The sequence below is a fragment of the Roseovarius sp. E0-M6 genome (assembly GCF_037083845.1).
Lineage (GTDB): Bacteria > Pseudomonadota > Alphaproteobacteria > Rhodobacterales > Rhodobacteraceae > Roseovarius.
On the sequence record NZ_JBAPLA010000002.1, the window covers coordinates 565,255 to 621,865 of the forward strand.

Consider the following 56,611-nt stretch of genomic DNA (forward strand, 5'->3'; position numbering starts at 1 on the left):
CGAGGAGGAGACACCCTCCGATGACGCGGACACGCCTGAGGCTGCTCGGACCGAGACCGGCCCGACCGAAGAGACACAGGCCACGCCAGAACCCGAGGGCGAATCCGAGGCTGCGCTAAAGGCGAGGGTCGCGGCAATGGAGGCCGTCGTGGCCAGCCGCGATGAACAGTGGGAGCCTGATGGCACAACTGATGACGCCTATTCCGGCAGCGCCGGAGAGCCCCTTCCTTGGGAAGATTTCGATCCGGACGAGGCCGAGGCGAAGGGGACTTCGGATACCGAGGAGAAACCCGATTTTGGCCATGCGGACAGTGGCGAGATGTGGGATAGCGCGGATGTTCCGGAACACGAACCCATGGCCGATCCCGCGCCGATGGGCGACGCGGATGATCTGGGTCTGAAGGAAGAGGGCAACGCCGATCTTTCCGAGGAAACCCCGCCTGAAGATATTCTTGACGAGGATGCGTTGCGTGATCTCGTGGCTGATATCGTGCGTGAGGAGCTTCAGGGCGCGCTGGGTGAGCGGATCACGCGTAACGTCCGCAAGCTGGTGCGGCGCGAAGTCCATCGTGCTCTTGCCATTCAAGACCTCGAATAGATCATCAGGCGCGAGGCTCTTCGGCGAGACGTAGCAGACGATCCAGATCCATGTGCGTCTCAAGATGCGCGGCCAGCGCGTCAAGCGTTTCCTCAACCCCGTCTTCAAATTGCAAGTCGGACGCGCCGCCGCGTCCGGCCAGATAAGCGGCGCGGAAATCGTCAGACGCGAACAGCCCATGCAGATAACAGCCCCGCACCCGTCCCGTGGCGTTGGCCGCGCCTTCATATCTGCCATCAATGTCAAGCCATGCGCGCGCACAATCGGGGCCGGTTGTCTGACCCAGATGTATTTCATAGCCGTTCACCTGTGTATCCGTGATCCGGCACCGCGCACGCGTTTGAGCGAGCCGTTTTTCCGGGCGCATCACCGTCGAGATGTCGAGATGCCCCAAGCCCGCAACAGGGCCTGCCGGACCTTCGATCCCGTCCGGGTCGTCAATCCACTGGCCAAGCATTTGATAACCACCGCACAGGCCCATGACATGCTCGCCGCGCCGGATATGGGCCGTCAGGTCAATATCCCAGCCTTCGGCACGCAAAAGGGCGAGATCGGCAATCGTCGATTTGCTGCCGGGAAGAAGCACCAGATTGGCGTCGCCGGGCAAGGGGCGCCCCCGGTCAATGATGTCGAGGCTGACACCGGGTTCAGCCGCCAATGGGTCGAGATCATCGAAATTCGCGATCCGCCCAAGGCGCGGCACTGCGACCTTGAACGCGCCGCCCTGACGTGATCCGAGGTCGAGCGCATCTTCGGCCGGCAGTTTCCACGCGGCGTCAAACCAAGGTATCAGACCAAGCGAGGGCCAGCCTGTCATCGTTTCGATCGCGGTAAGCCCCTCGTCAAAGAGGCTGGGGTCGCCCCGAAACTTGTTGATGGCGAATGCGCGGATATGAACTGCATCCTCGGGAGGCAGCACCGCCTTGGTGCCCACGATCTGCGCGATCACACCACCACGGTCGATGTCGCCAACGAGGATCACAGGCACGCCCGCCGCCTCTGCGAAGCCCATATTCGCGATGTCGCCCTTGCGAAGATTGATTTCGGCCGGGCTTCCCGCGCCTTCGATCAGAACGAGGTCGGCATCCGAGCATAGACGCCCGAAACTCTCCATCACCGGGGCAATCAGCCGGGGCTTTTCCTGTCCGAAATCGCCGGCTCGCAAAGTGCCCACGCGCTGCCCTTGAACGATCACCTGCGCGCCTGTCTCACTCTCGGGTTTGAGCAGGACGGGGTTCATGTCGGAATGAAGCGGACGACCTGAGGCGCGCGCCTGAAGCGCCTGCGCGCGCCCAATTTCACCCCCGTCCACCGTCACGGCGGCGTTGTTGGACATGTTCTGTGGTTTGAACGGCACCACCGAAAGCCCACGGCGCAAGTAAGCCCGCGCCAGACCAGCCACAAGCATGGACTTCCCGACATTGGAGCCGGCGCCCTGAATCATGATTGCCCGCGCCATGGCATTGCCTCATGCTGTTCCTGCGGCTCGTGATAGAGGCGCGTCACCCGCGAGAAAAGCCATGAACACCCCGGCCCATGTGATTTTCGCTTTTGCTGCCTTTGCCCGACCCGGCGACAAGTGGCGAAATGTGGCGGCGGTTGCTGGCGGTCTCGCACCTGACCTGTCGCTTTATCTTCTGGTCGGGGTCTCGCTCTATGTGCTGGGTTTTGGGGCCGAGCAGGTCTTCCGCGACTTCTATTACTCGAATGCGTGGCAGGCCATTTTCGCGGTGGATAACTCGTTCGTGGTGTGGGGTGCGGGGCTGGCCATCTGTTTCTGGCGGGGGTGGGGCAATGGCGTGATTCTTACATTGTCGGCGCTTTTGCACCTCGTGTTCGATTTCGCGCTGCACCATGATGACGCGCGACGCCATTTCTGGCCCGTCTCGGACTGGATTTTCGTCAGTCCCGTCAGCTATTGGGATCACGCGCATTATGGGGACATCATAGGCCCGATCGAAATCGCGGTTTCGTTGCTTTTGTGTGTCGTGCTGGCGGTGCGGTTCGGCGGGCGTGGGGCGCGGGCCGGCATCGCCGTTCTGGCTTTGGCGCAACTGTCGCCGTTGATCATCTGGGCGGCGATGTTCTAAAGCCCATGCAAAAGAAAAACCCCCGCCGGGCGCGCCAGCGGAGGATTTTCAAACAACATGCCGATCCTATGCCGGTCGGGTCAGGCGGCTTCGGCCTGAGCAGCGGCGGCATGGCGGCGCTCACTCTCTTCGCGTGAGAGCGCGACCGAGGTGCGCACACCTTTCGACACGAATTCCATCAGGCCGGAGACCACGCGTTCGTTCGGGTCGATTCCGGCACAGCTGAGCACTTCGCGGCCATCGCGCGAACGCGCCCAACGGGCGATCTGTTCAGGACCATTGCCATATTTCTTATCGTCAGAGATGGCATCGTCCAAAGCGGCCAGTACGACAGCCGCAAAAAGTTTGCGTGCGCGGTTGCCTTGCTCATTGTTGAAAGCGGCACCGTCAACGAAATCCGTCATGGTTCGTCCTTATTGTTATTGCTCTTGCGTTTCTGGGTTGGTGATGGTTATGACGAAGTTTGGTCGATTCGGATAGGCCATATATGCATAGCTATCATGCATTTTATGCATATCTTTCTGCAGTTGCAGCACGACATTTCGTCTACTTGCTCCCAGAGGTGCATCAAGATATAGACCGCGCCAGACTTCGATCAAGCTTTCGCCAAGGTTTTGCCACAATGCCCAAGATCAATGGAAACGAAATTCGCCCCGGTAATGTGCTCGAGCATAACGGGGGACTCTGGTCCGCCGTAAAGGTCGATCACGTCAAGCCCGGCAAGGGCGGCGCCTTTGCTCAGGTCGAGCTTCGCAACCTGCGAAACGGCTCCAAACTGAACGAACGGTTCCGCAGCGCCGACAAGGTCGAGCGCGTGCGCCTTGAGCAGAAGGATCAGCAGTTTCTCTATGAAAGCGACGGGATGCTCGTGTTCATGGATGCCGAAACCTATGAACAGATCGAACTGCCCGCCGAAATTCTGGGCGAGCGCCGCCCGTTTCTTCAGGACGGGATGACGATCACCGTGGAATTCTATGAGAGCGAGGCGCTAAGCGCATCACTGCCGCAGAAGGTGACCTGCACCATCGCCGAGACCGAGCCGGTGGTGAAAGGTCAGACCGCCGCCAATAGCTTCAAGCCGGCAACGCTCGAAAATGGCATCAAGATCATGGTGCCGCCTTTCGTGGGTCAGGATGAAGATGTCGTGGTGAACACCGAAACCATGGAATACGCCGAGCGCGCCTGACGCTTGCGGTCGGGCGCAACGACCGTGATGGCGCTTATTCAGCCATTCGCAACGTTGCGTCACCCGCTGCCATGTCTCCCTTGGCCCGGTCGAACCTGAGATAGGCAATCGCCTGATCGCCTGCTTGGGTGTATAGCGTGCCCGCGGCCTTCTCGCCTGCGGTGATCGGTGTGCCCACGGGTGCGCTGCCGTCGATTTCCACTGTGGCCAGCCCTTTGCGCAGTTCGGTTTTGTGCTTCATGCGCGCGGCTATCTCCTGTCCGACATAACACCCTTTGCGAAAGTCCACGCCGTTCAGCCGTTCAAAACCAGCCTCGAGGATGAACGTATCGGGGGTGAGTTCGATGCCGGTTTCGGGGATGCAATGGGCCACGCGAATGCTTTCCCAATCGCTACCGTCATCGCCCTCTTCGCTTCCATAAAGGCGCCAGCCGAGCGCCAGATGACGCGGATCGTCCAGAGCGCCTTTGGGTGGCTCACCGGTGCCGCGACGGACCTTCACATCGGTTTCGGTCAGGGTCACGTCAGCGCGCAGCTTGTACATGCTCAGCCGCTGCATGAGCGATAGAGCGAGGCCTTCTTCCACGTCGAGCCATATCGCATCATCCGCGGCAACCAGAAAGAAATCAGCGATGTATTTGCCCTGCGGTGTCAAGAGCGCGGCATAGACGAGCCCCTCGCTCAGCTTTTGGATGTCATTGGTCACCAGACCCTGAAGAAAGTCCTTCGCTTCGGGCCCTGTGACTTCAATAATACGACGCGCCATGCTCTCTCCCCTTGCTGCCTTATGTGGCGTATAAAGCGTTTCGTCAAAAACCTGAATCAGGAAACTGGAAACGCTTCATTGCGCGATATGGGCGCTTTGCGGGCCTTGTGAAAGCCCCGGCACCGTTTTCCCGAGGTTTCACGAGACACAGGATAAAGCGCGAGAAGGGCAAGTAAATGCGGGCAGAGCTATCGGTGATTATCCCCACGCGGGACGCGGGTGCGGTGCTGCCCGCCTGCCTTGCGACGCTTTTCGAGGGTGTTGAAACCGGTTTGATCCGTGAGCTGATTATTTCGGACGGCGGTTCTGGCGATGGCACCAGCGACATCGCCGAGGAGGCGGGTGCGCGGCTGATCACAGGCCCCCCCTCACGAGGTGGACAGTTGCGGCGCGGGGCCGATGCCGCGTCGGGGGCTTGGCTTCTTTTCCTTCACGCGGATACGCGGCTTTCGCCCGGATGGACCGAGGTCGTGCGCGCGCAGATGGCCGATAGCAGGCCGGCTTGGTTCCGCCTGTGCTTTGACGACGGGTCATTGCCGGCTCGGTTGGTGGCAGGCTGGGCCAACCTGCGGGCGCGGGTTCTGGCGCTGCCATATGGCGATCAGGGTCTTTTGATTGCGCGATCGGAATACGATGCGGTGGGCGGCTATCCTGACATCCCCTTGATGGAAGATGTCGCGATGGCCCGGAGGCTGGGGCGCCGAATGCGGGGCATGCCTGCGACGGCGCTGACCTCGGCAGAACGCTATCGGCGTGATGGGTGGCTTCGCAGGGGCGCGCGCAACCTGACGCTGCTCGCACGTTACTTCGCCGGGGCCGACCCCAATGACCTGCACCGAGGATACTGAACGACGCCGCTTTGTCGTCCGGTGGGTTATGGCACCGCGCCTTCGCCTGTAGTCTTGCGCCCGATACCCCCGATTGGGGGAGTGCCGGGTGCGATCAGGCCGAGGGGCGGTTCCTCATATGAAAAAGCCCCGAACCTTTCGATTCGGGGCCTTTCGATTCACTCAGGTCGAGATCACTCGTTGTCGAGCTCTTCGACGGCTTTCTGAAGCTCGTCTTTCGACACTTCCTTTTCCGTCACCTCGGCGCGTTCCAGAACATAGTCCACGACCTTCTCTTCGAAGATCGGCGCGCGCATCTGCTGTTGCATTTGCGGGTTCTGCTGCACGAACTCAAAGAATTGCCGTTCCTGACCGGGATACTGACGGGCCTCATTCATGATGGCCTGCGTCATCTCGGCGTCGGAAACCTCGATCTCGGCCTGACGGCCAAGCTCGGCCAGAAGAAGCCCGAGGCGAACCCGGCGCTTGGCCAGTTTCTCGTGTTCTTCGGTGGGCTCGACCTCGGGATGGTCATGACCCTGAACATCCGGGTTTTCATCGTGCCAGAGCTGATGCGCGATCTGCTTGGCCTCGGCTTCGACCATCGAGGGGGGCAGGTCAAAGCTGACCATGTCGTCCATCTTGTCGAGAAGCTCACGTTTGACCACCGCGCGGGCGGCGCCCACATACTCGGCCTCGAGACGTTCACGCACCTGACCCTTGAGATCATCCAGCGACTCGGCCCCGAACTTCTGGGCCAGATCGTCATTGATTTCGGCGGCCTTGGGGGCCTTCACGGCCTTGATTGTGCATTTGAAGGTGGCATCCTTGCCGGCCAGATGCTCGGCTTGGTAATCCTCGGGAAAGGAGACCGTGACGTCTTTTTCTTCGCCTTCCTTAACGCCGACAAGCTGTTCTTCGAAACCGGGAATGAAGCTGTTGGAGCCCAAGGTAAGGGGGTAATCCTCGGCTGCACCGCCTTCGAATTCTTCACCATCAACCGATCCGACAAAGTCGATCACGACTTGATCACCATCCTGGGCCTCGGATCCTTTTTCGCGATCTTCGAAATCCTGCGAAGACTCGGCGAGGTTTTCGAGCGCCTCATCGACATCCTTGTCTTCGGCTTTGACGACCATCCGCTCAAGCTTGAGAGACTTGAGGTCGGGCTCGGGAATATCCGGAAGCTTCTCGTAGGACATTTCCACATGGACGTCCTCGCCCTCGCTCCAGTCCTCATTCTTCATCTTGACGGCGGGTTCCGCCGCGGGCCGGTCGCCTGACTGCTCGAAGTGCTGGGACATCGCGCCGTCGACGGCTTCCTGCATGGCCTCGCCCAGCACGCGCTGACCGAATTGCTTTTTCAGAAGCGGAAGCGGCACCTTGCCCTTGCGAAAGCCCTTCATTTCGATTTCTGGCTGGGCTTCTTTCAGCTTCTCGGTGACCTTGTCATCCAGTTCCTTGGCCGTAAGCACCATGTCATAGCTGCGCTTCAGCCCTTCGTTCTGTGTTTCGGTGACCTGCATTGTTCGTCCTTATCCATTGCATTCGGGCCACGGAGGCGTCCGCGGCGGTCAAAATCAGAGGCCCTTCTATGGGTGAGGCGGCATCTGCGCAAGCAGAGTCTTGGCGCAGTGGTGCCCTATGACAGCTTCGCGCGGATGTGATCCAGTCCCACCAGCGCCAACCCCGCCGCCAAACCCCAGAACGCCGCGCCGACGCCGAGTAGTGAAAGGCCGGAGGCTGTCACCACGAAGGTGACGGCGGCGGGGGCGACATGCGTGCCGGATGCGAGCGCAGCGCCGAGCGATCCCATGAACGGACCAAGAAGCGCGGTGCCGGCCACCACCGCGATCAAGGCGGGCGGGAAAGTGGTGAACAGCAGCACAAGCGACATCGCCACAAGCGCAATCGCCCCATAGCCAAGTGCATAGACCGGCCCGGTGAACCAGCGCTTTTCAGGGTCCGGGTGGGCGTCGGGGCCGGTGCAGATCGAGGCTGTGATCGCCGCGAGATTTGTCGGATGCGCCCCGAAAACCGCACTGCCGAGTGAAGCCAGCCCCGTTACCGTCAGGATTGAACCGCCCGGCACCGGGTAGCCATCGGCGCGCAGCACGGCAAAGCCCGGCAGGTTTTGCGAGGCCATCGTCACAAGATAGAGCGGCACCGCCACACCAAGCACCGTGCCTGTGTCGAGTTGCGGCATAACAAGGTCGAAGGGTGGCAGACCGCCCTCCCAACGTGGCGCCGCCAGACCCAGCACCATCGACAGGGCGGCACCGGCCAGCAACACTGCGATGACCGCCCAGCTACGAGAGAAAAGCCGCAGCACGAAGAAAAGCGCCAGAAGCGGCAGCACGAGCATCTCGGCACCCGGAATGGCGCGGAACGTGCCCGCCACAAACGAAAAGAGAACCCCCGCCAGCATGGCCGAGGCCACCTCGGACGGGATCCGCGCGATGAGCCGCTCAAGCGCGGGAATGAGGCCCGTAGCAATGAGCATCAGCGCGCACACGATGAACGCGCCCGTGGCATAGGGCATGGTGATGCCGCTTGTCCCGGCCAGAAGCGCGGCCCCCGGGGTGGACCATGCGGTGATGATCGGTAGGCGATGCCGCACCGACAGGATCGCACTTGTCCCCATCATTGAAAGGCACAGAACGCTGATCCATGTCGCCTTCTGCCCTTCGGTGGCCCCGACCGCGTCGGCGCCCGCGAGCACGATGGCCACCGAGCCGCCAAAGCCCACGAGAACGGCAATCAAAGCCGACAGGATGACTGACATGCGCAAACCGAGATTCCTCCCGACGCGATACCTGCACGGATGGCGCGCAGGCGCAATGCCGGACCGGACATCGAAATGCCCGTGTCGGGAGATATCTGATGGTGATAATGGGGAAGATGGTGCCCAGGAGAGGACTCGAACCTCCACGTCCATACGGACACTAGCACCTGAAGCTAGCGCGTCTACCAATTCCGCCACCTGGGCAGGTGTCGTGAGCCGTGCGTTTAGACGGGTGCGCGATGCGTGTCAACGGAGATTCAACTTGACCCCCGCGATTGCATATCGGCTTGTCCCGACGGTCGCTTGCGGTTAGGAAAAGAAGGCGGGATTACAGCATGCCGGAGGGCCCTTATGTCGAAAATTGCCACAGTTTACGGCGGATCGGGTTTTGTCGGTCGGTATATCGTGCGCCGCCTTGCCAATCTGGGCTGGCGCGTCCGGGTCGCGGTCCGAAGGCCGAACGAGGCGATGCATGTCACCCCATATGGCGTGGTTGGTCAGATCGCCCCGGTTCTTTGCAACATCCGCAACGATGACAGCGTGCGCGCGGCTCTGCACGGTGTTGACGTCGTGATAAACTGCGTCGGCACTTTTGACGCCGGTGGCAAGAACAATTTCGAGGCGGTGCAGGACAAGGGCGCCGAACGTGTGGCCCGGCTCGCCGCCGAAGAGGGTGTCGCCAACATGGTCCAGATTTCGGCCATCGGCGCCGACAAGGAATCGGACAGCATTTATGCGCAAACCAAGGCGCAGGGCGAAGAAGCTGTGCTGGAGCATTTCCCGAACGCGGTGATCCTGCGCCCGTCGGTGATTTTCGGACCTGAGGACGAATTCTTCAACCGTTTCGCCGGAATGGCCCGCATGTCGCCCATCCTGCCCTTGGTTGGCGCGGATACCAAATTTCAGCCCGTTTACGTGGACGATGTGGCCGCCGCGGCCGTCGCCGGGGCCACCGGTAATGCAGCGCCGGGCATTTACGAGCTTGGCGGGCCGGACGTGAACACGTTCCGCGATTTGATGAAATACATGCTTGAAGTGATCCGCCGTCGCCGGATGCTCGTGAACATGCCGTTCTTTGTGGCCCGCCCGATGGCGACACTGATCTGGTTGGGTAATTTTCTGACACTTGGCCTTGCGCCGATGCCCATCACCCGCGATCAGGTGGCAAGCTTGCAATACGACAACGTGGTAAGCGAGGGCGCACGCGGCTTTGACGATCTGGGTATCGAGCCCAAGTCAATGAAAGCGATCCTGCCAGATTATCTCTGGCGGTTCCGGTCTTCGGGTCAGTATGCCGCGATCAAGGAAAGCGCCAGAAACCTGCGCGCCTGACAAACAGGGCTTATCCATGACAGACACGACGTTGGTTGCGGCCTTGCTCGGGCTGATCGAGGGCCTGACCGAGTTTATTCCCGTGTCTTCCACAGGTCATCTGCTTTTGTCATCGCATTTCATCGGCTTCGAGAGCCCGGCCCACACGTTCGAGGTGGTGATTCAGCTTGGGGCTGTTCTGGCCATTCTGTCGGTTTATTCCGCGAAGCTGTGGCAGGTGGCACGCGACATGCCGCACGACCCCGCAGCGCGGCGTTTCGTGCTGAGCATTCTGGTGGCGTTTTTTCCGGCGCTCGTGATCGGGGTTCTGGCGCACGGGTTCATCAAGACGGTCCTTTTCGAAACCCCGTCGCTGATTGCCGTGATGCTGATCCTCGGGGGTATTGTTCTTCTGTTCGTGGACCGATTTGCCCCTGAGCCGCAGCATGATGATGCGACGCGCCTGCCTTTGCATGTGGCTTTGATCGTTGGATTTTTTCAATGTCTCGCAATGATCCCGGGGACGAGTCGGTCGGGGGCGACGATCGTGGGCGCACTGCTCATGGGGGTGAACAAGCGTGCGGCGGCGGAGTTTTCCTTCTTTCTTTCGATGCCCACGATGGCCGGTGCGTTTGCCTATGATCTTTGGAAAAATCGCGACGTCCTCGACTTGAGTGCGATGGGCGATATCGTGGTGGGCTTCATCGTTGCCTTCATCAGCGCGGTGTTCGTGGTCAAGTGGCTTCTGGATTTCGTGAGTCGGCATGGCTACGCGCTTTTCGGGTGGTGGCGAATCGCGGTTGGAAGCATCGCCTTGATGGCGCTTTGGATGTCTGCTTGACAGGTAGGTAATAACTACTTACCTAAAAAGTGTGGTCAGGCGTCTCGTCGCACAAGAAAAATCCAAAAATAGATCATATATGTCAGTATAGCTGACTTTTAATCCTGTTTGCGTCTCTTTAAACGATGTTAGTCGGGATCATTTTGCAGAGGTAGTGCCGTGGCCAAGCAACCCATGATGAAATTCGTGTCCGTTGGACGTGTCATGCCTGACAAGCGTGACGCCAGTCTGCGCAACAAGGATTTTCATGAGATATATGCCGAGTACGCGCATGAGAAAGCGCGTGAGCAGGCGGGACGGTGTAGCCAGTGCGGTGTGCCATATTGCCAGAGCCATTGTCCGCTCCATAACAACATCCCCGACTGGCTCAGGCTGACGGCCGAGGGGCGGTTGCGCGAAGCCTATGAACTGAGCCAGCAGACGAACACGTTCCCTGAAATCTGTGGCCGCATCTGTCCGCAGGACCGCCTGTGCGAGGGCAACTGCGTGATCGAGAAATCGGGGCACGGGACAGTCACCATCGGCGCGGTCGAGAAATATATCACCGATACCGCGTGGGAAGAAGGCTGGGTCGATGTGCCCACCCCCACAGAGGAACGCCCCGAGAGCGTGGCCGTCATCGGTGGCGGGCCCGGTGGCCTTGCCGCCGCTGACATGCTGCGCCGCGCGGGCGTTCAGGTGACGGTTTATGACCGCTATGATCGGGCCGGTGGGCTGATGACGTATGGCATTCCGGGCTTCAAACTTGAGAAGCCGGTGGTCATGCGCCGGGCGGAACAGCTTGAGAAAGGCGGTGTTGAATTCGTGCTTAATTGCAACGTTGGCGAAGACCTGAGTTTCTCGGCGATCCGGGGCAAGCATGACGCGGTTCTGATCGCCACCGGGGTCTATAAATCAAGGGATCTGGGCGGTCCCGGTGCGGGCGCGCAGGGTATCGTGCGGGCCATTGATTACCTCACCGCGAGCAACCGGATTTCCTTTGGCGACGAGGTTCCGGAGTTCGACAGTGGTGAGTTGAACGCCAGCGGCAAGCGCGTGGTGGTGATCGGCGGGGGCGATACAGCGATGGACTGTGTGCGCACCGCCGTGCGGCAGGGTGCGGAAAGCGTGAAATGCCTTTACCGCCGGGACCGGGCCAACATGCCGGGAAGTCAGCGAGAGGTCGCAAATGCCGAGGAAGAGGGCGTTGTGTTCGAATGGCTGAGCGCGCCCAAGGGGTTCACGGGCGACAGCGTAAGCGCGGTGAAGGTGCAACAGATGCGCCTTGGGGCGCCGGATGCGACCGGCCGTCAGACCCCCGAAGAGATCGAGGGCGCCGTGATTGATGAGCCGGCCGACCTTGTCATCAAGGCGCTGGGATTCGAGGCCGAAGACCTGCCCGCGCTTTGGGATGAGCCCGGGCTCGAGGTGACGCGTTGGGGCACGGTGAAGGCCGAGTTCGAGACTGGCCGCACGTCGCTGCCGAGCGTCTATGCGGTGGGCGATATCGTGCGCGGAGCGAGCCTTGTCGTCTGGGCAATCCGTGACGGGCGCGACGCGGCGGCGGCCATTCTGGCGGACCTTGGAGCCGCGCAGGCGATGGCGGCGGAATGAGTGTTCCAAAGACCGATCGGAGCGTCGGCATTCACGTCGGTATCACGTCGGTGCGGTGCACCGATATGGCGAACGAATAGGGCAGTGACGCTGACCTTATAGAGTAAAAGAGCGAGGCGGAGATGAAGGGACGATGCCTGTGTGGCGCGGTGAGCATCACGGTCGCGGATAAGCACGAGCACGAGATCGGTGCATGCCACTGCCGCATGTGCCAGCTTTGGACCGGCGGCGTTTTCGTCTGTTTCCGGGCTGATGCGCCGTCGGTGCAGGTTACAGGCAAGGTCGCGCGCCATGCGTCCTCGGGCTTTGCCGAGCGTGCGTTTTGCCCCGTCTGCGGATCGCATCTGTGGATGCGTGACACGGACCGCGACGGAGCGCCCTTTGACCTGATGCCGGGGTTGTTCGAGGCCGCGCGCGACTGGCCGCTCCGTTCTGAAATCTACAGTGACCGGGCGATGGCCTCGGTCCGGCTTGAGGGGACGCATACGCGCACCCCGCGCCATGAATTTGAAGCAGACAACGCTCATGTCGAAGGAGACATGCCATGACCAAATATGATGCCAACTGGGCCGCCGCCGAAGACGCCAAACGTCAGTGGCTTTCCGATAACGGTATGTATTCGGAAGCGGACGAGCATTCGTCATGCGGTGTGGGCCTCGTGGTGAGCGTGAATGGCAAGGCAAGCCGCAAGGTGGTGCAGGCCGGTATCGACGCGCTCAAGGCGATCTGGCACCGGGGCGCCGTGGATGCCGATGGCATGACCGGCGACGGCGCGGGCATCCATGTGCAGATCCCGGTCTCGTTCTTCTATGATCAGATCCGCCGCACCGGCCACGAACCCCGGCAGGATCAGCTTGTCGCTGTGGGACAGGTCTTTCTTCCGCGCACCGATTTCGGAGCGCAGGAAGTATGCCGGACCATCGTGGAGGCCGAAGTCCTGCGGATGGGACACACGATCTATGGTTGGCGGCATGTGCCAGTGGACATCACATGTCTGGGCGAGAAGGCCAATGCGACACGCCCCGAGATCGAGCAAATCCTGATTTCGAATGCCAAAGGGATCGAGCACGAGGATTTCGAGCGCGAGCTTTATGTTATCCGTCGCCGTATCGAGAAGGCCGTGAACACGGCGGGCATTCGTGATTTTTATATCGCGTCGCTGTCGTGCCGGTCGATCATCTACAAGGGGATGATGCTAGCCGAGCAGGTGGCCGTTTTCTATCCCGATCTGATGGACCCGCAGTTCAAGAGCGCCTTCGCGATCTATCATCAGCGCTATAGCACCAACACCTTTCCACAATGGTGGCTGGCGCAACCGTTTCGGATGCTGGCGCATAACGGGGAGGTGAACACGCTCAAGGGTAACATCAACTGGATGAAAAGCCACGAAATCCGCATGGCATCCGGCGCCTTCGGTGACATGGCCGACGATATCAAACCGATCATTCCCGGCGGCTCGAGCGACAGCGCAGCACTCGATTCGGTGTTCGAGGTTCTGGTGCGGGCGGGGCGGAGCGCGCCCATGGCCAAGACGATGCTGGTGCCCGAGTCTTGGTCCAAGCAGGCGCAGGAACTGCCGGAGGCGTGGCGTGACATGTACTCCTACTGCAATTCGGTGATGGAGCCTTGGGACGGGCCGGCGGCGCTGGCGATGACCGACGGGCGCTGGGTTTGTGCCGGACTTGACCGGAACGGTCTGCGCCCGATGCGCTATGTGGTGACGGGCGACGGGCTCGTGATCGCGGGGTCCGAGGCGGGCATGGTCCCCATCGACGAGGGATCGGTGCGCGAGAAGGGCGCACTTGGTCCCGGTCAGATGCTGGCGGTGGACATGGCGGAGGGTAAGCTTTTCCATGATCGCGAGATCAAGGACAAGCTTTCGGCCGCGTTGCCATTCGGAGAGTGGGTGAGCCGTATAAACGAGCTGGATCAGACGCTGAACGGTATAACCGAGACGGCGATCTTCGAAGGCGGTGAACTTCGCAAGCGGCAGATCGCGGCGGGCTACAGCATCGAGGAACTGGAGCAGATCCTCGCGCCCATGGCCGAGGACGGCAAGGAAGCGATCGCCTCGATGGGCGACGACACACCGAGCGCGGTCCTGAGCAAGAAATACCGCCCGCTAAGCCATTTCTTCCGGCAGAACTTCAGCCAGGTCACCAACCCGCCGATCGATTCCTTACGCGAATACAGGGTGATGAGTCTCAAGACACGGTTCGGCAACCTGAAGAACGTACTCGACGAGGATAGCAGCCAGACCGAGATCATCGTGCTGGACAGCCCCTTTGTGGGCAACGCGCAGTTCGAAGAGATTCTGCGGGAATTCAACGCCGAAGTGTGCGAGATAGATTGCACCTTCGAGCAGGGCGCAGGCGCGTTGCAGCGCGGGCTGGAGCGTATTCGGGCCGAGGCCGAGGACGCGGTGCGCAGCGGCTCGGGCCATCTTGTCCTCACTGATCAGGGCGCGGGCGAGGGCCGGGTGAGCATGCCGATGATCCTTGCCACCAGCGCGGTTCACAGCCATCTGACGCGCAAGGGATTGCGCACCTTCTGTTCGCTCAACGTGCGGTCTGCGGAATGTATCGACGCACATTATTTCGCGGTTCTGATCGGCTGTGGCGCGACCACGGTCAATGCCTACCTTGCTGAAGACAGCATTGCGGACCGTATTTCACGCGGCCTGATTGACGGAAGCCTGACTGAGGCGGTCTCGCGGTATCGCTCGGCCATTGATCAGGGCCTGCTCAAGATCATGTCCAAGATGGGTATCTCGGTCATCTCGTCCTATCGCGGTGGGGTCAACTTCGAGGCCGTGGGCCTGAGCCGGGCGATGTGCGCGGAATATTTCCCCGGCCTCGTCAGCCGCATCAGTGGCATTGGCGTCAGCGGCATTCAGGCCAAGCTTGAGGAAATTCACGCACAGGCGTTCCGGGGGCAGGACGTGCTTCCCATCGGCGGCTTCTACAAGGCGCGCAAATCGGGCGAAAGCCATGCTTGGGGCGCCCAGAACATGCACCTGCTGCAAACAGCCTGTGACCGGGCGAGCTATGAACTGTGGAAGCGGTATTCAGCGGCGATGCAGGCCAACCCGCCGATCCACTTGCGCGATCTTCTTGCGATCAAACCGATGGGCGAGGCGGTTCCCATCGAAGAGGTCGAGAGCGTGACCGCGATCCGCAAACGGTTCGTCACACCGGGCATGAGCCTTGGCGCGCTGAGCCCCGAGGCACACAAGACGCTCAACATCGCGATGAACCGCATCGGTGCCAAATCCGACAGCGGCGAAGGCGGCGAGGATCCGGCGCATTTCGTGCCCGACGAGAATGGCGACAACCCGTCGGCCAAGATCAAGCAGGTTGCGAGCGGCCGGTTCGGCGTGACGGCCGAGTATCTCAACCAGTGCGAGGAACTGGAAATCAAGGTGGCCCAAGGGGCAAAGCCGGGCGAGGGCGGACAGCTACCGGGGATGAAGGTCACGGACCTCATCGCGCGGCTCCGGCATTCGACCAAGGGTGTCACCCTGATCAGCCCGCCGCCGCATCACGACATCTATAGCATCGAGGATCTGGCCCAGCTTATCTATGATCTCAAACAGATCAATCCGCGCTGCAAGGTGACGGTCAAGCTCGTGGCGCAATCAGGGGTCGGCACGATCGCCGCCGGCGTGGCCAAGGCCAAGGCCGACGTGATCCTGATTTCGGGCCACAATGGCGGCACTGGGGCGAGCCCCGCCACCTCGATCAAGTATGCGGGCCTGCCATGGGAAATGGGCCTGACCGAGGCGCATCAGGTTCTGGCCATGAACAACCTGCGCACACGCGTCACCCTGCGCACGGATGGCGGGCTGCGCACCGGGCGCGATATCGTCATGGCGGCGATGATGGGCGCCGAGGAATACGGCATCGGCACCGCCGCGCTGATCGCGATGGGCTGTATCATGGTGCGGCAATGCCAATCGAACACCTGTCCCGTGGGTGTCTGCACGCAGGACGAGAGCCTGCGGGCGAAGTTCACGGGCAATGCCGACAAGGTCGTGAACCTCATCACTTTCTATGCGCAGGAAGTGCGCGAGGTTCTGGCCAGCATCGGGGCCCGTAGCCTTGACGATGTGATCGGGCGGGCCGACCTGCTGACGCAGGTGAGCCGTGGTTCGGCGCATCTCGATGATCTCGATCTCAACCCGATGCTGATCACCGTCGACGGAAGCGCGGGCCTCGCGCTTGACCGGACACGCGGGCGCACCGAGGTGCCCGATACGCTGGATGCCGAGATTGTCCGCGATGCGGCACGGTTCCTGAACGAGGGCGAGAAGATGCAGCTTCACTACGCGGTGCAGAACACGCACCGAACAGTGGGCACCCGTGTGAGCAGCCATATCGTGCGGAATTTCGGCATGCGCAACCGGCTGCAACCCAATCACCTGACGGTCAAGCTTACGGGGAGCGCGGGGCAATCTCTGGGTGCTTTCGCCGCGCCGGGGCTCAAGATCGAAGTGTCGGGCGATGCGAATGACTATGTCGGCAAGGGTCTGTCGGGGGGCACCATTGTCGTGCGCCCGCCGATGGCCAGCCCGCTTGAGGCATCCGAGAACACGATCATCGGGAACACGGTGCTTTATGGTGCGACCGATGGATATTTGTTTGCCGCCGGGCGTGCGGGCGAACGGTTCGCGGTGCGCAATTCGGGGGCCAAGGTGGTGATCGAGGGGTGTGGCACGAATGGGTGTGAATACATGACCGGCGGCACGGCCGTGATCCTTGGCCGTATCGGCGCGAATTTCGGCGCAGGCATGACCGGGGGGATGGCCTTTCTCCATGATCCGCAAGGCAAGGCCGAGACATTGATGAACCTCGAAACACTGGTGACATGCCGGGTCACCGAAGGCCATTGGATGTCCGAGCTTGAGGAGTTGATCGAGCGGCATGCGGCCGAGACCGGAAGTCAGAAGGCGCAGTCCATTTTGCAGCACTGGGACACGGAAAAGCACAATTTCCTTCAGGTCGTGCCGAAAGAGATGCTCGACAAGCTGGAGCATCCCGTGACGATCGAGGAGGCCGCGGTTCCCGCCGAGTGATATGCGGCGGGAACGGGCCGGCCATGGGCGCGTTGATCCCCGGAAGGGAGTATAGGACATGTCCGAGCTATTGATCGTGATCTTCGACACCCCTGACGGGGCCGACAGGTTCAATGCCGCCCTGCAAGACCTGCGCAAGATGCAGCGCCTTGAGACACAGGATACGGTGATCGCGCGGCGCGATATGGATGGCCGCGTGCGGCTTGATCAACCCGCGAACGTGCCCGTCGCCCAAACGGTTGGCGGCGCGGTGTGGGGTCTTGTTCTCGGGGCGGCGTTCATGGTGCCGGTCATTGGGGCCATCGCGGGCGCGGGTGTCGGGGCCGCGGTAGGACAAGTGCGTGACCCCGGGCTTGACAGCGCCTTTACCGCAGAAATCGCGAAGACGCTGAAGCCCGGAGGCTCCGGGCTTTGTCTTTGGGTGCGCAACATGGATGAAAAGGCACTGCGCGAGGCGGTCGCCGAGTTCGAAGAACAGGGCGAGATCGTGCAATCGCCCCTGTCGCCCGAGGACGAGGCGCGCCTGCAAGAGGCGCTCGACCGGCAGGGGTGACGGGCGCGGGCACGCCACCCGTAGCTGTGATCAGCCGCGCCCGATATAGGGCATCTTTGTCGCCATCACGGTCATGAATTGAACATTCGCCTCAAGCGGCAGATTTGCCATATGCAGCACCGAGCGCGCGGCATGGGCGACATCCATTGTTTCCATATCGGGCTGACGCGATTTGAGATCGGCGACAAGCTCGCTCTCGGCATTGCCAATATCGATCTGACCACAGGCGATGTCATGCGGACGCCCATCCAGCGACAGGCTTCGCGTCATGCCGGTGATCGCGTGTTTCGTCGTGGTATAGCAGAACGATCCGGGGCGGGGCACATGCGCCGAGATCGAGCCGTTATTGATGATCCGCCCGCCTTGGGGCTGTTGTCGCCGCATCTGGGCGAAGGCAAGGCGCGCGGCGATGAACATGCCACGGATGTTGACGGCCACAACCTCGTCAAAGCTGTCGGGGTCGATGTCGTCGACAGGGCCAGCCGGGCCGAACGTGCCGGCGTTGTTGAAAAGCGCATCAAGCCGCCCGGCCCGCTGAACAAAAGTCTCGACGGCGATTTGCATCGCGCCCGCATCGGTCACGTCGGCGGGAAGCGGTATGGCCTTCGCATGGTCCTCCGCCAGCGCCTTGAGCCGGTCGGTGCGCCGCGCAACAAGCCCCACGGTCCAGCCCGCGTTCAGAAACTCGAGCGCCGTGGCATGGCCAATGCCCGAGCTTGCGCCGGTGATCAGGATCGTCTTCATATCTCGGTCTCCGCCTCAAGGGTGAGCGGCACCGGGCCTGTGCGCAGATCGTCGGTGCGCAGATCGTAAGTGGGCTTCGCCAGCCGGTTGCGCACCACCCAGTATAGCCGTTCCTCGGCCCGCGTGATCGCGACATAAGCCAGCCGTTTCCAGAGTGGTTGTCCGGCTTCTGTCCGACCCATGCGCGCGGCGACATAGAGATCGGGGGCAAAGACCTGAACCTCGCGCCATTGAGAGCCTTGCGCCTTGTGAATCGTGACCGCCGCGCCGTGCAGGAACGTGGCGCCCATGCGCGCGGCGAAGGGGATAAACGGCTCTTTCTCGTCGGGTTTCTCGATCTTGACGATCGAGGCGGCGCTCACGCGGGGGTCTTCGGCGCCGATCACGTGCAGCCGTGAGAAGCCGGGTTTTTTGCCGGGGCCGAGATAGATCACTTGCGCGCCCTTGATCAGGCCGCGCGCCTCGAGGTCGAGCCGCTTCTTGCGATGCTTGAGCGGAAGCTCGAGACCGTCGCAAATGAGTGGCTCCCCCTCAAGAAGCGCGGTATCCGGCGCGCCATGCACGGCGCGAAAGGCGTGGATCAGGCGAATGCGCGTGGCGTTGCGCCAGACAAGCACAGGAGAGCGCGCCATCAGATCAACCTCGACCCGTTGGGCGTATTGCACGCGGTCGTCGGTGCGGGCCTTTTCCTCGACCATGCGTTCGAAATCATGAAACTCGAGCGCCGGATCGGCCAGCGCATGCGCAAGATCAAGGATCGGGTTGTCCGCGTCTTGGCGGTGAATACGACTGAGGCTCAGCTTGGCGGGGGTGGGTAGCCCGTCAAAGACCATCGAGCCCGACTGGTTCACCGGAGCGAGCTGGGCAGGGTCGCCAAAAAGCAGCAGGGTGGGAAAGATTTCGCGCAGATCCTCGAACTGTTTCTGATCGAGCATCGAGGCTTCATCGACAAACCCTACATCGAGCGGATCCTCACGCCGTTTCCAGCCGGTGATGAAATCCGACCCCCGCAGCCCGGCGGCGGCAAGCGCGCCGGGAATGGATTTGTTGGTCTGGTAGAAGGCCAGCGCCCGGTCAAGCGCGATCTCGGTCAACCCCTCGATATCGGGTCGATCGCCGCTCCCGGCGAGCCAGTCGGCGATCTTCTCGTATTCGGGATCATAGACCGGGGTGTACAGAATGCGGTGGATCGTGGTGGCCGGTACGCCGCGCATCCGCAGAACCGATGCCGCCTTGTTCGTCGGTGCCAGAATGGCGAGCGTGCGCCGATCCTTTCGCCGTTTGCCTTCCCAGTCGCCGGAGACGACATCAACACCCGCCTCGTCGAGCGCGCGGTAAAGCGCGGCCAGAAGGAGCGTCTTGCCCGATCCGGCCTTGCCGATGACCGCCATTACCCCGGATTTGCCTTCGCGCGGAGGCGTGAGCGTGCCCGCGTCGATGTCGATACCCACGCCGCGCAGCGCCTCGGCCACGCGGTCATGCGCCTCGGCCTGATCGTCGGAAAATATAAGAGCGGTGCCTGTCATGACGCGACAGTATATGCCGCGCAAGACCTCTGCCAGCCCTCGTGAGGCGGTTCGGGAGTGTTATCCGGCGCGGGCCATCTCGCGTGGGACGATCCCGGCACGACGGAACCAATGCGCGGCCAAGTCGGAGGAGATGCCAGCGCGCCTTGCCACGCGCGCGCGTGCGGCATCAGGAGTATCCCAAAGCCCCGCACTCACCCGCCCCCGGCCTTCACCCGCGCTACCAATCACCAGAGGTGACGCGCCGATCAGGCGGTAGATGCGGATCATCGCCGCATCGAACACGCCCGCATAATGTGAAAGCCCGAGGCCCCGGATTACCTCTCCCCCGCCGAGCATCAAAAGCGCGGGCACCCGCCCCGACGCGCCGGGCGCAAGGCAAAAGCGCGTGCATTCCCAAACGCGCGAATCGTTGATCCGCCCATCCGGAAGAAGATACGCGAAATGATCGTTGATCATCGTGCGCCCGGTCGTTGGCATCAGCCGCATCGACCCACCATGCTGTCCGGGGCGCGGCTCCCATATCACATAGAGTGGATCGAGCGTATCATACTGATCGCGCTCTTCACCGTGCGCGCTCACCCGCACATCCCACCCCAGCCTGTCGTGAAACTGAATCGCGCGGTGACGAAACATGGCATGTGCCAGTTGCGGGTATGCGCCAAGATCGCCGCCGTGAATAAAGCGCAGCATGGTTCCCGTCCCCCTTCGTTGGATCAGGGAACAGTCACGGCAGGCTTGTTAACACCGCGTAAGCCGGGCGCGCGATGCGCCTTCTTTCCGGACTTGAAGTTTCATCGAGATACAAGTTGCGCGCCAGCCTTTGAGTGGCGCGCACCGGATCAGACAGCGTCGAGCGCCTGCATCACATCTGTCAGAAGATCATCCGGGTCTTCGATACCCACCGAAAGCCGCACAAGGCCCGGTGTAATACCAAGCGCGGCCTTCTGATCGTCGGGCAGGCGCTGATGCGTGGTGGTGGCGGGGTGGGTCGCGATGGATTTCGCGTCACCCAGATTGTTCGAGATAAGCACAATCTCAAGCGCGTTGAGAAAGCGGAACGCGGCCTTCTGACCGCCAGAGAGATCAAGCGCCACGACCGTGCCGCCCGCACCCATGTCGCGCATCACCAGATCGTGCTGTGGATGGCCGGGATGACCGGGGTAAATCGCGCGGACAAGTTTGGGATGCCCTTGAAGCTTGTCGACCAAAGCCAGCGCCGAGGCGGTCTGGGCGCGCACCCGAAGCGAGATCGTCTCAAGCCCCTTGAGCATGATCCAGGCGGTGAAGGGTGACATCGCGCCGCCGGTGTGTTTCATGTAAGGCTCGACCGTTTTTCGGATGAACTCGGACGTACCCAGGATCACACCGCCAAGGGCGCGCCCCTGTCCGTCGATATGCTTGGTCGCGGAATAGACGACGACGTCGGCGCCCTGTTCGATGGCGCGCGAATGCACCGGCGTGACAAAGACATTGTCCACGATGACCCGCGCGCCCACCTCATGGGCGAGGGTGGCCACCACCGGAAGGTCGATCACATCGAGGGTCGGATTGGCTATCGTCTCAAAAAAGACGGCCGTTGTGTCGGGGCGCAGCGCGGCGCGCCATTGGTCAAGGTCGGTGCCATCCACAAAGGTCACCTCGACCCCGAAGCGCGTCAGGATCTCTTCGAGCACATAGAGACACGAGCCAAAAAGCGCCCGCGCCGCGACCACGTGATCCCCGGCCCTGAGGCAGGAGGTAAGCGCCGCCGAAACCGCGGCCATGCCCGAGGCGGTGGCAAACGCGGCCTCCGCCCCTTCGAGCGCGGCAATGCGATCCTCGAACATGGCGACAGTCGGGTTGCCATAGCGGGCATAGATGAACTCGTCCGGTCCGCTTTCGACAAAGCGGGCCTCGGCCTGTTCGGCGCTTTCATAGACGAAGCCCTGAGTGAGAAAGATCCCTTCGCTCACCTCGTTATACTGTGATCGGCGGGTGCCGCCATGGACCAGCTTGGTCCGTGTGTTCCAGTCTTGTGTCATGTTCCGACCTCCGGGCGAATGCCCATGAAAAAGCCCCGATGCGGTCAAGCGCAAGGGGGCCTTGGTCCTGACCTTTTAGCGGGAATGTTTAACGTGGCCCGCAATCCGGTAACAAATCGCCACGCATCTGCAATAGCCGCCGGGATGTGGCGCGTCAACAACGTCATGTTGGTGATACATGTGCTTAACAAATTCGTCGCAGGATACGGCTAGCCGCTTCTACAAGATATAGTGTGGAGTTGCCCATGCCGCTTCTATGTATTGACGTCGTTCACGATGATCTTGCCCTGCATGCCGGCACGGGGCCGGTCACACCCCGGGTGCATGAGGCGCTTGAGTCAGAGGGCCCAGTTATCATCATGGTGCATGGCTATAAATACGCGCCCGGGCATGGTCGGGCCTGTCCTCATCGCACGTTGAACTCGGCTGATGGGGCGTTGTGTGATGGCACGGCGCAAGGCTGGGCGCATGGCCTTGGCTTCGGGCGGGGCGATGGGGACGAGGGGGTGGGCATTTCCTTTGGCTGGCCCGCGCGGGGCGCGCTCTGGTCGGCTTACCTGCGTGCTGGCAAGGCCGGACGCGCCCTTGCCCGACTTGTCGGAGTGATCCGCGCACGCCAGCCATGGCGCCCGGTGCATGTGATCGCGCATTCGTTGGGCGCGCGGGTGGTTCTTGCCGCGCTCGAGGCGGCTCCGGTCTGTGCCAGACTTTTTGACCGGGTGATCCTTCTGGCACCTGCGGAATTCCGGGGTCCGGCCATGCGCGGATTGAACAGCCCCGCTGGGCGCCGGGCCCGGATCATCACGGTTACCAGCCGGGAAAACGATCTTTTCGATCTATTGTTCGAAGCGGCAATGGGCGCCCCCCTTCGGGGCGAACGTGCAATGGGCGACGGGCTCGCTGTGGATGCGCATGTGCTCAAACTTCAGATCGACCACGAGGAGGTGTGCGATGTGTTGTGCAGGGCCGGAGTGCCGCCAACGCGACGGGCGGCATTCGCGTGCCATTGGTCCACCTACACGCGCCCCGGTTTGATGGAATTCTATGCGCGCCTCATGCGCGACCGGGACGGCACGGCCTTGGCGCGATTGCAGGCCGCCTTGCCGGAGCGGGCCGATCCGCGCTGGTCGCGGCTCAGGCGTGCAAAATCCCAGCGGTCGCTGGGTCGAAGCTGGGGCCGGGCCTGAGCGCCGAAGGCCCCATCCTTTCCAAGTTCCCCGCTTAGCCGTCGCTCTCTTCGGTGCCGTGTTCCGAGAAGAGCTTACCTTGGGTGATGAAGAACAGGAAAATCGCTACGGTGAGGCCAAACGTCTTGAAATAGACCCATGTTTCCTCGGACATCGTGCGCCAGACGATTTCATTCAGTATCGCCAGAGAAAAGAAGAAATACATCAGCCTGCGGGTCAGGATCATCCAGCCTTGGTCAGTGAGTGGCATGAGCCCTTCCATCAAGGATTGCAGGTACGAGCTTCCGCGCAGGAGCCCTGCGAGCAATACGCCACCAAACAGCAAGTAGATCATCGTGGGCTTCATCTTGAAAAAGCGCGGGTCGTTGAACCACACGCTGAGACCACCGAAGACGACGATCAGCACCGCGGTCATCACTTGCATCCGCGACAGATGCCCGGTCAGCCGCCAGAGCGCCCCGATAGAGGCAAGGAAAACGGGAATAAACCCGGCGGTGACGACGATAAAGCCCTGATATTCAGTCCCCCCGATGGTGAACGTGCTGTCCTTGAGCCAGAGGTAGGCCACAAAAAACAGCAGGATCGGCCCCAATTCCAGCAGGGTCTTGAGCTTGGGGTTGATCTTCTTCTCGGACATCTCGAACCTCATTTGCGGGCGGATCACCCGCCCATTTCAACGATTACCGCGCCAAGCGCAATGAGCACCATGAGCGCGATGCGGCGCGGCCCCACGGTTTCGTGCAGAACAAGCCAGCCGATAAGTGCCGCGAACACCACCGAAGTTTCGCGCAAAACCGCAGCCTCGCCCACCTTGTCGAGCCGGGTGGCCAGCATGATCGACCCGAAGGACATGAGGGCCACAACCGCCCCGATCAAGCCGCGCGTGGCCAAAGGCCGCAAATCGGGGCGCACCGGCATCCGCCGCCAGCGCCACGCCGCGACCCACGGCATCGTCATGCCTTCGAACATGAAGAACCACGCAAGAAAGGTGAAGGGATTGGCGGTCGATCTGATCGCATAGGCGTCATAGGTTGTGTAAAACGCCACCAGAAGCCCTGTCATCACGGCAAGGCCAAGCGCCACGGGCAGCGTATCACGGTCGATGATCAGGAACACCAGATTATAGACCGCGAGCCCGAATATCCCCGCAAGAAGCACCGCCACACCCAGCCATTGGATGAGGGTAAAGACCTCACCAAAGATAAGATAGGCCCCGATCACCGCGAAAAGCGGGCCGGTGCCGCGCACAACCGGATAGACTACCGTGTAGGCGCCCTTGCTATAGGCTTGCGCCTGAAAAACCTTGTAGATCACATGGATCACCACCGCCCCGGCGAAAAGCGGCCACATATGCGGCTCGGGCCATGGCACCACAAAGAGCGCGAACGGCGCAGCCAGAACAACAAGCCAGACATCGACCGCCCCACGCGTGAGCCACGGATCGTGCCGCCCCTTCTGAATCGCGCCGAAAACGGCATGCAGGAGGGCCGCGAACAACGCCAGCACCATCGCGAGATGGTGCCCGGCGGCAGTGCCTTCCATGGATATCAGCCAGTCGCTCATCCGATGGGTTGTGCCTCTTACCTATAGAAGGAACAAGGCTAAAAGACGCGCGTTACAACACGGTCGGGGCCGCGCGGCGTGCGCCGCGTTTCACCTATCGCACAAGACGCCGCAGGATCAGAAACACGAGGGCCGGGGCAAGCATGCCGGGCTCTCAGGAGGGCACATGCTGGACGTGATCATCGACGAATTGAACGGCACCTTCAGCGTGGTTGAGCCAACGGTCGCCGCAACCCGGTTGATCGCGGCCATCGTTCTGGTCGGGTTCATAGGCTTTGAGCGCGAGGCACGCGAGAAGCCGGCCGGGCTGAGAACGCATATGCTCGTGTCACTCGCGGCCTGCCTCTTTATTATCGTGAGCCAGCAACTCGCCAGCCTTCCCTTCGGTGCGGAGGATGCGCTTCGGGTCGATCCCCTGCGCCTTGTCGAGGCGGTGACGGCCGGCGTCGCCTTTCTTGCGGCAGGGATCATCTTCACCTCGCAAGGCAAGGTGCGCAACATCACCACCGGCGCGTCGCTCTGGCTGGCCGGTGCGATCGGGCTGTCATGTGGGGCCGGTCAGGTGCCGTTAGCGGCCTTGGCGACGGTTATCGTGGTGGTCGTTCTGTTGGGCCTGCGCATATTGGAGCGCCGGCTTGGAACCCATCGCTCCACCAATAACGAGACCGACAGCTAAAGCGTTTCGCGAAAAACCCGGACCACAGATTTTCGCGAAACGCGGCGCGACATTCAGGCGTTGCACGCGTTTCGCTGGTGTCTCAGGTTAAAGGCGAAACGTTTTTGGCTCAGACGCTTCGTCCGGTCAGCGCGTTCGCGAAATCCTCCGGGTCGAACGGGGCAAGGTCATTGATCTGCTCACCGACGCCGATGGCATGGATCGGAAGGCCGAACTTGTCGGCCAGCGCCACGAGAACGCCCCCCTTGGCGGTGCCGTCAAGCTTTGTCATGACAAGGCCGGAGACATCAGCCAGTTCCTGAAAGGTCTTGACCTGAGACAGCGCGTTCTGCCCGGTGGTCGCATCAAGCACCAGAAGCGTGTTATGCGGCGCGGTTTCGTCCTTCTTGCGGATCACGCGGACAATCTTGGCCAGTTCCTCCATCAGGTCGGCGCGGTTTTGCAAACGACCGGCGGTGTCGATCATCAGCAAATCCGCCCCGTCGCGTTCGGCCCGGTCCATCGCGTCGTAGGCAAGGCTTGCCGGGTCTGATCCCTCGGGTGCCGTGAGGACGGGAACGCCTGCGCGATCGCCCCAGATCTGAAGCTGTTCCACGGCGGCGGCGCGGAACGTATCGCCCGCGGCGATCACCACCGATTTGCCCGCCGCCTTGAACTGAGACGCGAGCTTGCCGATGGTCGTGGTCTTGCCCGAGCCGTTAACCCCCACAACCAGCACCACCTGCGGGGACTTGGAATAGAGCGGCATGGGGCGCGCCACGGGCTCCATGATGCGGGCAATCTCGGTGCTCAGAAGTGCCTTGATCTCGTCCGTCGAAAGCCGCTTTCCCATACGGCCCTCGGCCATGTTGGCGGTCACGCGCAGGGCGGTATCAACGCCCATGTCGGCGGTGATCAGAAGCTCTTCGAGCTGTTCGAGCATATCATCGTCAAGGGCACGGCGCAGAACCTTGGTTTTCTCACCGCGCCCCAGAAGCCGCCCGAGAAAGCCGGGCTTGGCCTCCTCCTCTGTCACGGCCCCGTCGCCGCGCATCTCGGGGGGAAGAGCGGGCGTGACGGGCGTTTCCGGCATCGCGGGCGACGGTCGTGGTGCGGGCGCTTCAAGGGGGGTGTCGGCCGGCTGCGGATCGGTGGGCGGCATGACGCCCGGCCCGCGTTCGGGCGGTTGCGCCGGCGTCGGCTGGGGCGCGGGCACACCCGTGGGCGCCGGATCGGAGCCGGGTGTGCGGTCGGGAAGAGGTGTTGGTTCGGGTCTCGGATCGGGCAGGTCCGGCTCGGGCGTTTCCTCGGGTGTCGGGGTTGGGTCTGGCGTGTCCGGTTCGGGCACAGGCGTCGGTTCGGGCGCAGGATCGGGAGTGTCCGGCTCGGGCACCGGCTCAGGCTCGGGCTTGGGGGGCGTATCGGGGCCGGGAGTTGGCTCGGGCCGTGGCTCGGGGGGTGTGTCGGGGCCGGGAGTTGGCTCGGGCTTTGGCTGTGGCGGCGTGTCGGGATCAGGATCGGCAGCAGCCGCGCCTGTGGTCGCGACCTCCTCCTCGATACCGCCATCCTCGACAATGGCATCTAGCCCCTCTTCGATCTTGGAAGAGGATTTGAAGAGCCGGTCCTTGAGTTTTTTGAAGAAGGCCATAATCAGCTCCTGAACTTTTACTTCTCTTCACGTAGTCCTGTTCCGCAGGATTTGAAAGGGGCCGCTCAGCCGCTGAAAGCGAGCATGAGCCCAAGCTGCGCTATCCAGTAGGTCGGCCAGACCACGCGGGGCGCGATGCGCCGCAGGGCCGATCCCGCACGCAGGACGAACATCTCGAAGGCGAGGGTGATATCCGAGACGATAAAAAGCAACGCGGCAGGCAGCGCCAGCGACAGCGCGCCGGTGGAAGGTAGCGACTGAGCCGTGATCTCCATCGAAAGGATGATCGGGATATACCCCATGACCGGCCCGCGCAGCGCACCCGCCCGTGACCAAAGCAGCACCGCCATGATCACCCCCAAAGCCACCAGCCCAAGGCTAAGCGGCGTTGTGAGGGTAAGCGCGCCCGTCTCGGGTCGGGTGAGGAAAAGCGCGACATAGGCGATGTGCCCCGCCGCGAAGGCCCCGACGCCCGCCATGAACACCGCTTCGCCGTCGCGTGACAAAAGCCAATCGCCAAGCGCACAAAGCAGCAGAGCCACAATGAGAAGAAGCGGACCGGACCCCAACAATGCTGCCAGCGCCAACGCCACGACCGAGCCGGTTTTGACCATGCTTCTGGCAAGGCTCACCGGGGCGGCACAGAACCACAGGCCATAGACCAGCGACAGGAGTGCGGCCACCAGAAGCGCGGTTGTCATACCTCGTCGGGGAAGTGCTTCATCGTAAGGCGGATCGGGTTTGGCGCGGCCTGCCCCAGACCACAGATCGACGCGTCGGCCATAGCGGTGCAAAGCTCTTCAAGAAGCGGCTGATCCCATCTGTCGGCCTGCATCAGCTTCACGGCCTTTTCACAGCCGACCCTGCACGGCGTGCATTGTCCACAGCTTTCGTCCTCGAAGAAGCGCAGCATGTTGAGCGCCGCGTCGCGCGCGCTGTCCTGATCCGAAAGCACCACGATCGCGGCGGAGCCGATGAACGTGCCATGCTCTTGCAACACGTCGAAATCCATCGGGATATCGGCCATCGAGGCGGGCAGAAGCCCGGCCGAGGGGCCGCCCGGCTGATACGCCTTGAAGCTGTGACCATCGAGCATACCGCCCGAAGCTTCGATGATGTCCTGCATGGTCGAGCCTGCGGGCAGCAGGTGGACGCCGGGGTTTTTAACGCGCCCCGACACGGAGAAGGAACGAAGGCCCTTGCGACCGTTCTTTTCGATCCCCGAAAGAACCTCGCCACCTTCGCGCAGGATGCGCGTGACCCAGTGCAACGTTTCGATATTGTTGACGAGCGTGGGACGTCCGAAAATACCAACATTGGCCACAAAAGGCGGACGGTGGCGCGGCAGGCCGCGCTTGCCCTCGATCGATTCGATCATCGCGGATTCCTCACCGCAGATATAGGCGCCCGCGCCGCGCCGCAGCTCGATATAGCCGGGATCGACGATGCCGGCCCATTCCAGCGCCATGATCTCGTCGGCAAGGATTTTGAGGACAGCCGGATATTCGTCGCGCATGTAGATATAGCATTTCTCGGCCTCGATGGCCCAAGCGGCAATGAGCATACCTTCGAGGAAAAGATGCGGAACGCGCTCAAGATAGTAGCGGTCCTTGAACGTGCCCGGCTCGCCTTCGTCGCCATTGACGGCAATGTAACGCGGCCCCTTTTCGGCACGCACAAAGCCCCACTTTTTACCGGACGGGAAGCCCGCGCCGCCAAGGCCGCGCAACCCGGCATCGAGAAGCGTCTGTTGGATCGTCTCGAAGTCGCCATTCGCGCGAATATCCTCAAGCGTCTCATAGCCACCCTCGTCGCGATAGGCGACGAGGCCCTGATAGTCGGGGATGTGGGCGTGAGTGTCCTCGGCGGTGATCGCCGCCTTAACCTTTTCGGGGGTGGCATGGTCGATGTGATTATGACCCAGCTCAAGAACAGGTGCCGTGTCGCAACGGCCCATGCAGGGCGCGCGCAGCACACGCACCTCGGTCGGGTCGAGGCCCTCTTCCAGCGCCGATTTCAACTGTTGCGCGCCTGCGATCTCGCAGGCCAGCGAATCGCACACCCGGATGGTCAGCGCGGGCGGCGGTGTCTCGCCTTCTTTCACGACGTCGAAATGCGCATAGAAGGTGGCAACCTCATAGACCTCGGCCTGACTGATGCGCAGCTCTTCTGCGAGCGCTCGCAAATGCGCCGCCGACAGATGCCCGAAAGCATCCTGAATGAGGTGCAGGAACTCGATCAGCAGGTCGCGGTTGCGCGGTTGCGTGCCCAGCAGGTCCTGAACCTCGCTCCAGGCCTGATCGTCAAGCTGGCGGCCCTTGGGCGTGGTGCGGCCTTTGCCCTTGCCCGATTTCCACACGCCCTTGCGTTCATCCAGTGCCATGTCAGACTCCCCTGCTTTGGTCTGCACCGTGATAACCGGGAGAGCCGGGGTCTGGCGAGGCCAAAAACGACGCTTGGGCGCGCGGATTCGTTAGGCATTGTCGTGATTCGTTAATATGTTGCCTATAGACGGCGCGTTGTTCCCATCTCGGCCAGTCACAGACAGGGAGACCGGCAAAGACATGGCACTCTTCGCATTCGCAACGCTGGCGCCGCTCGTGCTGATCGCTGCGGCGGCGCTCTGGGGCGGGCCGGTGGCGTGGCTGGCGGTTGGCTACATGACTGTTCTTGTGTTTTTGCTCGACCGGCTCGTTGCGCGCGAGGTGATCAACGCCGAGGAGGGGGCCGAATTTCCGGCGGCGGTCTGGCTGCTTCGTGTGCTGGGTCTGGGGCATTTCGCACTGCTGATCGTGGCGCTTTGGGCCGTGGCGGGGCCAAGCGGACTTGGCGGGGTTGAACGGTTTCTGATCGCGCTTGCCGCGGGGCTGGTCTTTGGTCAGATTTCACACCCCGTGGCGCATGAGCTGATCCACAGACCCCGGCGGGGTGATCGCCTTCTGGGGCGGACCGTCTATGCAAGCCTTCTGGTGGGCCATCACGCAAGCGCGCATCTCAGGGTTCATCACGTTCACGTAGGAAGCGATGCCGACCCCAATAGCCCCCCGCTTGGGCGCGGCTTCTACCGCTATGCGCTCAAGGCGGGGGTGGGGTCGTTCCGGGCGGGCCTCAGAGAAGAAAGCGCGATGTTGCGCCGGGCCGGGCGGCCCCGGTGGCGGCACCCTTACCTGCTCTATGTTGCGGTCGGGCTTGCCGGCCTGATGCTTTCCGGGCTTTGGCTTGGCTGGCGCGGGATGGCGGTTTTCATCGCGCTGGGCCTTTATGCTCAGATGCAAATTCTACTCTCTGATTACGTGCAGCATTACGGGCTGCGCCGCCGGGTGCAGGACAACGGACGGCTTGAGCCGGTGGGGGTGCGGCACTCGTGGAACGCGCCGCATTGGTATTCTTCGGCCCTGATGGTCAATGCGCCGCGCCATTCCGACCATCATGTCGCGCCGACGCGCTCTTTTCCCGCCCTGAGATTGCACGAGGATATGCCGATGTTGCCGCTCCCGGTGCCCGCGATGGCCGCGATCGCACTGGTTCCGCCGCTCTGGCGCAAGATGATGGACCCGCGCGTTGCGCGCTGGACATGATGCGACGGGATGCGCATCAAACAAAGTGGAAATCGCCTTCGGCATCTGGCAGAGTGCCTCCATGCGCATCCTACTGACCTTTCCGGCCGTCATCCTTTCATGTTTTGTTGCAAGCGCGCTGCCCGCGCCCGCCGACCCATTCATGAGCGCCGATGAATTCGACGAATACACCCTTGGCAAAACCTTCTACTACGGCAGCCGCGGGTCGGCCTACGGTGCCGAGGAATACCTTGAGGGGCGGCGCGTGCGCTGGTCCTTTCTCGATGGCAAGTGTCAGGAAGGGGAATGGTATCAGGACGGCGAGCTTATCTGTTTCGTCTATGAAACCCAGCCCGATCCGCAATGCTGGAGCTTTGAGCGGGGCGCACGCGGCCTTGTCGCCCGCTTTGAGAACAACCCCCAAATGACCGAGCTTTACGAGGTCAAGAAAAGCTCCGAGCCGCTGCATTGTCTCGGCCCGGATGTGGGTGTGTGACGCCCGGCCCGCAGGCTCAGAGTTCGGCGGCGAGGCGGGTGCCCTGATCAATGGCGCGCTTGGCATCCAGCTCGGCGGCGATCTCGGCCCCACCTATGACATGGCAGGGCACGCCCTTCGCCTCAAGAGCGTCGGCGAGGCTCCGTTCGGAGAGTTGCCCGGCACAGAGCACGACCGTATCCACTTCGATCAGCGTCGGGTTCGCGCGCGCATCGCCAAAGCTGACATGCAGGCCGTTGCTGTCGATCCGCTCGTAATTGACGCCGCTCATCATCTCGACCCCCTTCATTCGAAGCGCGGCACGGTGAATCCACCCCGTCGTCTTGCCAAGGCGCTTGCCGGGCCGTTCGTTCTTGCGTTGCAGGAGGGTGACCTGTCGCAGCGACGGATCGGGCTGTGGGCCTTTGGGGGCAAGACCGCCGCGATGTTCGGCCGGGTCGGCCACGCCCCACTCCTCGAGCCATTCCTCAAGATCCTCGGTCGGGCTCTCTTCGCCGGTGACAAGGAATTCGGCCACGTCGAAGCCGATACCGCCCGCGCCGATGATCGCGACACGGTCGCCCACCGGGGCCTTGCGGCGGAGCACGTCGATATAGCTGCGCACATTGGGCCCGTCCTGTCCGTCGATACCGGGATCGCGGGGAATGACGCCGGTGGCGATGATCACCTCGTCGAACCCGCTCAGGTCGTCCGCCGTGACCTCGTGTCCGAGGCGCTGGGTAATCCCTGCATCGGCCACCATGGTCTGAAACCAGTGGACAAGGCCATGGAACTCTTCCTTGCCGGGGATTTCGCGCGCCATGTTGAGCTGACCGCCCAGACGGTCGTCGCGGTCGAACAATGTCACATCGTGGCCACGCTCGGCCGCGGTCAGCGCCGCCGAAAGGCCAGCCGGCCCCGCGCCGACCACCGCAACGGATTTGGCGGTCTCTGCGCGTTCGATCACAAGCTCGGTCTCGTGGCAGGCGCGCGGATTGACAAGGCAGGTGCTCAGCTTGCCCGAGAACGTATGGTCAAGGCAGGCCTGATTGCAGGCGATGCAAGGCGCGATCGTGGCGGATTTTCCCGCCTTGGCCTTGGCCACGAAATCGGCATCGGCAAGGAAAGGCCGCGCCATCGACACCATGTCGGCGGCACCCGAAGCCAGAACCTCTTCGGCACGTTCAGGCGTGTTGATCCGGTTCGAGGTGATGACAGGTATGCCCACCTTGCCCATAAGCTTTTGCGTCACCCATGTGAAAGCTGCACGCGGAACCGATGTGGCGATGGTCGGGATGCGCGCCTCGTGCCAGCCGATGCCGGTGTTGATGATCGAGGCGCCCGCTGTCTCGATTTCCTGTGCAAGTTGCACGACCTCGTCGAAGGTTGACCCATCGGGCACGAGGTCGATCATCGACAGACGGTAGATGATTATGAAATCTTGTCCCACCGCCGCGCGTGCACGGCGCACCACCTCGATGGCGAGGCGCATGCGGTTTTCGTATGATCCGCCCCAACGGTCCTCGCGCTTGTTGGTGTGGCGCACAAGGAACTGATTTATGAAATACCCTTCCGATCCCATGATCTCGATCCCGTCATACCCTGCTTCGCGGGCGCGGGTGGCTGCGGTCACGATGTCGGCGATCTGCTTCTCGATACCCTCTTCATCAAGCTCGGTCGGCTGAAACGGCGAGATGGGCGATTTGATGGGCGAGGGGGCCACGCATTCCTTGCCATAGGCATAGCGGCCCGCATGGAGGATCTGCATGGCGATCAGCCCGCCGGCCTCATGCACCCGGTCGGTGACGATGCGGTGATTGGCGATATCCTCGTCCGAAAAAAGCCCGGCCGCACCCGGAAAGACGCCGCCTTCGCGGTTTGGGGCCATACCGCCCGTCACCATCAGGCCGACATCGCCCCGCGCCCGCGTTGCATAGAATTCGGCGACGCGGTTCCAATCCTTCGTCTCTTCGAGCCCGGTGTGCATGGACCCCATGAGCACGCGGTTCTTCAACGTCACATGCCCAAGATCGAGGGGACTGAGAAGGTGGGGATAATCGGTCATCTGCGGCCTCCGGGGTTGCGCCGTCATCTTGGCAAGTGTGGCGGACCTTGTCACTCCGAACGCTGCGTTAAGGTTCCGCTGCGCGCCCTGAGATCAGCGCGATCAAATGCGCAGAAACGGCTGTGCCAGACGCGGGATCAGACTGTTGAATCTGAGCGGGGCATCGGTCGCCGCGAGACAGATGCAATCGGCCTCGATTCCGGCAACCGGTGTATGGTTGAGGTCTTCGTTCGCAACCTCGATATCGCCCGCGCCGAAATGGTCGGTCTCGTCCGAGAAAGCGCCCTGCAACACCAGTGTCAGTTCGGTGCCGCGATGCCCGTGGTCGGGCACGGCGGCCCCCGCAGGGATGTAAAGAAGGCGCGCCGTCGCGCTCCGCACGGTGGGCAGGATCGCCTGTTTCACGCCCATGCCAACGGGGCGCCAGCGCACATCCTCGAGGTCGCCGCCGACGTAGTCGCGAAGTGGCGCAGGAAACACGCCAGTCGTTATAACCCGCGGTTCAGGGGCCGTAGGCCCCGCCTCGGGGTTGGATTTGATCCGGGCGAGAGTCTGTCCAAGGCTGTCTTGGGACATGCCGTCCGGCGATGCCCCCTCAAGAAGCGCGCCGCCCAGCGTGTCGAACGCCCAGAGCCGCGCGCGACACTCGTCGCACATTGACACATGCGCGGCAACGACCAGCGAAAAGGCTTCGGGCAGGGCGCCAGCGGCATAGCCCATCAGAAGGTCGTCGGTCAGATGATGTTTGATCGTGTCTGTCATGTTCTATCTACCTCATCGCGTGGCGCAGGCGGTCCAGCGCAAGCCGTATACGTGATTTTATCGTTCCAAGCGGCAGCCCTGTCTTGATGGCGATTTCGCTATGCGACATGTCGCCGAAATACGCCGCCTCGATCAGGGCGCGCTGTTTTTCCGGTAACTCGGAAATGGCGCGCCCAAGTGCATCGCTCTCTTCTTGCACGGCCAATGCGTCTGCTTGGTCGGCCTCTTCCGCGGGGCCCCAGTCAAGCTCTTCTGGCTCGGGGCGCCGGTCCTTGCGTAGCATGTCGATGCGACGATTCCGGGCGATGGTGAACACCCATGTCGCCACACTGGCCCGGCGCGGGTCGAACTGCTGAGCTTTGTGCCACACCGTCGCCATGACATCCTGCGCACACTCTTCGGCCATGGCCGCATCGGTGCCGGACCGCATGAGCACCGCCTTAACGCGTGGCGCGAAATGGCCGAACAAAGCCGCGAAGGCCTCCGTATCCTGATCGTCGCGAACCCGTTGCATGCAGGTTATCCAATATTCGTTTTCAACCTTGCGATCTGCCACCGCAGACTCCGTCCTCATATTGTCACAGAAGAAACCGCGCCCCGAAGCGGAGCCTGGAACCCGGACGATGCCAAGACGGTGTTTGTGGTGTCAATCGCATTTGGTGGCATTACGGAGCGTCCCGGCGGTTGGATCAGTGCAAAAAAGATTATTTATTTATCATCCGATCCGGCGGTGATGGCGTAATCCGAACACCCATTCAAGCAAAACTGGACCAATACCTGATGCCATTCGAACTCATACCACCCCACCGCCGGAAGATCGCCGTGATTGGCGCGGGGGTTTCGGGAATGGGAGCCGCCCATTTCCTGGCCGACGAGCATGATGTGACGCTCTACGAAGCCGAACCGAGGTTGGGTGGACATGCACGCACCGTCATTGCCGGCAAGAACGGGGATCAGCCGGTTGATACCGGCTTCATCGTCTTCAACTATGCGAACTACCCCGAGCTTTCCGCGCTCTTTGATCGTCTGAATGTGCCTGTGGTCAAAAGCAACATGAGCTTCGGGGCTTCGATCAATGGCGGGCGGCTGGAATATGGGCTTGAGAACGCGGGTGCATTCTTTGCGCAGAAGCGCAACGCCATGAGCCCGCGCTTTCTGGGCATGTTGCGCGATATTTTCCGATTCAACGCCCGTGCCCTGTCCGCCGCTGGCAATCGCGACCAAACCATTGCCGAACTGCTCGAGCGGTTGGGCACGGGCAAGTGGTTCCGCGATTTCTATCTGCTGCCGCTGACCGGGGCGATCTGGTCCACGCCCAAGCAGAAGATCATGGAGTTTCCGGCCCATGCCATGCTTCAGTTCATGGAAAACCACGCGCTGCTGAACTATTCGGGTCAGCATCAGTGGTATACCGTCGCGGGCGGGTCTGTCTCTTATGTGACGCGGCTTGAACGCGCGTTGGCCGCGCAAGGTGTGCGCCTGCGCCCCGGCACACCGATCCAAGCGGTGCAGCGCGGTCCATCGGGGGCATCGGTCAAGGCGTCCGGGGCGGCGTGGGAAGACTATGACGAGGTGGTGTTCGCCACCCACTCCGACGATACGCTGCGCCTTTTGGCGGATGCCGACGCGCAGGAACGCGCGGACCTCGGGGCGATCGCCTATCAGCCGAACGACATCGTTCTGCACGCCGATCAGACCATCATGCCCCGGCGTCGCGCGGTCTGGTCCTCGTGGAACTATACCGAGGGGCAAGGCCGTCGCGAGGGGCAGATCGACCTGACCTACTGGATGAACCGGTTGCAGCCGATCCCGCAGGATGATCCGCATTTTGTGACCCTCAATTCCAATCGTCCGATCCGAGAGGAACTGATCTATGATCAGGTCACGCTGAGACATCCGGTCTATGACACTGCCGCGCTGGCCGCTCAGGGGCGGATCGCGGCGCGCAACGGCACCCGCAACACATGGTTCTGTGGCGCATGGATGGGCCACGGGTTTCACGAGGACGGCTTGTCGAGCGCCCTTCAGGTGGCGCGCACAATGACTGGGGCACGGCTTCCCGCCGCCGCATGACCGGGATCGACCATATCGCTGGCCATACGTGGCACGGGCGCAAGGGCGCGAAAGAAAACACCTTTCGCTACGGTGTTGATTACGTTCTGCTCGATGCCGAGGCGGCCCGTCCGAAAGTGACCGCTTTTGGCAGGAACAGGGCCGCTTTTGCCTCGCTCAACGATGTGGATCACGGCGGCCCGCCACATGCGGGGCGCGGCGCGGCATGGGTGCGTGACGTGCTGACCGATGCGGGGTTGCCCGAGGCCGAACGGATCGAGCTTCTGGCCCAGCCGCGCATCATGGGTCATGTCTTCAACCCGGTTTCGTTCTGGCTGTGCCGGGACGCGGAGGGCGCGCTGCGCGTGGTGATCGCCGAAGTGACGAACACCTATGGCGACCGGCATTCTTACCTTTGCCATCGCGATGACCATGAGCCGATCACGGCGCAGGATCGGCTGAGGGCGGACAAGGTGCTTCACGTCTCGCCGTTTCAGAAGGTCGAAGGCAGCTATGTGTTTCAGTTTGATATCCGGGACGACCGTATCGGCATCCGTATCGACCTCACGCGCGGAAATGGCGGTGTCATCGCAACGCTGGTGGGGCCGCGTGCGCCGCTGACCACGGGCGGGCTGATCCGGGCGGCGCTGCGTCGGCCTTTCGGGTCGCGCCGAGTGCTGGCCCTGATTCACTGGCAGGCTGTTAAACTTTGGTGGAAAGGCGCGCGATTCCGGTCGCGCCCAGCGCCGCCCACCGAAGAGGTAAGCCGTTGAGGCGCGCGACCCGCTTGCCCTCCTATGCAGTTTTCGCCGGGTTTCTCGCTGCCGCGGGCCTGCCGCTTTATATCCACGCGCCCAAGTTTTATGTCGATCAGTTCGGCGTGTCCCTTGCCGCGTTGGGGGCGGTGCTCTTTGCGCTCAGGCTTCTTGATGTTGTGCAGGATCCCGCGCTGGGATGGCTTGCCCGGCGGCTTCAGGGGCATCGCCGCCTTTCCGTCGCCGCCGGGGGTGTGGTGCTTGTTGCGGGGATGCTCGGCCTTTTTCTGGTGCCGCCACCCGTCCCGCCGCTCTGGTGGTTTGCTGGAATGCTCACGCTGGTGTTCTCGGCGTTCAGCTATCTCACGATTTGTTTCTATGCCGAAGGTGTCCGGGGCGCGATGGAAGGCACCGGGTATCTCGCCCTTGCGCGGTGGCGCGAGACCGGCGCGCTTCTGGGCATTTGCGCCGCGTCTGTCGCCCCTCTTGTGCTGGGGGGATACGGCGCCTTTGCCATCGCCTTCGCGGTTCTGGGCGTGGTCGCGATCATCGCGATGCGGCGCGAATGGCGCGCGGGTGGCATCGCCTCCGAAGGGATCGCCAACGTGGTGAAAGACCACATGGCGCGGCGGCTTCTGATCATCGCGCTGGTCAATGCCGCGCCGGTTGCGGTGAGTTCGACACTGTTTTTGTTTTATGTGGATAGCGTGCTTCAGGCACAAAGCTGGGAAGGGCCGCTTCTACTTCTCTTTTTTCTGTGTGCCGCGATCTCTTCGCCGGGGTGGAGTCGCGCCGCCGAAAGATACGGACCCAAGCCTGTGCTCATACTGGCGATGTGTCTTGCCATCGCTGCCTTTTCCGGGGCGATTTTCCTTGGGCCAGGGGATGTGGGGCCTTTCGCGGTGATCTGTGTCTTTTCGGGGATCGCGGTGGGTGCGGACCTGACCCTTCTACCCGCGATGTTCGCGCGGCGAATGGAAAGCGTGTCGCCCGGTGCATCCGAGGCGTTCGGCCTGTGGTCCTTCGTGTCGAAATTCACGCTGGCGATTGCGGCTGTCACGCTCCTGCCGGCGCTCGAAGCCGGTGGGTTTGACCCCGGCGCTGAAAACACCGGCGCGGCGCTTGCGCTTCTGGCACTTGCCTATGGCGCGCTGCCTTGTGTCCTGAAACTTGTCGCGATCGCCCTTTTGGCGGTGACACGGTTTGATGAAGAAACGGAGGGAACATGACACCAGTGCTCTGGGTTTTGTTGGGGATCGGTGGCGCATTGGCGCTTGTGTGGCTCGTGTCGCGTGGCCTCGGGTTCGGATCACAACGACCGGATCACTACGCACAAACCGAGCCCTATTTCGCCGTCAAGGACGTGCTGTCCGGTGAGCTTTTGTGCGACGGTGTCATCTATGGCCCGCTCGGGCGGGTTGTTTCGCGGTTTGCAGCGGACTTTGACGTGCGCTGGGATGGGAACAGAGGCCGCATGATCGAACATTTCCGCTATGACAGCGGGAATACACAGGACCGTGAATGGTGGCTCGAACTCGGTGATGACGGAGCCCTTAAGGCTGACGCGAGCGACCTTGTCGATACCGGCCACGGAAGGCAATCTGGGGCGACCCTTCTGATGCGGTATCGCATTCGTCTTCCCGACGCGGCCGGCGGTCATGTGTTGAATGTGACGGATTGGATGTATCTCACGCCCGATGGCGTGATCGTCAACCGCAGCCAGTTTCGCAAGTTCGGCATAAAGGTGGCCGAACTGATCGCGACGATACGAAAGCGAGAGGCTCAATGACCGACTTTCAGGGTAAAAGGTATTGGTTGATCGGAGCCAGCGCCGGTCTTGGACGGGCACTGGCGCACGCACTGGCCGCCGAGGGGGCCGAGCTTGTTCTTTCGGCGCGGCGCGAAGACGAACTTCAGGAGCTTGCGGACGAGTTGCCCACCAAGGCCGATGTCGTGACGCTTGACGTCTCCGACGCGGGCACGGTGGACGCGGCCATGAGCACAATCGGAGATTTCGACGGTGTCGTCTATCTTGCCGGTGTCTATTGGCCCATGCGGTCGCAGGAATGGCATACCGACCGGGCCGAGAAAATGGCCGACATCAATTTCACCGGTGCGATGCGCGTGATGGGCCGTGTCGTGCCTTACATGCTGAAGCGCAATGCGGGGCATATCGTTCTGACGGGGTCACTTTCGGGGTTTCGTGGCCTGCCCGGCGCCATTGGCTATTCGGCGACGAAGGCGGGGGTGATGACTTTGGGCGAGAGTATGCAGGCCGATCTTTGGGATACGCCCATCGACATCCAGATCGCCAATCCGGGATTTATTCGGACGCGGCTTACCGACAAGAACGATTTCGAAATGCCCTTTCTCATGGACCCCGAAGAGGCGGCCGCCGAGATGATCAAGCTCATGCGCAATCGCAGAGCCTTTGTGCGGCATTTCCCGAAACTCTTTTCCCTGCTGTTTCGGGCCAGCCGCTTCATGCCCCATTGGCTCTATCATCGCATATTTGCGTAAGATCAAAGACGCGCCGCCCCGCCGCCGCCATTGTCAGGAGTGAAAACCGGGAGGACGGACATGCTGGACATAAGCACTTACAAGATCGCGCAGGTGGTTCTGATGTCGCGGGAACTTGACCGCGCCGAGGGAGAATTGCGCGCCTTTCTGGACCGGATGAGCGAAGAAGAGCTTGCCAGTCTCGTGGCGCTCATGTGGATCGGTCGTGACAGTTTCGGGCCCGAGGATCTTGATGAGGCGCTCGCCACCGCCCGCCAGTCCGCGACGACACCGACGGCGGATTACCTGCTTGGCACACCGCACCTGTCCGATCATCTCGAGAACGGGGCCGATGCGCTTGGCCTGTCGCTGTCGGATGACGAGGATGATCTCGTGCGGGGTGGCTAAGCACGGCTCATGCGTGCGCGCGGGCAAGTCGTGTGGCCTCTTCGTCAACCTCCCCGTCGGGGAGAAGCACCACACCAAAGAGCCTGCGTGCCGCGTCGCGCTCATACCGGCCCAGACGCACATCATTGGCCACCGCCTTTGGGTCGCGCGTCAACGGGTCGCCATACCCGCCGCCGCCGGGCGTGCGCACATGCACCCGGTCACCCGGAGCAAGGGGGATGTCCTGTGCTTTTGACAGGTGCGGCGGGGTAAAGGGCGTATCTCCATGCCAGACGGTAACCTGATTGGGCGCACCATCGTGACCGCCCAGCGCGCCTTGCGGTCCAAACCGCCCGTGATCCATCACAAAGCTCGCCGTGGCATTCCCGCGCCTCAGTTCGACTTCGTAGTCAAGACCGAAACCACCGCGATACCGTCCCGCCCCGCCTGATCCTTCATGCAGGGCATAGCGATGATAGAGCACCGGAAATGCCTGCTCCATGATCTCGACCGGGGGGGCCTTGGATATGCCGATGGTCGAACACCCGTTGGCAAGCCCGTCCCCCTCCGCATGGCCGCCATAACCTCCGCCCGAAAGTTGATACATCACGAAATCGCGCCCGCGGGCCGGATCGTGCCCGCCCAGCGCGAAGTTCCCGCTGGTTCCTGCCGGTGCGGCGGTCACGCGGTCGGGCAAAACCGGCACCAGTGCGGCGAACACCGCCTCGGCAATGCGCTGGCTCACTTCCGCGGCACAGCCTGAAACGGGGCGCGGATACTGCGCGTCAAGGAATGTGCCCTCAAGCCCCGATACGACAAGCGGCTCAAAGGCCCCCGCGCTTATCGGCACCTCGGGAAAGATATGGCGCATCGCGAGATAGACCGAACTGAGTGTCGTGGCCCGGACCGAATTCATCGGGCCACGGCAGGGCGCACTCGATCCCGTGAAATCGAAATGTAGATCCGGCCCGTCGCGGGTGATGGCAAGGCGCACCGCCAGCGGTTCATCCACCACCCCGTCACTGTCGATCCATGCCACGCTTTCGTGACGGCCTTCGGGCACGCGGGCCACGAAGCTGCGCATTTGTTCCGCAGCGCGGCGGCGCAACTCGGTGATCGCGTGGCGCACGGTGTCGTCGCCATACCGATCAAGCAAAAGATCGAGCCGATCCGCTCCAAGATCAAGCGCGGCGGCCTGTGCGCGGACATCGCCGATGCGCTGATCCGCGACGCGAATGTTGGAACAGATGATTGCGTAGATCTCCGGATCCATCTCCCCGCCCTTGAAAAGCCTCACTGGCGGGAGGCGCAACCCTTCTTGTTCCACGGCCGTGGCCGAAGCCGAGAAGCCGCCAGGCACGGCGCCGCCCGTATCCGGCCAATGGCCCGTGTTGCTGAGCCAGCAGAAAATCTCACCGTTGCGCCAATATGGTCGGGCAAACCGCACATCCATCAGGTGCGTGCCGCCCAGATAAGGATCATTGACGATGTAAATATCGCCCTGGCACGGTGCGGCCACATCACCGTTTTCAATCATGCTAAGCAGTGTACGGGTCGAATATTGCATCGTGCCGACAAACACCGGAAGTCCGCCCGCCCCTTGCGCGATGAGCGCCCCGTCAGCGGCATCATAGATGCCGTCCGAGCGATCATTCGCTTCGGCGATCACGGGCGAAAAGGCGGCCCGCGAAAAGGCGAGATCCATTTCGTCACAGACCTGTTGCAGGCCGGCCTGAATGACCGACAGCGTGATGGGATCAAGCGTCATGGGGCCATGCCTTCCGCAACTGTGATGACAAGATTGCCTTGCGCGTCACCCCGCGCCACGTCGTCCACACCCAGCAGCAGGGTCGTGTCCATCTGCTCGACGATGGCGGGGCCTTCGATCATGGCATCAAGGGGCAGATGATCGCGCCAGTAGACGGCAACCTCGCGCGTTGTGCCATCGATCCTCAGGTCGCGCGTGCCGGTCCGGGCCGCATCGATCGTGGCCTTTCTGCCTGCGGGATCAATCAACCGCGCAAGATCGAGCGGTGGGCGCGACCCGATCACCGAGGTGTTCACATTGACCAGATTGGCGCGAATCCGGTCCAGCCTGACCCGGAAGCGCCGGAAATAAGCTGTTTCGAAGAGGCTCTGAAGCTCTGCCGGAGATGGGTTCGGATGATCAAGCTCGACACGCAGCAAATGGGTCTGACCCACGAACTGCATATCCACAGAATGCACGTGCCTGATGCCGGTGGCGGCGATCCGTTCGCGTGCGATCATCCGCTCGCCCTGAACCGTCTGGGCGTCGAAAATATCATCCAACTCACCGGGATCGAGCATGTCGATCGGCCGGTTCACGGTGGTCACGAAGTCATGCCGCAGATCGGCAACCGCGCAACCTATGGCATTTGTGACGCCCGGGCGTGCCGGGATCAGCACGCGGGGAATGCCCAATTCGCGCGCAAGGGCCACGGCATGCAAGGGGCCCGCGCCGCCAAAGGCGAAAAGCGCGAAATCGCGCGGATCAGCCCCGAGTGACAGCGATACCATGCGAATCGCCCCGGCCATCGTGGTATTGGCCATGCGGATGACCGCCTCTGCGGCATCGGTGACGGACACACCAAGTGGCCGGGCAAGACGTTCGTCGAAAACAGTCTCTATTTCGGCCAAACTCACTCCGCCGCGCACCGCGAGTTTCTCGGGGTCAAGCCGCCCGAGAAGCAGGTTGGCATCGGAAATCGTGGGATCGCGACCGCCCCGGCCATAGCAGATCGGACCGGGATCGGCGCCTGCGCTTTCGGGACCGACCTGCAACAGGCCGGCTTCGGTCACCCGTGCGATCGAGCCGCCCCCGGCGCCCACGGTGCGCACGTCGACCATCGGCACGTGGATGGGCATCGCGTATTCGATCTCGATCTCGTTCGAGACCGCAGGTTCGGCATTGCGCACCATTGCCACGTCGGTCGAGGTGCCGCCCATGTCATAGGTGATCAGATCGGGCAGGCCCGCCGCCCGCCCGGTAAAGGCCGCGGCCATCACGCCCGATGCCGGTCCCGACATCACCGTCTTGGCCGCCTCGTCGGCCACGGTTTGGGCCGAAACCATGCCGCCGTTTCCGTTCATGACCAGAACGTCGCCACGATATCCGCCCCGCTCAAGCTCACCGGTCAGGCGCGAGATATAGCGCGCAAGGATCGGTTGAACCGACGCATTGACTGCCGCCGTGACACCGCGTTCGAATTCACGCGCCTCACTGAGGATCGCATGGCCGAGCGTGATATGATCGTTGGGCCAAAGTCCGCGTAAAATCTCGCCCGCGCGCCGTTCATGTGCCGGGTTGGCATAAGCATGCAGGAAATGCACCACGACCGACACACATCCCGCATCGACAAGCACCTTTGCGGCCCGTGCGATGCCGTCCTCATCCAGCGGGACAAGCACATTTCCATCCGCATCCATCCGCTCGGCCACTTCAAGGCGCAGGTCGCGCGGTATGATGGGGGTGAACTGCCCTGTCATGCCATAGGCTTGTGGCCGTGTGCGGCGGCCAAGCTCAAGCACATCCCTGAAACCTGCCGTGGTGATAAGCCCGGTGCGGCTCAGCTTGCGCTCAAGCACGGCGTTGGTGGTTGTCGTCGTGCCATGCACGATGAGGTCAAGCGCCCCGAGGTCGCTGCCGGCCGCCTCCAGCGCGCCCATGACGCCGAATGCCTGATTGTCGAGGGTCGAGGGCACTTTGGCGAGCTTTACCTCGCCGGTGGCGGGGTCAAGCTGAACCAGATCGGTAAACGTGCCACCCACGTCGATCCCCGCCATCTGCCCGTGATCCGGCCTTGTCATACGCACTGTCCCATCCTGCCTCGTGCAGAGTTTGGCCAGAGGCGCGCGATTGTCAACGCACGCCTCTCGTTGCGTTCGACCGCGCAGGCCGCATAAGGTCTCTGCCAAGGCAGGAGGAGACATGAACATGCGACAGATGATCTGGGCCACGGTCATTCTGTGCCTCGGGGCGGGGTCGGCTCTGGCGCATGCGTCGGAACAGGGGTTCGTCCTGCTGTTGCCTACCGATATCTACATATCCGCCGGTGTCATCAGCGTGGCGCTGACCCTGCTGCTTCTGGCGGTGCTGCCCGAAGGGCTGAGCCATGCGCTTTTCCGTCCGGCACCGCTCTGGCCCGCGATGCGGCCGGCCCTGCGCCATGTGACCAGCGGGCTGGCGGCCGCAGCTCTGTTGTGGCTGATCTTGACCGGCCTCACCGGGCCGCGCGACCCGCTGGCCAATCCGCTGCCGCTGGCGATCTGGGTGGTCTGGTGGATCGCGCTCGTCTCGGTGCAGGGGCTGATCGTGGATGTCTGGCGCTGGCTCAACCCGTGGACCGGCCCGGCTGCGCTGATGGCCCGGATGACCGGAGAGCGCGCACCGCTGCGCTATCCGCGCGCGCTTGGCCACTTGCCGGCGCTTGGAGGCTTCGTGGCTTTCGGGGCCTTTCTGCTGGCCGATCCCGCGCCCGCGGATCCCGCACGGCTTTCCTGGGTGGTGGGCTGTTACTGGCTTGGCACACTTGCGGCGGTGATGCTTTTTGGGCCAAAATGGCTCCTTCGGGCCGAGTTTGTGACTGTTTTGATGCGCAGTTATGCTGGCATGTCGATCATTGGTCGGGCCAGTGGCCGCGTGGCCTTGGGCCTGCCCGGCTGGAAGCTCCTGCGCCCTGCACGCACCATGTCGGCGGGGCTTGCGCTTTTCGTGCTGCTGCTGCTGGGCACCGGAAGTTTCGACGGCCTCAACGAGACGTTCTGGTGGCTTGGCCTGCTGGATATCAACCCACTGGAATTTCCGGGCCGGTCCGCCGTGATCACGCCGACACTATGGGGGTTGCTGGCGTCAAATGCGGCTCTGATACTGGTTTTTGCGGTCACACTTCGCGCGGGGATCACCATCGCGGGCGGGGGCGTGCCGCTGGGCCGGGCGATGCGGGTTTTCGCGCCGTCGATCCTGCCCATCGCACTTGCCTATCATATCGCGCATTACCTCACGAGTTTTCTGGTGGACGGGCAATATGTGCTCTCGGCGCTGTCACGCGCTCTGGGCGGTGACGGGCTTCGTGTGACAACCGGCTTTCTCAACACGCCGGGCCCGGTCAAGGTGATCTGGCTTAGCCAAGCTGGGGTCGTTGTGGCGGGGCATGTTATCGCCATTCTCATGGCGCACGCGCTGGCGCTGCGCCTTCTGGGCGGCACGCGCCGCGCTGTGCTGAGCCAACTGCCGCTCGCGCTGTTCATGGTGGCCTATACTTTCTTCGGCCTTTGGCTTCTGGCGAGCCCCCGTGGCATGTGATCCTGCCAAAACACTGGACAAAAGAGGCGCGGCCTCGCAGGATCGCGGCAGCAAAAAACTCGGGAGGGCTGTGAAATGACACATGACGCCAAGGGAACCACGCGCCGCGGCGCTTTGAAAACACTGGCCGCAGGTGCGGGTGCGGCGGCGCTGCCGATGTGGGCGCGATATGCACAGGCCAGCACGTCCGAGCCGATCAAGATCGGCTTTCAGGTGCATCGCACCGGCATCGGGGCGGCCTATGGGCGCTGGTATGGGCGCACGACCGAAGCGGCGACGAAGCTCATCAACGAGAATGGCGGCATCAATGGCCGCATGGTCGAGATCGTCGCCGAAGATGACGGCACAGATCCCAAGCGTGGCGCCGAGGTGGTTGAGAAATTCGCAAATCAGCATGGCTGTGACGTGGGGTTCGGCACCCTCTTCAGCCATGTGGTCATCGGCTCCGCCCCGCGTGCGGGCGAACTGAAGCTGCCTTATTTCGTCGTATCCGAAGGTCACCACGTCGCCAGCGGCATGCTCAACCGCTATACGCTTCAGCCCGGTATCACGGATGTGAAAAGCCAGGTGCAAGCGATGGCGCCCTACGTGGCCGAGAACCTTGGTAAGAAGGTCACGATGGTCTTTCCCGATTTCGCCTTCGGGCATGATCATCGGGATTTCTTTACGCAGGCCATCGAGGCACAGGGGGGCGAGGTGCTCGCCCATATCGCGATCCCGCCCGCGGAGACGTCGTTCACCAAGTATTTCCCCAAGATCCCGCGCGAGACCGAGGTACTCTATCACGTGATGGTCGGGCCTGCGGTGCTGACCTTCGTGAAGGAACTGGGCGAATTCTTCGGGCCGCAGCGCCCCGAGATGTTCGGCTTCATCGACAGCCTCGAGGCGGTGGATATCGCAAGCCCCGGACTCGAATATCTTGATGGCACATATCTTTGGGAGGGCAACCCGCGCCACGCGCAGCCCGACCAGAGCGAACACGACAAGTTCTACCGCGCGGCGGTGGGTGTCGATGACCGGGGGGCCTCATTGTCGGATCCGACGGATGTCTCGACCTACGCGCATATGTTCGGCTGCTGGGAAACGCTGCATGTGATCAAGGCCGGTATGGAGGCCGCGGATTACAAGGGACCAAAGGATCGGGCCACGCTGATTCAGGCGGTGGAAGCGATGACCGACATGCCTGAAAGCCGTGAACACCCGCAGGGTGCCAAGCGGTTCAACGGCAAGACGCATCAGGTCTTTGGCCATCAGTATATCAGCCGGGTCGAGGGCAAGATGCTCAAGCGGGTTCACACGACATCAATCGAAGACACGCTTTACCCCGACGAAGTGGACTACACGACCCAAAGCTTCTGATGAATTGAAACGCCGGGATTTGGGTATTCGAAGACCATTGGAAGCGCCAAACTCGCGACTTTCAATGGTCCAAGAATACTCGGATCGCGACAGCGGGACCGGGCGTGACGCCCGACAGGTGAGCGGGACGCAATGGAATTCGGACCCCATCTTATCCTCGCCACGCTGGAAGGCGCGGTGACGGCGGCGGTGCTGGCGCTGACCGCCGTGGGCCTCAGTCTTGTCTTCGGCGTGATGCGGGTGGTGAATATTGCGCATGGCGAGTTTTTCATGCTGGGCGCGGTGATCGCCTGGTACGTGGCGCAGTTGTTGGGCGGGCATCCGGCGGTGGGCTTCGTCGCCGCCTTGGTGATCGCGCCGTTGATCGTGGGAGGCATTGCCGTGGCGGCGGACATGACCATACTAAAGCGTATAGATTATGACCCCGAGCGCACCATCGTCGCCACGATCGGGCTGCTTTACATCATTCAGCAGGTGACGCTGATGACCTATGGGCCCGAGGCGCGGCCGGTGGAGGCGCCGTTCAATACACGGATCGAGCTGCCCTGGTTCGACTGGCTCGAGACGCTGTTTGGCATGGCGCAGCCCTGGGGGTGGAGCATCACCTCTTACAAGCTGTTCGTGATCTTTGCGGCGGGCGCGGTGCTGTGCGGCGTGTGGGCGATGATGGCGCGGACGCGGATCGGGTTGCTGATGCGCGCAACGCAGGCGGACCGCGACATTGCGCTGGCTTTCGGCATCCCTGTGGAGCGGGTTTATGCGCTGGTCTTCGGGATCGGCGCGGGGCTTGCGGCGCTGGGGGCGGTGCTGATCGTGCCCATTCAGCAGGCGCATTACCTGATGGGAGAGAGCCCGCTGTTACTTGCATTCGTTGTTGTCATCATCGGTGGGTTAGGGAGTTTGAAGGGGACAATATATGCAGCAATCTTCATTGGGCTGTCAGATAGCCTAGTGTTAGTGCTTTTGCCGGCACTCGTCGGGTTGATTTTTCCCGAAATACAAATCGACGCCACTCCTACACTTTCGAAAATCCTCGCGACGTTGCTGGTGGGGCTGGTGTTGGTGTTCCGGCCACAGGGCCTGTTCGGGACAAGAACGACATGAGCATGGGCGGGCGCGCTCTGGGCCTGCATCTGGGCCTGCTGGTGGTGCTTTTCGCGCTGCATTTCGTCCTGCCGCCCTATCACCATGGCAATCTCGCGCGGATCATGGTGCTGGCGACCTATGCGATCGGCTATAACGTGCTCTTTGGCTATACCGGCCTGCTGAGCCTCGGGCATGCGCTTTTTTTCGCGGCAGGGATGTATGGCATGGGTCTCGCGGTAAGCCATGCCGGCCTGTCACCGGCCATCGCGCTTTGCGTCGGGGTGTTGGCGGGGGCGCTCGTGTCTTTCGCGCTGGCGCTTCTGGCGCTCAGAACCTCGGGTGTCGCCTTCATGATCGTCACGCTCATGTTCGCGCAGGCGGGTTATCTCACGATCCTGTATTTCGGGGAGTGGACCCGCGGCGACGAGGGGTTCGTCATTCAGGCCGCCGACCGGGTGCTTTGGGGGTTCGATCTCAGCGATCCGGCCAACCGGTATTTCGCGGCGCTCACGCTTTTCGCGGTCTGTCTGCTTGTCTCGCTGCGGCTTGTGCGGCGACCTTTCGGGCGCACGCTCATCGCCATTCGCGAGAACGAAGAGCGCGTGCGCATGCTCGGCTATGACACGTGGGCGCATAAAATGGGTGCGATGGTCATATCGGGCACGATCTCGGCGGCGGCGGGGGCGGCCTATGGCATCCTTTTCGGATATGTGGGCGCAAGCTTTGCCGCCGTGCCACATTCGATCCTGCCGCTTCTTTACGTGCTTCTGGGCGGGGCGGGCACGATTCTTGGCCCCTTCGTGGGGGCGCTTTTCATGTTTTACCTGATTGACCTCGCCTCGGGCATCACCACGGCGCATATGCTCATCGCCGGTGTCGTGCTTGTCTTGCTGACGCTCTTTGCGCCGCAGGGCCTGATGGGTGAATTGCGCCGCCGCCTGTGGAAGGGGCTGCCATGAGTCTTCTGGCGGCACAGGGGCTGAGCAAACAGTTTGGCGGCCTTTCGGCGGTCGAGAACGTGGATTTCGACCTGCCCCAGGGTGAGGTGCGCGCCCTGATCGGTCCGAACGGCGCGGGCAAGACCACCCTCGTGGGCATGATCTGTGGCCGGATCGTGCCAAGCGCGGGCCGCGTGACGTTCGATGGGCGCGACATCACCGGACTGCCCGCGCACAAGCGGATCATGGCCGGGATGGCCTATACGTTTCAGATCACGTCGGTCTTCACCGGGCTCGATGTGCGCGAGAACGTCGCGCTTGCCGCCCGGCGCCACATGCGCCCGGCCGAGACCGGCCCGGCGGTCGAGGCGGCGTTGGCGCGGGTCGGTCTGGCCGACCGCATTGATCAGGAAGCCGGGGATCTGAGCTATGGCCATCAGCGCCTTCTCGAGATCGCGATGGGGCTGGTGCAATCGCCGCGGCTGCTTATCCTAGATGAACCGACACAGGGCCTGTCGGATGCGGAGATCGCCGGGTTCAAGGGATTGGTGCGCGAACTGGCCGGAGATACGACGATCCTGCTTATCGAACATAACATGAGCGTCGTGATGGAACTCGCGGACCGCGTCACCGTGCTCAATTTCGGTGAGGTGCTGGCCCATGGCACGCCGGATGAAATTCACCATAACGCGGATGTTCAGGCCGCTTATCTGGGGACAGGATGATGCTCAGGCTCGAGGGGGTGAACGCCGGATATGGCCGCGCACAGGTGTTGCGCGATCTGTCGCTCGAGGTAAACGCGGGCGAGATTCTGTGCCTTTTGGGCCGCAACGGCGCGGGCAAGACCACGACGATGCAGGCGACCATGGGTCTTTTGCCGCTCATGTCGGGGCGCGTCACGCTGGATGGCGAGGACGTAAGCGCGCTGCCCGTCCACGAGGTGCCAAGGCGCGGGCTGGGCTATATTCCACAGGGCCGGAGGCTCTTTACCGGGCTCACGGTGGCCCAGAACCTCGAGATCGGGCTTGCCGCCCGCAACAGCGGCGCGGCGGTGCGTGAGGAGGTATTGAGCCTGTTCCCCCGGCTGCGCGAACGCATGACGCAACGGGCCGAAACCCTTTCGGGGGGCGAGCAACAGATGCTTGCCACGGCGCGGGCGCTTTGCCTGCGGCCCAAGGCGCTCTTGCTCGATGAACCGACCGAGGGGCTTCAGCCTTCGATGATTGAGGCGATCCGGCAGGTGATCGTGCGAATGCGGGATCAGGGTGTCGCGGTCCTGCTGGTCGAACAGCGGGTCGACGCGGTGCTCTCGGTGGCAGACCGCGTCGCCTTCATCGAAAATGGTCGCAACGGCGAGGTGCTGTCGGCGGAGGTGCTCAGGGCGGATCATTCCATCGTGGACCGCTACGTCGGGGTGTGACCGTGCGGTGCAACCCTGTTTGCCCGGCTGACGCCACGAGGCTCCAGTTGACAGGGCTCGGCACGCGGGCGCAGGCTTGGCCGAGCAAAAGCAAGAGGGGAAACACCGGGTGTATATGAGGCCCACATCGCTGACCGATGCGCTACGGTTTCTGGACGAGACCGGCGCCACAGTGGCCGCAGGCTGTACCGATCTGTTCCCGGCGACCTCGCGGCGCGATCTGACCGGGCCTGTTCTGGATGTGACGGCAATCCAAGGATTGCGCGGAATCTCGATGACCGAAGACGGGGATTGGCATATCGGGGGCGCCACCACGTGGCGCGACGTGATCGCGGCGCCGTTGCCGCCCGCATTCGATATGTTCAAGGCGGCGGCGCGCGAAGTCGGCTCGGCCCAGATACAGGCGGCGGGAACGGTGGCCGGCAATCTTTGCAACGCCTCACCCGCAGCCGACGGGGTGCCATGCCTCATGGCGCTTGACGCGTCGGTGCGTCTGGCCTCGGGCCGGGGTGAGCGGGTTCTGCCGCTGACCGACTTCCTGACCGGGCCGCGCAAGACCGCGCTGGCGCCCTCTGAATTGCTGGTCGCGATCACGGTGCCCGCCCATGCGGCGACAGGGCAGTCGCGTTTTCTGAAGCTGGGCGCGCGACGCTATCTGGTTATTTCCATCGCCATGGTGGCCGCGCGGCTGACGGTCGAAGAGGGGCGCATCGCCGGGGCCGCGGTCGCCGTCGGCGCGTGTAGCGCGGTGGCAAGGCGCCTGAGTGAGGTCGAGGCGGCGCTGATCGGGCAGGACGTGGCGCGCAGGCCGGTCATCGCGCCCCACATGGTGACGCGCTCTCTCGCCCCCATCGACGATATTCGCGCCGATGCGGGCTATCGCGCTCACGCGGCGGTCGAATTGATCCAACGCGCGGTTGATGACATGCTCGCAGGGCAGGGGGTCGCGGCATGAATCGACAGGCCGATGTGATATCCTTTGTCCTCAACGGCACCCCGCGCACAAGCCTTGCCGCCCCCACGCGGCGCCTGTCCGAAGTCGTGCGCGACGAAATGGGGCAGCGTGGCACCAAGGTGGGCTGTGATGCGGGCGATTGCGGGGCGTGCACCGTGCTGATCGACGGCGCGCCGGTCTGTGCCTGCCTGACACCGGTGGCGCAGGTGACCGGGCGGACGGTGCGCACGGTCGAGGATCTGCGCGATCACCCTCTGCAACGTGCGTTCCTGCGCCACGGGGCTGCGCAATGCGGGATCTGCACACCGGGCATGCTGATGGCTGCGGTGGCGCTGCTCGAGGATAATCCGTGCCCCGGCCGGGCCGATGTCGAAGAGGCGCTGGGCGGGGTGCTCTGTCGCTGCACGGGATATGCCAAGATCATCGATGCGGTGTTGGATGCTGCCGGATCAAGGGCCGGCCCGACGCCCCGCGCCGGAGAGGCTGTGGGCAAATCTATCGAACGGCTCGATGGGGCGAAAAAGGTGGCAGGCACCGAAATTTTCGGCGCCGATCACATCCCCGAAGATGCGCTTCTTGTGCGGGCGTTGCGTGCCCCCGATGCGCCCATGCGCTTTACCTTCGGCGACCTTGACAGTTGGGCCAAGGCGCAAGGCGTGCAGGTTTTCACCGCCGCCGACATTCCCGGCGAAAACCGGTTTGGCGTCATTCCGCCTTTCGCGGATCAGCCCGCCATTGCCGAGGCACACGCGCGCCTGCGCGGTGAGGCCGTCGCGATCGTCGCGGGGCCGCCCGAGGTGATCGAGGCGCTGGATATGGATAGCCTTCCGGTCACATGGACCAAAATGCCCGACGGCCCCGTGCATGAAAACCGCTCTGACGACATTCTGATCACAGGTCGCGTGGTGCGCGGTGAGGCCGAGGCGGCGCTTGACCAAGCCGCGCATGTGGCCAGCGGCACGATGGAAACCCCTTATATCGAGCATGCCTATATCGAACCCGAGGCCGGCGCGGCGTGGATGGATGGGGATACGCTCGTCATTCAGGCCTGCACGCAGGCCCCGGCAATGGACCGCGATGATACCGCCAAGGTTCTCGGGCTCGATCGACATCGCGTGCGGATCATTCCGGCGGCGGCGGGCGGCGGTTTCGGGTCCAAGCTCGACCTGTCGCTGCAACCGCTGATCGGCCTCGTGAGTCTCAAGACAGGGCGGCCCGCGCGCATGGTCTTTTCCCGGTCTGAATCCATGGCCTCGACCACCAAGCGGCACCCGGCGCGTATGACGGCGCGTGCCGGTGTGGACACCGAAGGGCGGCTGACTGGCATGGTCTTTGACGGCGATTTCAACACCGGTGCCTATGCAAGCTGGGGCCCGACCGTGGCGGGCCGTGTGCCGGTGCATGGCTCGGGGCCCTACTACATGCCGGCCTATCACGCCGAGGCGCGGGCCATTCACACCCATCAGGCCAGTTCGGGCGCATTCCGGGGCTTTGGCGTGCCGCAGGCTGCGATCATGCAGGAAACGCTTTTTGACACGCTGGCCGATCAGGCCGGGCTGGACCGTCTTGCCTTTCGGCGTCTCAACGCGCTCCGTGACGGAGAGAGCACACCCTGCGGCCAAGCCCTTCAGGGGGTCGGTATTTCCGCCTGTCTCGAGGTCCTCGCCGGTCCGTGGCAGGCCGCACTTGACCGGGCCGAGGCTGCGAACCGCGCAGGCGGATCGCTACGGCACGGGGTCGGCATCGCGTCCTGCTGGTATGGGTGCGGCAACACCGCGCTTCCCAATCCATCCACCGTCCGCGTCGGCATCACCCCCGAGGGGCAGCTTGTCCTGCATCAGGGCGCCACCGATATCGGGCAGGGCTCGAACACGGTCATCACCCAGATATGTGCGGATGCGCTGGGATTGGCTGTCGATCTTTTCACCCTCATCGGTCCCGATACCGCCCGCACCCCCGATTGCGGCAAGACATCGGCCTCGCGTCAGACCTATGTGACCGGCAAGGCCGCGATGCTGGCCGGGCAGGCCCTTAGGGCCGAGATACTGAGGCGCGCCAACATGGGCGCGGATGCCGAAATCAGGCTCGAACACGGGGCAATCACGGTTTCGGACGGCCCGCAAACCCAACAGCGCATCCCGCTTGCAGGGCTTGCCCCCGATGAACACGGCTATGTCCTCAGCGTTGAGGAAACCTACGATCCGCCCACGACACCGCTTGATGAGAACGGGCAGGGCGCGCCCTATGCCGTCTACGGGTATGGCGCGCAGGTGGCCGAGGTCGCGGTGGATGCCACGCTTGGCACCACGCGGGTCACCCGCATTACCGCCGCGCATGACCTTGGCCGGGTGATCAATCCGATGCTGGCCGAAGGGCAGGTGCAGGGCGGCATCGCACAAGGTATCGGCCTTGCCCTGATGGAAGAATTCATTCCCGGCCGGACCGAGAACCTACATGACTATCTTATCCCGACAACCGGCGATATGCCCGAAATAGAGACGATTTTCGTTGAGGTGCCGGACCCCGAAGGCCCGATGGGCGCCAAAGGTCTGGGCGAGCATGTTCTGATCCCCACAGCGCCCGCGATCCTCAATGCCATCCGCCACGCGACCGGTGCGCTGGTCACGCGGCTTCCCGCCTTGCCGCACCGGGTGCTTGCGGCGATGAAGGAGTAAAACCGTGGCTGACCGTGTTCGGGAAGAGAAAATTCGCTGCGATGCCTGCCCCGTCATGTGCTATATCGCCGATGGCAAGGTTGGGGCCTGTGATCGCTATGGCAATGTCGGCGGACAGATCGTCCGCTGTGATCCCATTACAATTCTGGACCGCCGCCTGGGCGCCGGGGGTGAGGTGCGGCCATTCCTTGCCGCCGACTGGGATGGCAGCCTTTCGGGCGAGGACGTCTTCGTGAGTGGCGTTGGCGCGGGCACCACCTATCCCGATTACAAGCCCGCCCCTTTCATCGTCAGCCGCGAGATCGCGGGCGCCGATACCGTGACGGTCGTGACCGAAGCGATCTTCTCTTACTGTGGCGTCAAGGTGAAGATCGACACCGACCGGCACCTTGGCGAAGAGGCCGCGGCCGTGCGCGCCGAAGGCGAAGTGGTGGGTCATGTGACCACCTCGGAATACGGCTCACAAATGCTTTCGCTGGGGGGGGTCGATCACTTGACCGGTGGGTCCAAGTCCGAAGGCCGCACCACCTGTGATGCGCTGTTGCGCCTGTGTCAGGGTGCGGCAGTGGATCTCGACATAGATGGCGGGGCGCCGGTGACCGTGCAGGCGGGCTGTGCGCCGATCGTGAACGGCAAGCGCGAAGAACGTATGCGCGTCGGCTGTGGCTCGGCCGCCATCGGCATGTTCGCAAGCCAGTGGCAGGGTCATGTGGACGATGTGGTCGTGGTGGACGATCACATCACCGGCGTGGTGAGCGAACATCAGGCGGGCAAGGTTCTCGACTGGCCCGATACCGGCATCCGGATCAAAGGCCGCCGTTCGACCCCGGGCCGCTATTTTCAGGTGGCCGGTCCGGGGCGCGGTTGGGGTGGGACCGACATCGACGACCCTCTCACGATCCTCAACCCATGGCTTGGGAAAAAGGGCGCGCGGCCCGGTCTCACGCTTCTCATGGTCTCGACCACCGGCGAACACGCGGCCTATTACATCTTGGATGATGACCTCGTGCCACAGCCCGCCAAGATGCCCGAAATCTTGCAGGCGTCTGTCGACCTTATCGCGCAGAATTGCGAACCCGCCCTTTGCACGGTGATGTTTCAGGCGGGGGCCGGTGGCTCTCTGCGGTCTGGCGTGACGCGAAATCCCGTGCTGCTGACCCGATCGGTGCAATCCGGCGAAACCCGCGTGACCTGCGGTGGGGCCGATGTTTATGTCTGGCCCGGCGGCGGGATCACCCTGATGGTGGACGTGACCGCGATGCCCGAAGGCTCTTTTGGATACGTGCCCACGCCGGCACTGGTCGCCCCCCTTGAATTCACCCTCCCGCATGAGGCCTATTGCCGCCTTGGCGGGCATGACGACGCGGTGCGAAGCGTCGCGGACATTGTCGAAAAGGGCGGCGAATACGGAAGCGATGTGCGCATGGTCAAGGGCAAGCGCGATGAATAGCGCACAGGCCACGTGGCTCTCGGGTGGGCGTTTGCATCTGCATCACGGGCCCATTGATATGATCCTCGGCATCGACGGGCCGGGGCGCGAGGCCGGATTTCGGCGGGCCTCACACCGCTTTGCGACCCTGCTTCAGGAGTTGGTTGACGACCTGCCCCGCCTGCGCGCGGCCCATGGGCCTATGCCCGGCGGCGAAACGGCCCGTGCGATGGTGCGCGCGGTCCAGCCGTTTGAAGATCGGTTCGTAACGCCCATGGCCGCGGTGGCGGGGGCCGGGGCCGACACGATCTTGGCCGCGATCCGTGAGGGGCCGGAGATCACACGCGCCTACGTGAACAACGGCGGTGACATCGCGCTCCACCTCGGCCCCGGCACGACGATGCGTGTGGCCATGGCGGGCGGGTGCGTCGAGTTGACTCATGCTGATCAGGTGCGCGGTGTCGCGACCTCGGGCTGGCGCGGTCGAAGCCAGTCGCTTGGCATCGCCGACAGTGTTACCGTCCTCGCGCACAGCGCCGGAGCCGCCGACGCCGCCGCAACGCTTATCTGCAACGCCGTGGACCTGCCGGGTCACCCCGCGATCACGCGCTTGCCAGCGTCCGACGCCTCCCCCGACAGCGATCTGGGGGACCGCCCCGTCACAACCCATGTCGGCGCGCTTTCACGATCCGAAATCACGGTCGCACTCGACCATGGCGCGCGCTTTGCCGAAACCTGTCGCGCCCGCGGCCTGATCCATGGCGCAGCCCTTGGGCTTGGTCCCGAGATGCGAACCATCGGCGGGCTTGCCGTTCCATCATCACCGCAACAACCGGATTTGACCCATGCCTGATTTCGCCCTGCGCAAGACCATGACATTCATCGAGGATATCGTTCACGATGGCGGCCCCATCCCGAGCGACCAGCGCCGCCGCGCCGCCGTGGCGGCGCTGGTCGCCAATCCCTTTGCCGGAACCTATGCCGAGGATCTTCAATCGGCCATGGATGACCTGAAGCCGCTGGGCCTGATGATGACTGACGCGCTCATCAAGGCGATGGGCGGCATCAACGGTATCGATGGCTATGGCAAGGCCGCAATGTGCGGAGAGCGCGGAGAGCTTGAGCATACAGCGCTCTGGCATGTGCCGGGGGGCTATGCGATGCGCCAAAGGCTGGGCGAAGCAAAGGCCATCGTGCCATCGGCCATGAAACAGGGTGGTCCGGGCTCCACCCTCGATGTGCCCCTCGGCCACATCAACGCCGCCTACGTACGCAGCCATTTTGACGCGATGGAAGTGTCGCTCCCGGACGGGCCGCGCGCCGACGAATTGTTGCTCGTTCTCGCGATGAGCCGCGGCGGCCGCATTCATGCCCGCATGGGCGGGCTGTCGGTGACCGAGGTCAAGGGCGAGGACGGGTTGCGCTAAAGCGGTTTCACCTTTCGCTGATGCCTCAGGTTAAAGGCGAAACGCTTTGGAAATGCGCAGGGGGCGGCGCGCGATCAGGGCGGGTTTGCGCTCACCTTTCGCTGCCGCGAGACCTGCACGGCGAGGATCCCCGCCATGATCACCGCCACACCGGCAAGATCCGCGATCCCAAGCGCCTCGCCGAGGAAAAGCGCGGCGATGGCCACCCCCAGAAATGGGTTGAGGAAGTGGAACGTTGCAGCCCGCGTCGCGCCGATCCGGTCGACAAGGTGAAACCAGACCAGCGTCGCGGCAAGCCCGGGCACCAACGTGGTGTAAAGGAACGCAACCACGAGCTGCCAACTCCAGTCGATGACAAGCGTCTCGGTGCCGGCGGCCACGACGGCCAGCGCGAAACTGCCCACCAACAGCTGCAACCCCACAATCATGAGGTGATTGCCGCCCGACGTGGCCCCTCGCACCATCAACGTGGCCAC

52 protein-coding genes, 1 tRNA gene and 1 riboswitch (2 of these 54 running past the window's edge) are annotated in these 56,611 nt (G+C 62.8%); of the genes, 32 read left to right on the top strand and 21 right to left on the bottom strand.

Annotated elements, in window-relative coordinates; genetic code table 11:
- A protein-coding gene (locus V8359_RS09140; RefSeq protein ID WP_336428447.1) for a hypothetical protein crosses the window boundary here: on the top strand, positions 1–598 show its 3' portion. 329 nt of this gene lie to the left of the window's left edge; the window shows 598 of its 927 coding nt (coding positions 330–927); the start codon falls outside the window, past its left edge; it ends in the stop codon at positions 596–598.
- Positions 599–602: 4 nt separating this feature from the next.
- Here the strand turns inward: V8359_RS09140 and V8359_RS09145 are convergent, their stop codons facing one another.
- Entirely contained in the window at positions 603–2,057 is a 1,455-nt protein-coding gene (locus V8359_RS09145) for a cobyric acid synthase (protein ID WP_336428448.1), read from the bottom strand.
- 61 nt (positions 2,058–2,118) lie between these two features.
- Between V8359_RS09145 and V8359_RS09150 the strand changes: the two genes are divergently transcribed.
- Positions 2,119–2,688: a cobalamin biosynthesis protein CobQ gene (locus V8359_RS09150; RefSeq protein ID WP_336428449.1), complete on the top strand. Its 570-nt coding sequence runs from the start codon at positions 2,119–2,121 to the stop codon at positions 2,686–2,688.
- 80 nt (positions 2,689–2,768) lie between these two features.
- Here the strand turns inward: V8359_RS09150 and V8359_RS09155 are convergent, their stop codons facing one another.
- On the bottom strand, positions 2,769–3,092 hold the full coding sequence (locus V8359_RS09155; protein ID WP_336428450.1) for a DUF6280 family protein: 324 nt from the start codon (positions 3,090–3,092) through the stop codon (positions 2,769–2,771).
- A gap of 218 nt (positions 3,093–3,310) precedes the next feature.
- On the opposite strand from V8359_RS09155, the gene efp reads away from it, so the two are divergent.
- Positions 3,311–3,874, top strand: coding sequence for an elongation factor P (efp, locus tag V8359_RS09160; RefSeq protein ID WP_336428451.1), 564 nt, complete (start codon positions 3,311–3,313; stop codon positions 3,872–3,874).
- Positions 3,875–3,908: 34 nt separating this feature from the next.
- On the opposite strand, the gene ygfZ is transcribed toward efp, so the two are convergent.
- Positions 3,909–4,640: a CAF17-like 4Fe-4S cluster assembly/insertion protein YgfZ gene (ygfZ, locus tag V8359_RS09165; protein WP_336428452.1), complete on the bottom strand. Its 732-nt coding sequence runs from the start codon at positions 4,638–4,640 to the stop codon at positions 3,909–3,911.
- A gap of 176 nt (positions 4,641–4,816) precedes the next feature.
- Here ygfZ and V8359_RS09170 point away from each other — a divergent pair, with 176 nt between their 5' ends.
- Positions 4,817–5,488: a TIGR04283 family arsenosugar biosynthesis glycosyltransferase gene (locus V8359_RS09170; RefSeq protein ID WP_336428453.1), complete on the top strand. Its 672-nt coding sequence runs from the start codon at positions 4,817–4,819 to the stop codon at positions 5,486–5,488.
- Between the two features lie 173 nt (positions 5,489–5,661).
- Here the strand turns inward: V8359_RS09170 and tig are convergent, their stop codons facing one another.
- The 3 genes from tig to V8359_RS09185 all read right to left on the bottom strand — a co-directional run bounded on the left by tig (position 5,662) and on the right by V8359_RS09185 (position 8,456).
- Positions 5,662–6,993 (bottom strand): trigger factor, encoded by a 1,332-nt coding sequence (tig, locus tag V8359_RS09175; protein ID WP_336428454.1) that lies wholly within the window; start codon positions 6,991–6,993, stop codon positions 5,662–5,664.
- A gap of 116 nt (positions 6,994–7,109) precedes the next feature.
- Positions 7,110–8,252 (bottom strand): benzoate/H(+) symporter BenE family transporter, encoded by a 1,143-nt coding sequence (locus V8359_RS09180; protein ID WP_336428622.1) that lies wholly within the window; start codon positions 8,250–8,252, stop codon positions 7,110–7,112.
- 117 nt (positions 8,253–8,369) lie between these two features.
- Positions 8,370–8,456 (bottom strand) — tRNA-Leu (locus V8359_RS09185).
- Positions 8,457–8,603: 147 nt separating this feature from the next.
- Here V8359_RS09185 and V8359_RS09190 point away from each other — a divergent pair.
- The 6 genes from V8359_RS09190 to V8359_RS09215 all read left to right on the top strand — a co-directional run bounded on the left by V8359_RS09190 (position 8,604) and on the right by V8359_RS09215 (position 17,624).
- On the top strand, positions 8,604–9,584 hold the full coding sequence (locus V8359_RS09190) for a complex I NDUFA9 subunit family protein (RefSeq protein ID WP_336428455.1): 981 nt from the start codon (positions 8,604–8,606) through the stop codon (positions 9,582–9,584).
- Between the two features lie 16 nt (positions 9,585–9,600).
- A complete protein-coding gene (locus V8359_RS09195) occupies positions 9,601–10,404 on the top strand; it encodes an undecaprenyl-diphosphate phosphatase (RefSeq protein WP_336428456.1) in 804 nt (267 codons plus the stop codon).
- A 159-nt stretch (positions 10,405–10,563) separates the two neighbouring features.
- On the top strand, positions 10,564–11,997 hold the full coding sequence (locus V8359_RS09200; RefSeq protein WP_336428457.1) for an NAD(P)-dependent oxidoreductase: 1,434 nt from the start codon (positions 10,564–10,566) through the stop codon (positions 11,995–11,997).
- 122 nt (positions 11,998–12,119) lie between these two features.
- On the top strand, positions 12,120–12,545 hold the full coding sequence (locus V8359_RS09205; RefSeq protein WP_336428458.1) for a GFA family protein: 426 nt from the start codon (positions 12,120–12,122) through the stop codon (positions 12,543–12,545).
- A complete protein-coding gene (gene gltB, locus V8359_RS09210) occupies positions 12,542–17,071 on the top strand; it encodes a glutamate synthase large subunit (protein WP_336428459.1) in 4,530 nt (1,509 codons plus the stop codon). Before V8359_RS09205 ends, gltB begins: the two co-directional genes overlap by 4 nt.
- 58 nt (positions 17,072–17,129) lie before the next feature.
- Positions 17,130–17,624: a DUF1269 domain-containing protein gene (locus V8359_RS09215; RefSeq protein WP_336428460.1), complete on the top strand. Its 495-nt coding sequence runs from the start codon at positions 17,130–17,132 to the stop codon at positions 17,622–17,624.
- Positions 17,625–17,654: 30 nt separating this feature from the next.
- Here the strand turns inward: V8359_RS09215 and V8359_RS09220 are convergent, their stop codons facing one another.
- From V8359_RS09220 to metZ, 4 genes are all read right to left on the bottom strand, one after another.
- Positions 17,655–18,368, bottom strand: a complete 714-nt coding sequence (locus V8359_RS09220) for an SDR family oxidoreductase (RefSeq protein ID WP_336428461.1) — start codon at positions 18,366–18,368, stop codon at positions 17,655–17,657.
- Entirely contained in the window at positions 18,365–19,894 is a 1,530-nt protein-coding gene (locus V8359_RS09225; RefSeq protein WP_336428462.1) for an AAA family ATPase, read from the bottom strand. Before V8359_RS09225 ends, V8359_RS09220 begins: the two co-directional genes overlap by 4 nt.
- Before the next feature lie 60 nt (positions 19,895–19,954).
- Positions 19,955–20,587, bottom strand: coding sequence for an acyl-homoserine-lactone synthase (locus V8359_RS09230; RefSeq protein WP_336428463.1), 633 nt, complete (start codon positions 20,585–20,587; stop codon positions 19,955–19,957).
- Positions 20,588–20,736: 149 nt separating this feature from the next.
- The gene (gene metZ, locus V8359_RS09235) at positions 20,737–21,918 is read right to left on the bottom strand and encodes an O-succinylhomoserine sulfhydrylase (RefSeq protein WP_336428464.1); all 1,182 of its coding nucleotides are present in this window, start codon (positions 21,916–21,918) and stop codon (positions 20,737–20,739) included.
- Positions 21,919–21,973: 55 nt separating this feature from the next.
- Positions 21,974–22,051: riboswitch (SAM riboswitch) on the bottom strand.
- 112 nt (positions 22,052–22,163) lie between these two features.
- On the opposite strand from metZ, the gene V8359_RS09240 reads away from it, so the two are divergent.
- On the top strand, positions 22,164–23,105 hold the full coding sequence (locus V8359_RS09240) for an alpha/beta hydrolase (protein WP_336428465.1): 942 nt from the start codon (positions 22,164–22,166) through the stop codon (positions 23,103–23,105).
- Between the two features lie 34 nt (positions 23,106–23,139).
- Here the strand turns inward: V8359_RS09240 and V8359_RS09245 are convergent, their stop codons facing one another.
- Both V8359_RS09245 and V8359_RS09250 read right to left on the bottom strand, forming a co-directional pair.
- Positions 23,140–23,742: an inner membrane-spanning protein YciB gene (locus V8359_RS09245; RefSeq protein ID WP_336428466.1), complete on the bottom strand. Its 603-nt coding sequence runs from the start codon at positions 23,740–23,742 to the stop codon at positions 23,140–23,142.
- A gap of 23 nt (positions 23,743–23,765) precedes the next feature.
- Positions 23,766–24,668, bottom strand: a complete 903-nt coding sequence (locus V8359_RS09250; protein ID WP_336428467.1) for an EamA family transporter — start codon at positions 24,666–24,668, stop codon at positions 23,766–23,768.
- Positions 24,669–24,834: 166 nt separating this feature from the next.
- Here V8359_RS09250 and V8359_RS09255 point away from each other — a divergent pair, with 166 nt between their 5' ends.
- Positions 24,835–25,344, top strand: a complete 510-nt coding sequence (locus V8359_RS09255; protein ID WP_336428468.1) for an MgtC/SapB family protein — start codon at positions 24,835–24,837, stop codon at positions 25,342–25,344.
- 109 nt (positions 25,345–25,453) lie between these two features.
- On the opposite strand, the gene ftsY is transcribed toward V8359_RS09255, so the two are convergent.
- The 3 genes from ftsY to V8359_RS09270 all read right to left on the bottom strand — a co-directional run bounded on the left by ftsY (position 25,454) and on the right by V8359_RS09270 (position 29,354).
- Positions 25,454–26,971: a signal recognition particle-docking protein FtsY gene (gene ftsY / locus V8359_RS09260; protein ID WP_336428469.1), complete on the bottom strand. Its 1,518-nt coding sequence runs from the start codon at positions 26,969–26,971 to the stop codon at positions 25,454–25,456.
- 65 nt (positions 26,972–27,036) lie between these two features.
- Entirely contained in the window at positions 27,037–27,672 is a 636-nt protein-coding gene (locus tag V8359_RS09265) for a lysoplasmalogenase (protein ID WP_336428470.1), read from the bottom strand.
- The gene (locus V8359_RS09270; RefSeq protein WP_336428471.1) at positions 27,669–29,354 is read right to left on the bottom strand and encodes an NAD(P)H-dependent oxidoreductase subunit E; all 1,686 of its coding nucleotides are present in this window, start codon (positions 29,352–29,354) and stop codon (positions 27,669–27,671) included. The genes V8359_RS09265 and V8359_RS09270 overlap by 4 nt, the downstream gene beginning before the upstream one ends.
- Positions 29,355–29,535: 181 nt before the next feature.
- Here V8359_RS09270 and V8359_RS09275 point away from each other — a divergent pair, with 181 nt between their 5' ends.
- Both V8359_RS09275 and V8359_RS09280 read left to right on the top strand, forming a co-directional pair.
- Positions 29,536–30,549, top strand: coding sequence for an alkane 1-monooxygenase (locus V8359_RS09275; RefSeq protein WP_336428472.1), 1,014 nt, complete (start codon positions 29,536–29,538; stop codon positions 30,547–30,549).
- Between the two features lie 142 nt (positions 30,550–30,691).
- On the top strand, positions 30,692–31,024 hold the full coding sequence (locus V8359_RS09280) for a hypothetical protein (protein WP_336428473.1): 333 nt from the start codon (positions 30,692–30,694) through the stop codon (positions 31,022–31,024).
- Between the two features lie 16 nt (positions 31,025–31,040).
- Here the strand turns inward: V8359_RS09280 and V8359_RS09285 are convergent, their stop codons facing one another.
- From V8359_RS09285 to V8359_RS09295, 3 genes are all read right to left on the bottom strand, one after another.
- Positions 31,041–33,068: an NADPH-dependent 2,4-dienoyl-CoA reductase gene (locus tag V8359_RS09285; protein WP_336428474.1), complete on the bottom strand. Its 2,028-nt coding sequence runs from the start codon at positions 33,066–33,068 to the stop codon at positions 31,041–31,043.
- A gap of 102 nt (positions 33,069–33,170) precedes the next feature.
- Entirely contained in the window at positions 33,171–33,830 is a 660-nt protein-coding gene (locus V8359_RS09290; protein ID WP_336428475.1) for a ChrR family anti-sigma-E factor, read from the bottom strand.
- A gap of 7 nt (positions 33,831–33,837) precedes the next feature.
- Positions 33,838–34,344 (bottom strand): sigma-70 family RNA polymerase sigma factor, encoded by a 507-nt coding sequence (locus V8359_RS09295; protein WP_442970343.1) that lies wholly within the window; start codon positions 34,342–34,344, stop codon positions 33,838–33,840.
- On the opposite strand from V8359_RS09295, the gene V8359_RS09300 reads away from it, so the two are divergent.
- Genes V8359_RS09300 through V8359_RS09330 form a run of 7 tightly spaced genes read left to right on the top strand, consistent with a single transcriptional unit; the run spans position 34,288 to position 39,544 of the window.
- Positions 34,288–34,572, top strand: coding sequence for a hypothetical protein (locus V8359_RS09300; protein ID WP_336428638.1), 285 nt, complete (start codon positions 34,288–34,290; stop codon positions 34,570–34,572). The genes V8359_RS09295 and V8359_RS09300 overlap by 57 nt on opposite strands.
- A gap of 38 nt (positions 34,573–34,610) precedes the next feature.
- Positions 34,611–35,903 carry an NAD(P)/FAD-dependent oxidoreductase gene (locus V8359_RS09305; RefSeq protein ID WP_336428477.1) on the top strand — a complete coding sequence of 431 codons (1,293 nt, stop codon included), beginning with the start codon at positions 34,611–34,613 and terminating at the stop codon, positions 35,901–35,903.
- Positions 35,900–36,655: a DUF1365 domain-containing protein gene (locus tag V8359_RS09310; protein ID WP_336428479.1), complete on the top strand. Its 756-nt coding sequence runs from the start codon at positions 35,900–35,902 to the stop codon at positions 36,653–36,655. The genes V8359_RS09305 and V8359_RS09310 overlap by 4 nt, the downstream gene beginning before the upstream one ends.
- A complete protein-coding gene (locus V8359_RS09315; RefSeq protein ID WP_336428480.1) occupies positions 36,652–37,866 on the top strand; it encodes an MFS transporter in 1,215 nt (404 codons plus the stop codon). Before V8359_RS09310 ends, V8359_RS09315 begins: the two co-directional genes overlap by 4 nt.
- On the top strand, positions 37,863–38,426 hold the full coding sequence (locus V8359_RS09320) for a DUF3833 family protein (RefSeq protein ID WP_336428482.1): 564 nt from the start codon (positions 37,863–37,865) through the stop codon (positions 38,424–38,426). The genes V8359_RS09315 and V8359_RS09320 overlap by 4 nt, the downstream gene beginning before the upstream one ends.
- On the top strand, positions 38,423–39,157 hold the full coding sequence (locus tag V8359_RS09325; RefSeq protein WP_336428483.1) for an SDR family NAD(P)-dependent oxidoreductase: 735 nt from the start codon (positions 38,423–38,425) through the stop codon (positions 39,155–39,157). Before V8359_RS09320 ends, V8359_RS09325 begins: the two co-directional genes overlap by 4 nt.
- Positions 39,158–39,217: 60 nt before the next feature.
- Positions 39,218–39,544 carry a DUF3775 domain-containing protein gene (locus V8359_RS09330; protein ID WP_336428484.1) on the top strand — a complete coding sequence of 109 codons (327 nt, stop codon included), beginning with the start codon at positions 39,218–39,220 and terminating at the stop codon, positions 39,542–39,544.
- Positions 39,545–39,551: 7 nt separating this feature from the next.
- Here the strand turns inward: V8359_RS09330 and V8359_RS09335 are convergent, their stop codons facing one another.
- Positions 39,552–41,291, bottom strand: a complete 1,740-nt coding sequence (locus V8359_RS09335; RefSeq protein WP_336428485.1) for a hydantoinase B/oxoprolinase family protein — start codon at positions 41,289–41,291, stop codon at positions 39,552–39,554.
- The gene (locus tag V8359_RS09340; RefSeq protein ID WP_336428624.1) at positions 41,288–43,351 is read right to left on the bottom strand and encodes a hydantoinase/oxoprolinase family protein; all 2,064 of its coding nucleotides are present in this window, start codon (positions 43,349–43,351) and stop codon (positions 41,288–41,290) included. The genes V8359_RS09335 and V8359_RS09340 overlap by 4 nt, the downstream gene beginning before the upstream one ends.
- Before the next feature lie 127 nt (positions 43,352–43,478).
- Here V8359_RS09340 and V8359_RS09345 point away from each other — a divergent pair, with 127 nt between their 5' ends.
- The 11 genes from V8359_RS09345 to V8359_RS09395 all read left to right on the top strand — a co-directional run bounded on the left by V8359_RS09345 (position 43,479) and on the right by V8359_RS09395 (position 56,135).
- Entirely contained in the window at positions 43,479–44,846 is a 1,368-nt protein-coding gene (locus tag V8359_RS09345; protein ID WP_336428486.1) for a hypothetical protein, read from the top strand.
- 75 nt (positions 44,847–44,921) lie between these two features.
- On the top strand, positions 44,922–46,205 hold the full coding sequence (locus tag V8359_RS09350) for an ABC transporter substrate-binding protein (RefSeq protein WP_336428488.1): 1,284 nt from the start codon (positions 44,922–44,924) through the stop codon (positions 46,203–46,205).
- A 132-nt stretch (positions 46,206–46,337) separates the two neighbouring features.
- Positions 46,338–47,309 (top strand): branched-chain amino acid ABC transporter permease, encoded by a 972-nt coding sequence (locus V8359_RS09355; RefSeq protein WP_336428489.1) that lies wholly within the window; start codon positions 46,338–46,340, stop codon positions 47,307–47,309.
- Positions 47,306–48,250, top strand: coding sequence for a branched-chain amino acid ABC transporter permease (locus V8359_RS09360; RefSeq protein WP_336428490.1), 945 nt, complete (start codon positions 47,306–47,308; stop codon positions 48,248–48,250). Before V8359_RS09355 ends, V8359_RS09360 begins: the two co-directional genes overlap by 4 nt.
- Positions 48,247–48,954 (top strand): ABC transporter ATP-binding protein, encoded by a 708-nt coding sequence (locus tag V8359_RS09365; RefSeq protein ID WP_336428491.1) that lies wholly within the window; start codon positions 48,247–48,249, stop codon positions 48,952–48,954. Before V8359_RS09360 ends, V8359_RS09365 begins: the two co-directional genes overlap by 4 nt.
- Positions 48,954–49,649 (top strand): ABC transporter ATP-binding protein, encoded by a 696-nt coding sequence (locus V8359_RS09370; RefSeq protein ID WP_336428625.1) that lies wholly within the window; start codon positions 48,954–48,956, stop codon positions 49,647–49,649. The genes V8359_RS09365 and V8359_RS09370 overlap by 1 nt, the downstream gene beginning before the upstream one ends.
- Positions 49,650–49,764: 115 nt before the next feature.
- Positions 49,765–50,604: an FAD binding domain-containing protein gene (locus V8359_RS09375; RefSeq protein ID WP_336428626.1), complete on the top strand. Its 840-nt coding sequence runs from the start codon at positions 49,765–49,767 to the stop codon at positions 50,602–50,604.
- Positions 50,601–53,279, top strand: a complete 2,679-nt coding sequence (locus V8359_RS09380) for a molybdopterin-dependent oxidoreductase (protein ID WP_336428492.1) — start codon at positions 50,601–50,603, stop codon at positions 53,277–53,279. The genes V8359_RS09375 and V8359_RS09380 overlap by 4 nt, the downstream gene beginning before the upstream one ends.
- A 55-nt stretch (positions 53,280–53,334) precedes the next feature.
- On the top strand, positions 53,335–54,729 hold the full coding sequence (locus V8359_RS09385) for a 6-hydroxynicotinate reductase (protein WP_336428627.1): 1,395 nt from the start codon (positions 53,335–53,337) through the stop codon (positions 54,727–54,729).
- The gene (locus V8359_RS09390) at positions 54,722–55,561 is read left to right on the top strand and encodes a UPF0280 family protein (RefSeq protein ID WP_336428493.1); all 840 of its coding nucleotides are present in this window, start codon (positions 54,722–54,724) and stop codon (positions 55,559–55,561) included. Before V8359_RS09385 ends, V8359_RS09390 begins: the two co-directional genes overlap by 8 nt.
- On the top strand, positions 55,554–56,135 hold the full coding sequence (locus V8359_RS09395) for an amino acid synthesis family protein (protein WP_336428494.1): 582 nt from the start codon (positions 55,554–55,556) through the stop codon (positions 56,133–56,135). The genes V8359_RS09390 and V8359_RS09395 overlap by 8 nt, the downstream gene beginning before the upstream one ends.
- 74 nt (positions 56,136–56,209) lie before the next feature.
- Here the strand turns inward: V8359_RS09395 and V8359_RS09400 are convergent, their stop codons facing one another.
- Positions 56,210–56,611: the 3' portion of a DMT family transporter gene (locus V8359_RS09400; RefSeq protein WP_336428628.1), read on the bottom strand. It continues 483 nt past the right edge of the window; 402 of the gene's 885 nt are visible here — the last part of the coding sequence; the start codon falls outside the window, past its right edge; the stop codon is at positions 56,210–56,212.

Excerpts from the sequence above, each read along its gene's own strand:
- V8359_RS09145 (WP_336428448.1), bottom strand. The coding sequence starts at position 2,057 with ATGGCGCGGGCAATCATGATTCAGGGCGCCGGCTCCAATGTCGGGAAG.
- V8359_RS09150 (WP_336428449.1), top strand. The coding sequence starts at position 2,119 with ATGAACACCCCGGCCCATGTGATTTTCGCTTTTGCTGCCTTTGCCCGA.
- V8359_RS09155 (WP_336428450.1), bottom strand. The coding sequence starts at position 3,092 with ATGACGGATTTCGTTGACGGTGCCGCTTTCAACAATGAGCAAGGCAAC.
- efp (WP_336428451.1), top strand. The coding sequence starts at position 3,311 with ATGCCCAAGATCAATGGAAACGAAATTCGCCCCGGTAATGTGCTCGAG.
- ygfZ (WP_336428452.1), bottom strand. The coding sequence starts at position 4,640 with ATGGCGCGTCGTATTATTGAAGTCACAGGGCCCGAAGCGAAGGACTTT.
- V8359_RS09170 (WP_336428453.1), top strand. The coding sequence starts at position 4,817 with ATGCGGGCAGAGCTATCGGTGATTATCCCCACGCGGGACGCGGGTGCG.
- tig (WP_336428454.1), bottom strand. The coding sequence starts at position 6,993 with ATGCAGGTCACCGAAACACAGAACGAAGGGCTGAAGCGCAGCTATGAC.
- V8359_RS09180 (WP_336428622.1), bottom strand. The coding sequence starts at position 8,252 with ATGTCAGTCATCCTGTCGGCTTTGATTGCCGTTCTCGTGGGCTTTGGC.
- V8359_RS09190 (WP_336428455.1), top strand. The coding sequence starts at position 8,604 with ATGTCGAAAATTGCCACAGTTTACGGCGGATCGGGTTTTGTCGGTCGG.
- V8359_RS09195 (WP_336428456.1), top strand. The coding sequence starts at position 9,601 with ATGACAGACACGACGTTGGTTGCGGCCTTGCTCGGGCTGATCGAGGGC.
- V8359_RS09205 (WP_336428458.1), top strand. The coding sequence starts at position 12,120 with ATGAAGGGACGATGCCTGTGTGGCGCGGTGAGCATCACGGTCGCGGAT.
- gltB (WP_336428459.1), top strand. The coding sequence starts at position 12,542 with ATGACCAAATATGATGCCAACTGGGCCGCCGCCGAAGACGCCAAACGT.
- V8359_RS09215 (WP_336428460.1), top strand. The coding sequence starts at position 17,130 with ATGTCCGAGCTATTGATCGTGATCTTCGACACCCCTGACGGGGCCGAC.
- V8359_RS09220 (WP_336428461.1), bottom strand. The coding sequence starts at position 18,368 with ATGAAGACGATCCTGATCACCGGCGCAAGCTCGGGCATTGGCCATGCC.
- V8359_RS09225 (WP_336428462.1), bottom strand. The coding sequence starts at position 19,894 with ATGACAGGCACCGCTCTTATATTTTCCGACGATCAGGCCGAGGCGCAT.
- V8359_RS09230 (WP_336428463.1), bottom strand. The coding sequence starts at position 20,587 with ATGCTGCGCTTTATTCACGGCGGCGATCTTGGCGCATACCCGCAACTG.
- metZ (WP_336428464.1), bottom strand. The coding sequence starts at position 21,918 with ATGACACAAGACTGGAACACACGGACCAAGCTGGTCCATGGCGGCACC.
- V8359_RS09240 (WP_336428465.1), top strand. The coding sequence starts at position 22,164 with ATGCCGCTTCTATGTATTGACGTCGTTCACGATGATCTTGCCCTGCAT.
- V8359_RS09245 (WP_336428466.1), bottom strand. The coding sequence starts at position 23,742 with ATGTCCGAGAAGAAGATCAACCCCAAGCTCAAGACCCTGCTGGAATTG.
- V8359_RS09250 (WP_336428467.1), bottom strand. The coding sequence starts at position 24,668 with ATGAGCGACTGGCTGATATCCATGGAAGGCACTGCCGCCGGGCACCAT.
- V8359_RS09255 (WP_336428468.1), top strand. The coding sequence starts at position 24,835 with ATGCTGGACGTGATCATCGACGAATTGAACGGCACCTTCAGCGTGGTT.
- ftsY (WP_336428469.1), bottom strand. The coding sequence starts at position 26,971 with ATGGCCTTCTTCAAAAAACTCAAGGACCGGCTCTTCAAATCCTCTTCC.
- V8359_RS09265 (WP_336428470.1), bottom strand. The coding sequence starts at position 27,672 with ATGACAACCGCGCTTCTGGTGGCCGCACTCCTGTCGCTGGTCTATGGC.
- V8359_RS09270 (WP_336428471.1), bottom strand. The coding sequence starts at position 29,354 with ATGGCACTGGATGAACGCAAGGGCGTGTGGAAATCGGGCAAGGGCAAA.
- V8359_RS09275 (WP_336428472.1), top strand. The coding sequence starts at position 29,536 with ATGGCACTCTTCGCATTCGCAACGCTGGCGCCGCTCGTGCTGATCGCT.
- V8359_RS09280 (WP_336428473.1), top strand. The coding sequence starts at position 30,692 with ATGAGCGCCGATGAATTCGACGAATACACCCTTGGCAAAACCTTCTAC.
- V8359_RS09285 (WP_336428474.1), bottom strand. The coding sequence starts at position 33,068 with ATGACCGATTATCCCCACCTTCTCAGTCCCCTCGATCTTGGGCATGTG.
- V8359_RS09290 (WP_336428475.1), bottom strand. The coding sequence starts at position 33,830 with ATGACAGACACGATCAAACATCATCTGACCGACGACCTTCTGATGGGC.
- V8359_RS09300 (WP_336428638.1), top strand. The coding sequence starts at position 34,288 with ATGGCCGAACAAAGCCGCGAAGGCCTCCGTATCCTGATCGTCGCGAAC.
- V8359_RS09295 (WP_442970343.1), bottom strand. The coding sequence starts at position 34,344 with ATGCAACGGGTTCGCGACGATCAGGATACGGAGGCCTTCGCGGCTTTG.
- V8359_RS09305 (WP_336428477.1), top strand. The coding sequence starts at position 34,611 with ATGCCATTCGAACTCATACCACCCCACCGCCGGAAGATCGCCGTGATT.
- V8359_RS09310 (WP_336428479.1), top strand. The coding sequence starts at position 35,900 with ATGACCGGGATCGACCATATCGCTGGCCATACGTGGCACGGGCGCAAG.
- V8359_RS09320 (WP_336428482.1), top strand. The coding sequence starts at position 37,863 with ATGACACCAGTGCTCTGGGTTTTGTTGGGGATCGGTGGCGCATTGGCG.
- V8359_RS09325 (WP_336428483.1), top strand. The coding sequence starts at position 38,423 with ATGACCGACTTTCAGGGTAAAAGGTATTGGTTGATCGGAGCCAGCGCC.
- V8359_RS09330 (WP_336428484.1), top strand. The coding sequence starts at position 39,218 with ATGCTGGACATAAGCACTTACAAGATCGCGCAGGTGGTTCTGATGTCG.
- V8359_RS09335 (WP_336428485.1), bottom strand. The coding sequence starts at position 41,291 with ATGACGCTTGATCCCATCACGCTGTCGGTCATTCAGGCCGGCCTGCAA.
- V8359_RS09340 (WP_336428624.1), bottom strand. The coding sequence starts at position 43,351 with ATGACAAGGCCGGATCACGGGCAGATGGCGGGGATCGACGTGGGTGGC.
- V8359_RS09345 (WP_336428486.1), top strand. The coding sequence starts at position 43,479 with ATGCGACAGATGATCTGGGCCACGGTCATTCTGTGCCTCGGGGCGGGG.
- V8359_RS09350 (WP_336428488.1), top strand. The coding sequence starts at position 44,922 with ATGACACATGACGCCAAGGGAACCACGCGCCGCGGCGCTTTGAAAACA.
- V8359_RS09355 (WP_336428489.1), top strand. The coding sequence starts at position 46,338 with ATGGAATTCGGACCCCATCTTATCCTCGCCACGCTGGAAGGCGCGGTG.
- V8359_RS09360 (WP_336428490.1), top strand. The coding sequence starts at position 47,306 with ATGAGCATGGGCGGGCGCGCTCTGGGCCTGCATCTGGGCCTGCTGGTG.
- V8359_RS09365 (WP_336428491.1), top strand. The coding sequence starts at position 48,247 with ATGAGTCTTCTGGCGGCACAGGGGCTGAGCAAACAGTTTGGCGGCCTT.
- V8359_RS09370 (WP_336428625.1), top strand. The coding sequence starts at position 48,954 with ATGCTCAGGCTCGAGGGGGTGAACGCCGGATATGGCCGCGCACAGGTG.
- V8359_RS09375 (WP_336428626.1), top strand. The coding sequence starts at position 49,765 with ATGAGGCCCACATCGCTGACCGATGCGCTACGGTTTCTGGACGAGACC.
- V8359_RS09380 (WP_336428492.1), top strand. The coding sequence starts at position 50,601 with ATGAATCGACAGGCCGATGTGATATCCTTTGTCCTCAACGGCACCCCG.
- V8359_RS09385 (WP_336428627.1), top strand. The coding sequence starts at position 53,335 with ATGTGCTATATCGCCGATGGCAAGGTTGGGGCCTGTGATCGCTATGGC.
- V8359_RS09390 (WP_336428493.1), top strand. The coding sequence starts at position 54,722 with ATGAATAGCGCACAGGCCACGTGGCTCTCGGGTGGGCGTTTGCATCTG.
- V8359_RS09395 (WP_336428494.1), top strand. The coding sequence starts at position 55,554 with ATGCCTGATTTCGCCCTGCGCAAGACCATGACATTCATCGAGGATATC.